Here is a 40,597-nt window from a genome sequence, read left to right on the forward strand (position 1 = left end):
CAGTTTTTGGTACAGTGTCTTTTTTAGTCTAACCTTTTTTATTTTTGTAAAAATGTTTCATTAAAATTTATATTGTCTTTTTGAATCATTTTATCAAAATCAGTTTGATTTAACTGTTTTCCCTTTATTGGTTTAGAAATTTTAAATTTATCACTCACATTGACTTTTATTGCTGAATAAATTTGTTTATTTTCTTGATTTCCATCTTTATTAATTATAGTTAATTTTAAAATGACTCCAGGTAAACCATCATAATTTGTTGGACCATTTTTAAAATCAAGCTTAGGCGCATACCAAGCTTCAATAAATGTATTCTCTGACTCTTGAAGGATAGCTTTCTTCACATCAAATCCTAAAATTTTTGTATATTCTTTTTTAAGAATCCATTTCATTTGTTTAATAGAATCATAAATAAGTAGATTCTTGTTATTATAATTTATTTCTGAAAGGGAATACTTCTCTTTAATATTTTTATAATAAAACCCTCCTGGTCCGCTTACAAAACTTATTGATGCTCCACTTTTATTTTGCGAATTGTCTACTCGATCAATTTTATTAAAAGTCGATTCGTTTTTAGAAGTAATTAACTCAAAATATAACCTATTGTCGTTGCTATTTTTATATATTTCTTTACTTATTTGATTTGTAGTTTTTTCAAAATCAAACTCATTTCTGAATTCATATTCAATTTTTAATTTTTCTTGACAGAATATTGTAGTAAAAGATAGAAGATATATTATTGAAAGTATTGTTTTCATAAATTATGATTTAATTATAGATTAACTAATATAAAAGTATTTTGAATAAATGTATTATAGGATTAGCAAATTTGTTTACTTTTTTAATTTTATTATTATGTATGCTGTCTTATTAAATTTGTATATAAATCATTATTAATTTATATAATTATCAATAGTATAAAAATATAATATGGAAATATAGATATTAGAAATAGTAAAGTTATTTATTTTTCACTCGTGATGACACAGAAAAAATATATTAAAAATGGAAGAATTTGTAAAAGAAAAAATGGATCTTTCAGAGTTTGAAAATATCAATCATATTTCACTTAACATAATTGTTATTATCTACCAATATTTTTTAGGTTAAAACGTTGGTTTACTGAAAGTGCCGTTTTGAATAAATTATTTCAGTTAGAAAAACACGCTGGAGACCGCATTTTACCGTTGGAATCGGATATTCAAATCAGTCAAAATTTTAAACAAAAAACCTTGAGAAAAATCTCAAGGTTTTTGTTATTTCTTTTTAGGTGGAAATTTTTGCAACAATTTCGTTACACCTTTCTGAATATTTGCTGCACGAGCTTCTGGCGAAGCTTTCAATGGCATTTGAATTTTCAAGGTTCCTTCCCAAACCAATCTTCCTTCATCCTTCATCGAAATCGTATAATTTTGATTTAATTTTTGAGACATAATCGGAATTCCAACCGAAACTCCACCTCCAAAACCATAGCCACCCGTTCCCATTCCAATTCCAACATTAGAATTTTGTTGTTTTGAAACATATTCTTCTGGCTTCACGTCTAACGTTAAATTTCCATCATTCGACTTCTGAAAACCTCTGTATAACATTCCTTTTTCAATCGAAGAATATAATCTAGCAGAATCTAAATCATTCAATCCTAAATTTCCTGTTTGCGTAAAAGAATACGTTCTATTTGTTTCAAAATCAAAATCTCGGTCATAATCTACCGCTACATTCTGCGTGCTACACGAAACCATTGTTAGGAAAATAGCACTTAATAAAAGTATTTTTTTCATTGTTAATATTTTAATGATGAGAACCTGAAACGAGTTCAGGTTGACAAATCACGCCCGGTTGAACTTATTTCAACATCATGTGAACTATTTCAAAGAATTAATATAAATTTCTACCACTTTTCTTAATGAATCAAAACCAATGTCGTCTAAATTAATTTCGTTGATAGCAATCCATTTTATAGCTGCAATTTCATCTTTTTCAAGAACAATTTCTTCGTCAGGAAAATCAGCAATAAATGCTAAATCACACGTTTTATACGGAACTTCTTTGTACTCGTATGTATTGGGTTGCGAAAGAAAATACTTGAAATTCTCTAAAGGAATTTTAATTCCTAATTCTTCTTCAATCTCTCGTTGACACGTTCTTTCTGCCGACTCATCTGGATCTGTAAATCCACCAGCTAAATCTAACATTCCCTTTTTTGGTTCTTTATTACGAACAGTAAACAAGATTTTGTCATCTTTTTTAAGAATAACCGCCACCGCAGCAGCTACGTTTTGATAATAGACCAAATCGCAATTGTTGCATGTCATTTTTCTAAAGTCAAAGTGATCGATCGTATGTCCACAATTGGGACAAAACTTGAATGATTTTATCATTTCTTTTCTATTTAATGTAAAATCTGAAACAGATTCAGGATGATTAAACTATTTATTTCTCGGGTGAAATTTGATAATCGCATCTCGAATAAATTCTTGATCAACATGCGTATAAATTTCAGTCGTCGTAATACTTTCGTGTCCCAACATTAACTGAATTGCACGAAGATCTGCTCCATTTTTCAATAAATGAGTCGCAAAAGAATGACGAAATGTATGCGGACTAATTGTTTTTTTAACTCCAGCAATTATCGATAATTCTTTCACGATTGTAAAAATCATCACACGTGTCAGGTTTTTACCTCTTCTATTTAAGAACAAAAAATCTTCGAAACCAGCTTGTATAGGAAGATGAATACGAATACTTTCTTTGTACAAGTTAATATATTTTATCGTATAATCGCTAATCGGAACAAGTCTTTGTTTGTTTCCTTTCCCAATGACACGAATAAAACCATCATCAAAAAAGAGATCAGAAATTTTGAGATTTATCAATTCCGAAACACGCAAACCACAACCATAAAGCACTTCTATAATCGCACGATTGCGCTGTCCTTCTGGTTTTGATAAATCAATTACTTCAATCATTTTATCAATTTCTTTTTCAGAAAGTACATCAGGAAGTTTCATCCCAATTTTTGGAGTTTCGAGCAAAGAAGTTGGATTATCTTCTCTAAAATCTTCGAGTTGTAAGTACCCAAAAAAGCTTTTCAAGCCAGAAATAACACGCGCTTGCGAACGCACGCTATATTCACTCGATGCAAAATCGTGTACAAAATCCCTTAAATCATCTTGTGAATAATCTAAAGGTTGTTTATCAGAATAATTAATTAATTTTTGAATATCGCGTAGATAACCTTCAATTGTATTGGCAGAAACTCTTTTTTCTAATTTCAGATACATTTGATAGTCATACAAAGCATCTTTCCACAGCATTTACTTCGTTATTTTTTCAAGTTCAAAAATACGCTTTATCATTTCATCTTCGGGCATCCAAACTTGATAAAATGCACGAGAACCATATAAAGTTCCAGCAATTGTGGCTTTCATGTAGTTATCAACAGTTGTTGAAAAGACAGGGTTAAACTCATTTGAAGGAATTCCTAAAACACCTAAAAACTCATTTCTATACATCCCAGCACTAAAATATTTTAGATAAATTGCTTCGTTATGAAACATGAAAAAATCGTGAATTGAATAAATTTTCTTGAATAAAAAGTCATTAAAATAATTTGCATCTTGATTATAATACAACCAGTTCGAAACCGAATTTGTATCTAATGCAACAAACTCATCAGGAATAATTCCACCACCACCGTACACTTTTTTACCTGAAGGCGCTGTAAACTCTAAATCTTTATTGATTTTAATTGAGTCTTTACTATATAATTCACCCGATTTTAAACGTTTGTATAAATCGTCGCTGTATTTTGCCGTTTTTTTATCAAAAGGTTTTTGAATAGATCGTCCAGAAGGTGTGTAATAGTTTGCAACAGTCAAACGTACCTTAGTACCATCTCCTAAACTAATTTCGCGTTGCACCAAACCTTTACCAAACGAACGACGACCAACGATAATTCCACGTCCGTAATCTTGCAAAGCTCCCGCAACAATCTCACTCGAGGAAGCAGAATTTTCGTCCATTAAAACATAAATTTTCCCTTGCTCGAAAAGACCTCTATTTGTAGCGTAAATATATTTTTTACGTTTTTGTTTGTCTTGTGTGTAAACTATCAATTCGTTTTTCGTCAAAAATTCATCTGCAATTTCTTCTGCAATATGCATGATTCCTCCAGGATTTCCGCGTAAATCGAACACCAAAGTTTTCATGCCTTGATCCAATAAATTTTGTAAACCTTCGTGAACTTCATTTGCAGAATTTTCAGAAAAACGAGTCAATTTAAGATAACCAATATCTTTCGTTAACATATGTTTTCCAGTAACCGTAGGAATTGGAACAATAGTTCGATTTAGCGTAACAGAAACTGGTTTTCGATCGCGAATAACAGATAGTTTAACTTCCGATCCTTTCTTACCTTTCAATAAACCTTCTATTGTTTTATTATCTTTTGCAACCAAAGATTGATTATCTACAGCAACTAATTGATCTCCAAACTCTAGTTTACCATAATTTTTCGTTCCAGGTAATGTACGTTCAACAACAATGGTGTCATTCATTGTACGAAATTGAATACCAATTCCAACAAATTCACCTTTCAATTGTTCTTCTGCCTTTTGTACAGAAGCTTTGTCGATATATGTACTATGTGGATCTAGCTTGGCAACCATATAATGAATCGCATCATCAACCAAACTATCCGAATTAACATCGTTCACATATTCATTGTCAATCAAAGAAACTAATCGACGAATTTTTTGTTCGTTATCCGAATATTGCAAACCTACAATATCCTTGTTTTCATCGAACGCAAAGTCGTATTTTTTCCCAACCATAAAACCGATTAAGAAAATAATCATCACAACTAATACGATATTAATAACCTTGAAAAAACTTCTCATTGAAATGTTAACTGTATAATTCTTCTTCCGTAATTTGTCGAATTGTAATTCCTGATTTTTCTAAAAACTCTAACCCAGAAAGATCTTTGTATTGTTGAATGTAAACGATGCGCTTTATACCTGCTTGCAAAATAAGTTTGCTACAATCTGTACAAGGCGAAAGTGTAATATACAATGTCGCTCCTTCTGCAGATTGTGTAGACGTTGCACATTTTAGAATTGCATTTGCTTCGGCGTGCAAAACATGCCATTTTGTATTCCCTGCTTCGTCCTCGCATTTGTTCTCAAAACCACTTGGCGTACCATTGTAACCATCAGAAATAATCATTCGATTTTTAACAATAATTGCACCAACTTTTTTGCGTTCACAATAGGATAGATTCGCCCATTCAAAAGCCATTTTAAGATAAGCTTTATCGTAACGTAATTGTTTTTCAAAGTTTGTTTCCATTTCTAACTAAGCTTCTTCTTTGTTTTTTGTCCATAAAGGCGGAATAAAAAATGGTAATGGGTTTCGGAAAAATGCTTTTAATGTATGTGAAATCATCGTAAAAATCTTATAAAAAGGAATATTATTAGATCGCATTGCCATTAATAATGATAAGATAAAACTAACTAAGAAGTTGCTCCAACCAACCATGAAAATTGCAATAAAACCTATAATCATTGGTCCAATATCAAAATGATAGCCCATTCCTCCAATACCAATCGCGAAGTTTCCTGAAACGAAAGTAATGTGTCGAATATCGAAAGGTTGACCTGTAAAATCGCCAATCAAAAAGGCACATCCCATCATAAAACCGAATGCAACATTACCGACAACTCCTCCCATATTTTTCTCAAACCAATTCGAAATTCTTCTTCTTCTACGTTCTGAAAATGATTTCTTCAGAATTGGATGATTATAAATACGTTCTGGAATATTATGAAAACGTTGATTATTAATTGTAATTCCAGAAATTAATCCTGAAAGGAATAAGAAGACTCCAGCAATTGCTCCGAAGTAAAAAATATGCCAATCCATTATCACTACTTCTTCCCAATAATGATACGCTTTAGAATATTTTAAAACTTCTAATCCTAAGATTTCGTTGAGTAAATAAAATATTCCTAATGAAACCACAAAACCTGCAACAACATTTCCTAAAAAAGCAATCATTTGGCTTCTTACTAATTGCGCAAATAAAGTTGTAAAATCTTTCACATTCAGTTCAGAACCAGAAGTCGGCACAAGCGAACGAGCTAAACGAGCTGCTGTCATAGAAGGCTGTTTTGTAGCAAGCGTCATATGTGTCAAATAAATCGTACAGAAACCAACAGCGTAATTAATACTAAAGAAAAATGCTTTAAACAATGGCGATGTATCATGTATATTTCCAATTCCGGTTTTGATAAAACACAAAAAAGAAACAATAAAACCACCTCCACAAGCTGTCCAAAACATCTTGTTATACTCTTTGGCTGTCTGCGTAATATATTTTTCTCCTGTCTTACCATTATGATAAGTAACTAAGAAAGTGATTAAATAAACCGTAGAACCTAACTGATTACTCATAAAATTCTTTGGTGCATAAAATTCAACCCATTTCTTTGTTGCAAGACTATAGAAAGAAATTATTCCGTGTAATCTTAGTTCATTATAACTATTTAAAATTGTTTGCAAACGAACTAATTGTTGTTGCAAACGATTGATTTTTGATGCAACTTTCAATGAAATTCCTTTGTAATCTTTTTGTGTTAAAATATCATTTAACAAATGTTTACATTTCGAAATACTTTCTTTGATTTCTAACATATCAAAGCCAGCTTGTGGATTTTCGATAATGTTACTAATCTGCATCGAAAGTTTAGAGAATGGATTATCAAGATAATTAACCTCGTTACTGTAACGCATCATTTCTTTATCCGAAAATCCTCCAGTAATACGAACCGTCAAAATAGAAATTGCTTGTAAAAGCTGATTCTGAATATTGTTAACGTTTCCTTTAAAATTATCTGGTTCGATATCTTGATACAATACTTCGAAAAATTTTCGCCAACGATCTCTTGGAATAATTCGGATTGCTGATAAGTTTTTCGAATTATAAAAAATCTCATTTACCACAGAAGTTAATTCATTATTATCTTCGATATCTGGTAAAAGAGAATCCATTATTTTCTTTCGAAAAATGGATAATAAATTATCTTCCAGATGAATTCCACTATCTACTAAATAGCTAACGAAATTGATTTTCCCGAATGTATTTTGAAGTTTTTCGCGAAAAATTAATCGATATGTAGGGTTATTTTGAAGTTTAGAAATTAGATCATCTATAAAAGAAATTGAATCTGGATAATCTTTTCTTGCTTTCTCTAATAATCTTAGAAAAAAGCTCTTCTCGTATTTTTTATTTTGATCAAATATAGAGTCTAAAGCCATATTTTAATTTCTTCATTCAGAGTACAAAAGTAAAAAACTTATACTACCTAAGCAGTATAAATCAACAGAAATAAAAAAGTGATTCTTGATGAACCACTTTTTATATATTTAGAATTTAAAATTTTTCTTATCTATTGCTGGGTTGATTTTTATGTCATTAAATTTAATCACATATTCTCCTCCATCAACTGGTTTTCCTACCACTTTTGTGGCAAAAGATAATCCGTTATACGTCTTGAAATTAGAGTAATAAAGTGTTTCGTCTTTATTTTTTTCCATTACAATTTCGTACGAATTTTTATCAAAACAATATATTGTAGAATTTGTATTTTTTGTTAATTCTATTTTGTAACAGCTATTATTTTGATCGTATTTATCTACACCTAAGTATTTTACTTTAAATCCTTTTTGTTTATATTTCAAAATATCCGAATCAAAAGAGTCTGGTTTATAATCTTTTACAGCTACATTTTTCTTAGCAACTTCACTGTATGTCCATCCCATTCTACCATCATATCCTTCGTTCAAGATTTCTTTTCCATTCATCACAAACACTACTTTTTTGTTGTAAGGGCGTTGATGATAAACAATCATTGGATAAGAATCTCCAACATTTATAATGGCTTCTCCTTTTAGGATAATACTGTTCAAATTATTCCAAGCTGCTTCTCCTCCTGTTTTTTGAATATGAGTTTCGATTATTTTCTCTGCATTTTGTGCAAATGTAGTCACAGAAAATAATGAAATCATAAGCGCGCTAAACGTCAATTTCGACATAAGAACTTTTTTAATTTTTAACAATCTGTCGAACAAGATATAAAAACTAATTTAAAGTTCTGTAAAGAAATATTGTCTTTTAGTCTTTTTTAACTTCTATATGAGCCCAATTTTCACCTCTTAAAATACGGTAAACCTGACCTTGAGAAATATTAAATTGTTTTGCTAGTGTAGAAATTTTTGTTTTTCTATTTGGATCAATTAATTTCTTTTTCAGACGAATAACTTGTGCTTCTGTCAACTTACTATTTGGAATACTGTCTAAACGAGAACGTCCTTTCATCATTCTAAATAAATCCTTGTTGTGCTCTTTCCATTCGTCCAATGTTGCCCATTTCAAATTATCCATTGCGTTGTTTAATTTGTTATGATCCAAATGCACTACATATTCTTTATTGTCTTTATTTGGTAAAAAAGTTTCGGCAACCATTTTATGTACATATTTAGCTGTACGTTTTCCGTCTGCTTTTGTTACCCAAATCGCACGATAACCATTGTTAATCGCTCCTTCTAAGATTTTGTATTTATCTTGTCCTGTGTATAATTTTTTTACAAGACCATCTTTTGAAACTAAAAAGGATCTTTTTTCAATTAATCCTTCTGCTTCGTATTCTTTCCATGAATCACTCATAATCACTATTTTACTTATTTACTCCATTTTACAACAACATTCATACCGAAATAATTTTTTAAGTATTAATTAACTTAATTATTTCATTTCCACGTCAAGTATAGCTGATTTTAGGGCAAATATAAATCATAAAAAGTTTAAAGATTATTTTTTAACAATAGTGGATAAGTACTTTTTTGCACGCTCTAAATCTTCTGGTGTATCAATTCCTACTCCTATCGATTCGGTTTCAATCACTTTAATCTTCATTCCATATTCCAAATAACGTAATTGTTCTAATTTTTCTGCACGCTCATTTTGACGCATTTCAAGTGTTGAAAACTTCAACAAAGCTTCTTTTCTAAACGCATAAATCCCTAAATGACGAAAATAATTTGGTGTAAAATTAGTTTCACGTGCAAATGGAATTGCTGAACGCGAAAAATAAAATGCAAAATCGTTAATATCAGTGACCACTTTTACAAAATTAGGATTGTTAATATCTTCTTCCTTTGTAATGGATTCTTTTAAAGTCACCACATCTACAGTTTTTCCCAATTCTCCATCAAAAGAGGATAAAATATCTGCCAAAGCTTTTTCGTTCACAAATGGTTCATCGCCTTGCACATTCAAGATAATATCACATTCTATATCTTGTATAGCTTCAGCAATTCTATCACTTCCTGTTTCGTGATCTTTGATACTCATGATTGCTTTTCCGTTGTGCGAAACAATTTCATCAAAAATTAAATCAGAATCTGTCACCACAAAAACATCGTCAAACAAATTAGTAGCGACAACATTTTCGTACGTCATTCTTATCACAGTTTTATCGCCCAATTGTTGCATCAATTTACCTGGAAAACGTGTTGCTGCATAACGAGCTGGAATTACGGCTATTTTTTTCACAATTTTTAATTTCAAATTTCTGTAAATTTAAAATAGATTCGGCTGAAATGCTTCTTTAATCAACAAAATAATTATAGTATCTTTGCTAAAATAAATTTTCTGTATGAAGATTGCTTTCAAAATTTTGTTATTTTTGATTTCATTAGGATTAATATATATCTTAATCAACGAGTTAAAAATTCAAGGATAAAGAAAAATTTATGTCAAAAACAACTCAACATTCGTTAGCGATTTTACTATCTCACGATATGCTTAGTTATATTACCAAAACAACCGACGGAGAAACGACTTCGTACTCGGATGTGTATGACTATTCGGTAGATTTTACAAATCTTAACAAAACGGAAATTGAGATTGAACATGAATTGCGTTCTAATTTGACTTTGCTACAAGAATATGATTATGTGCATATTTGTTTTTTGTCGACAACTGTAAATGTTGTTCCAAATCACTTTGCGCACAAACCTTTTGAGGAATTGTTATCACTTTCTAACTATAGTCCTGTAAAATTAGCGATCGATTGTCCTTTGGAAAATGTAGATGCATCAATTATCTACAATATTCATTATCCACTAAAAGATATTTTGCTTTCATTACCGAATTTGCAAAATGCGCGTTTGTATCATTCGGGCAAATTCTTGGTAGATTATGGAATGATTAATTCTAAAAACGATGAAATTTATATCAATTTAATGCATCAAAAATTAGAAGTTTGCGTGTTGAGCAATGGAGAATTTATTTTTTATAATCTATTTGAAACAAAAACGAAAGAAGACTTTTTGTTTTACATTTTGTATACATTAAATCAATTAAATATTAGTCCAAATACCGTTTCATTGTATGCTTTTGGCGATATCTTAAATTCGCCAGATTTTTACGAAACTTTACAAAAATATGTGCGTCATATTTCGTTTAACGAAGCAGACAAACAACTTGGGCAATATTTTACATTATATAAATTATTCGAATGCGAATCATTTCAGGAACATTAAAAGGAAAAAGAATCACAGCACCAACCAACTTGCCGGTGCGCCCAACAACAGACTTCGCGAAAGAAGCTTTATTTAATATCTTAAACAACGAATGGTATTTCGACGAAATTACCGTTTTAGATTTATTCTCTGGAATTGGAAGTATTTCATTAGAATTTGCTTCACGTGGAGCAAAAAAAGTAACTTCGGTTGATAATTTCTACGGTTGTGTAAAATTTTTGGACGAAACAGCGAAACAATTAAAATTAGATGATATTATTTCTACTGTAAAAAGTGATGTCATTAAATATTTGGACAAGCAACCAATCAAAAAGTTTGATATTATTTTTGCTGATCCTCCTTACGATTTGGATGTAGAAACTTACAAAAAAATCCCAAATTTGGTTATCGATAATCAATGGTTAGAAGAAGGTGGAAATTTTGTTTTAGAACACCCATCAAGCATTTCTTTTGAAGAGCATCCAAACTTTGTACAACACAAAAAATACGGAAACGTACACTTCTCTTTTTTCGAGTAAACATCCATTTTCTTAAAATATTTAACAAAATCGACTGATAGATGATATCTATCAGTCGATTTCTTTTTTTTATTTATACTAAGTCTAATTAAATTTGCACTATTAATTTTATTTAGAATAAATATATATAACATATGAAACGAAATAATCTTCTACTTGCGTCAATTACTCTGCTTAGTTTTTCTACGGCATTTGCTCAAGAAACAACGAAAGAGAAAAAAGATTCAATTAGCAATCTACAAGAAGTTGAAATTTTTGGAGATCGTAACAAGAATCAAAGAGGTTTAGAAACAATTACACGTTTTCCTGCAAATCCTCAAAATCAAGTTCAATCTATTTCAATTATTTCTGAAAAGTTAATTGAAGAACAAGGTGCACAAACAATTACAGATGCTACTCGTAATGTACCAGGTGTTACGTTATTTGGAAGTTATGGAGGTATTCGCGAGTCGATGTCTATTCGTGGATATAGAGGAGTTCCTGTCTTAAAAAATGGTGTTCGTATGGACTCTGATTTCCGTACAGGATCTGCTGTTATTGATATGGCTGGTGTAGAATCTATTCAAGTTATTCGTGGTTCTGCTGCGGTTACACAAGGAATTGGAAATGGATTAGGTTCTGCTGGAGGTGTAATTAACGTTACAACAAAAACGCCACGTTACATCAACCAAGGACATATTTCTGCTCAATATGGAAGCTGGAATACTTTCCGTTCTACATATGATATTCAACGAACAGTTACAGAAGATAAAAATTTAGCTTTCCGTTTAACAGGTTCATATAACAATGGAGATAGTTATAGAGATGTTATTAACAGTAATTCTTTCTATGTAAATCCATCTATGGCTTGGAAAATTGATGATAAAACTGAATTTGTTGCTGAGTTTGATTATTACAAAGGAGATAAAACGCCAGATCGTGGAACTATCAATTTAGGAGATAATTTTACTGAAGCTTTATACGATATCGGTGATAAATTTATGGGATATGATATCGATAATACCGAAATCAAAAACTATTCTTACGCTGCTCGTATTACAAGACAGTTAACAAATAATATTAGTGCTAGAGTTGCTTACTTTAGTAACTTCTACAACAGTGACCAATTAGGAGCAACGTTAGCTTCACCAAAAGGAAGTACAGAATATAACATTCGTAATCGTGGATTAGGTCGTTCTTTTAGAGATGATAGAAACTCGACTTTACAAATTGACTTGATTGGTAAAGATATGAGATTTGGTGATTTCAAATGGAATTGGCAAGCTGGATATGATTATACAATCAACCGTTTAGAAACAAGAACTGCAGATGGTATCGGAACTATTGATCAAATTGATGTTTTCAAAGATATTAACCATTCGATCAACTTAACTCCTGAGCAAGAAGCTAAATTAGCTTGGAACAAAGACAAAACAAATCTATCAAGAGGTTATTCTTACGGATTTATGACACAACATCATTTCTCTTATAAAGATTTAATCACATTTGTTGGAGGTTTACGTTATAGCTATTTAATCGATAACCACGATGGTGTTGTAGATCCTGTTGTTGGTTTAGTTGTTTCTCCTTGGAGAAATGTAAATGCTTACATTACTTATGCAACAAACACAAGTTTACGCTCTGCTTTAAACATTATGACTGATGGAAGCAAAGCTGGACCTTCTGTTACAGATCAAGTAGAAGTTGGTGTTAAAACACAATGGTTCAACGACCGTTTACGTGCAAACGTAGTTTACTTCAACATGAACAACGATAACTTAACATTCGAAACATACGAAAATCAAACAGCAACTGGTTTATACGAAAAAGCTGGTAATTTGAGACGTAAAGGTATCGAGTTTGAAGTTGCTGGTCGTCCATTACCAAACTTACAAGTTATGTTAGGATATGCATACTTAGATGCTGGTTACCACGATTCTCCTCAATATGTAGAAGATTCAAGACCATCTAATGCGCCTTACAATACAGCAAATGCTTGGGTTCAATATAAATTTATTGAAAATAATTTCTTGAATGGTTTCACTGTTTCTGCTGGTGTTTACTACGTAGGTTCAAGACCATCTAACGAACAAAGTTTAGATCGTGATGCTCATGGTAATTTCTACGGAGGAAGCAAACCTTTCTTATTGCCAGATTATTATACATTAAATGCGCAAGTTGGATATTCTATGAAAAGATTTGACTTCCGTTTATTCTTTAATAACATTACAGATCAGTTAGGATACAATTCTTACTTCCGTGGAGGTTACATCAACCAAATCGATCCATTTAATATGGCTGCACAAGTAAATTTCAAATTCTAATTTTCTCAGAGTTAAACATATTTTTAGCATTTATTTAATAGGAAAACGACAGTTTTATAAACTGTCGTTTTTATTTTGGATAGAATTGACTAACTTTCGTCAAAATTTTTCTTAAAACATGAAAACAAAAATTACTGCTTTATTGATATTCTTTTGTTCGATTTTTACATTTGCACAAACAGAAAATACGCTAAAATCTATTCCAGAATTTTCTTTTGTAAAAATGCAATCCGAAGGAATTTTCAGTTCAAAAGATATCAAAAAAGGAAAACAAACGTTAATCGTTTTATATTCGCCAACATGTATTCACTGCCAATTAGCCTTGAATCATTTTAGCAATAATTACGAAGAACATTTAAAAAACACTCAGATTATTTTGGTTTCTGAATACGAAGCAAAAGACGCTATCCCTTTCCTAAAAGAGCACGCATCTAATTTTGTAAACAATAAAAATGTAGAATTATTATATGATTCTAATTACGAATTTGGTCCAATTTTTCAACCAACTTCTATTCCTACATTTTATTTATTCGACAAGGATAAAAATCTTGTTACAATCAAAAAAGGTTCTGTAGAAGCAAATCAAATTTTTAAATATTTGAAATAATTTAAAAATTAATCCATAAAAAAAATCCACTCAATTGAGTGGATTTTTTTGTTATATCTAATCGATGATTATTTACCTTGTTGTGCTTGAGCTTCGAATTGTTTTTGTAATTCTTTAATTTGCTCTTCAGATAAACCTTGTCCTCCTTGCGCACCTGGTTGACCTTGTGGCGCTGGTTGACCTTCTTTAAAGTCTACTAATTCTACTTCGAACTCTAATGCTTGGTTTGGTCCAATTTGTCCTCCAGGAGCTCCCATTTCACCGTAACCTAAGTTAGCTGGAATATAGAATTTGTATTTAGATCCTTTAGACATTAATTGTAAACCTTCTGACCATCCTGGAATAACTTGGTTCAAAGGAAATTCTACACCTCCTTTAGCTTCAGGGTTTTTATCTGTACTGTCAAAAGTTTTACCAGTAGCTAAAATTTTACCAGTATATTTTACTTTAACAATACTATTAATGTTTGGTTTAGCACCTGTTCCTTCTTTTTCTACAACATAAACTAATCCAGAAGCAGTTGTTTTAGCACCAGAAGTTTTTTTCTTCTCGTCTACTAATTTTTTAGACTCGTCTGCATTTTTCTTAACCAAGTTTTGTTGGTGATTTTTTGCATACGTATCTAAAATTCCCATTCCCGCTTCTTGTGTAATCAACAATTTTTTGTGACGTACAACATCCATAATCCCTTGAACAATAATATCCTTGTCCATTTGATCTAATTGTTGTTGGTTAATAACCGTCTCAATTTGCTGACCAACTTGTTGACCAATCGCGTAAGATTCTCTACCTTCTTTACCTGCTTTTAAGTAATCGCGGATCCCTTTTTCTAATTGATCGTAGTTGATACTATCAGTTTCAACTAAACGTCCTCCAAGACCTTTGATTTGCTCACCAAGACCAGTTCCGAAAGCATAAGAAGCTTTTTGATCTTCGCTTTCTAATTTGTCTACAGATTTTCCTTTGTTACAAGACACTAACGACGCAACAACAAAAATCCCTAAAAGAACTTTTTTCATTATTTATAAAAATTTATTGCAAGTTTAATAAGAAACTTTCATTAATCATACAAATCTAAACCAAATTCTTCTTTTAATTTTAACAAAATCGGGTTTTTATCTGATAATTTCTCAAATTTTTCTTTGTTTGATAAGATATGATTCGTTGCTTCCTTCTCAGAAAACTTAATTTGAATACTAAAATAGTGATTCTTAAGGAATGCTCTCAAACTATTTCTGATTCGATCACGGTATTCCTCAAATTCTTGTTCCGATGAATGAGAAGTAAATTCGAAAATAATTTCATCACCTTCCAAGCCAAGTTCAGTTGTCATCAAAGCATTATAGGACGGAATATTATGTTCGATTTTTAATCGATCCAAAAATCTTTTCCAGCCTTCTTTTACTTGATCCAATGTAAACTTTTCTCGAGGCAAATCATTTCGTAAAATCTCCTCTTGATGTTCTTCTACTTTTGCTCCAGGCAAAGCCATCTTAAGACTAAACGACGAATTACCATTTGTTCTAATCGGTTTTGAAGCACGCGTATATTCTTTGACTTCTTCTGAAATCGAAGTTTTAACGTGTTGCGTATTTACCTGTTGTGAAGTTTGTCCATTTTGAGGAATAGAATTATTTTGCTGAATTTGAAGAACTTCAATTTTAGAAGTTTGTTGTTCAGAAAAATAAAACGTTGGCGGAACTATCCTATACTTTTTTTTTTAAGCCCGTTTTCTTCTGCCGTTAACGAAGCCAATTGCATCAATGCAATTTCAACTGTTAAACGAGGATTCTTACTCGATTTGTAGTTTAAATCGGCCTCATTACAAATTTCAATTGCTCCAAATAAAAACGTTGCTGAACATTTTTGTGCATGCTCCAAATATTTTGCTTTTATACGCTCACCAACTTCCAACAAACTTACTGTATTAGCTGTTTTCGCCATCAATAAATCTCGGAAATGAGCGCCCAAACCGCAAATAAATAAATGTGCATCAAAACCTTTGTTCAAAATATCATTCAATTGCAACATCGCTTGCGGAATATCATTTTCCAAACACGCGTCTGTCATCTTGAAGTAATAATCGTAATCTAATACATTCAAGTTTTCTGCTACTGAAGAATAGGTCAAATTTTTATTGGTAAAAGTTGACATTCTATCAAAGATTGATAAAGAATCGCGTAACGCACCATCTGCTTTTTGAGCAATCAAATGCAATGCATCATCTTCAAAAGTTACTTGTTCTTTTTCAGCAACATTTTTCAAATGCCCTTTGATGTCTTCAACTCCAATTCGTTTGAAATCATAAATCTGACAACGAGAAAGAATAGTAGGAATAATTTTATGTTTTTCTGTAGTTGCCAAAATGAAAATAGCGTGCGCTGGTGGCTCTTCTAAGGTTTTCAGAAACGCATTGAAAGCAGCTGTTGACAACATATGAACCTCATCAATAATGTAGACACGATATTTCCCAATTTGAGGAACAATACGTACTTGATCGATTAAATTTCTGATATCATCAACCGAATTATTAGATGCCGCATCCAACTCAAAAATATTGAAAGCAAAATCTTGATCGCCTTCTACTCCATTTTCTTCGTTGATTTTACGTGCTAAAATTCGAGCACATGTTGTTTTTCCAACACCTCTTGGTCCACAAAATAAAAGAGCTTGTGGCAATTGATTTGACTTTATCGCTTGCTCCAAAGTATTTGTAATAGACGCTTGTCCAACTACATCTTCAAAATTTAACGGGCGATATTTTCTGGCTGAAACAACAAAATTTTCCATACTATTGGCAAATATAATGGTTATAATTTTAAGAATTAAATCTATTCATTTTTTTTAATTTTTTTTCTGTCAAAACGAATGTTAAAAAACAAAAGGTAGTCATACAACCTAGTGAAATAATTGAAGCAAAGATGTAATTTATTTCAAATAAAAGTCCTGATAAGGCAATTAATAAAAAAATTACTCCAAAATAAAACATAATTTTTCTGGAATATTTTTGTGCAAAATTCCAATTCTCAATATTTTTCATTGATAAGTTTGACCTATAACCATATAATGGATTAATATTTTTTGCAGGAAAAATTAATTGTACAATTCCCATAATTATAAATATTAGACCAAATAATAAGGATAAAATAAAAAAAGGGCTTTCTGTATTCATCATAAAAAAAAATTAAATCATCTTAGTCTTTATCATTTTATATAAAATTAAATACTTTTCGTTAGATTCGTACTTTTAGATTTATTATTTTTGCTTCAATTATACTCAACCTTAAAATGGCTATAAAAAACACACAGGAAACACCAAAAACTCCTAAAAAACAAATCGTCAAAACAATTATAGGTATACTGTTTTTAGTAATCGGTTTATTACTATTAGCTTCGTTTATTTCTTATTTTTTTAATGGTTTTATGGATCAGAGCCAAATCTCTGATTTATTAGATAAAAGTCAAACCGCCGAAAATATTTTCGGGAAGTTTGGCGCATTATTAGGTGAAACATTCATTTTGCAAGGAATCGGAATTGTTTCATTTTTTGTCCCAGTCTTCTTTATTCTCTTAGGAGTTAAAGTTGCTACAAATTGGAAAAAAATTAAGCCTTTCACAACGCTTTATCAAAGCATTTTCTTCATGATTTGGTTGCCAATATTTTTTGGTTGTATTTTACCAACTCAACACATGTTTTCTGGCGTAATGGGATTTGAAATTAATGATTTCCTAAATAGCTTTATTGGTAAATGGGGTGTAATTTTATTGCTTTTCGTTAGTTTATTGATTTATTGTGTCATTCATTTCCGAATGACGTATCAATCTATCCAAGAAAAAATGGAAGAACGTGCGAAACAAAAAGAAATTGAGCGCATAGAAAAAGAGCAAGAAAAAATCAAGAGAGAACAGCTTGAATTAAGAAAACGTAAGGAAAAAGAAGAACAAGAAAAGATAAATAAATTCAATCAAGATGCTGAAAAGCAACAAGAAGATAGTTTATCGCAAGAATTAGAATTGATAGAACAACAAGAGAAAGAAGCAATTCAATCTCATAAAGTAAATCCAAACGAAGCATTTCATCAAGAATTTAAAATTAATCAACCAAAAGAGGAAGAAACAATCGAAGAAACTCCACTTAATATTACAGAATTAGTGGTTGAAGATTTGGCAGATGATGAGGAAGAAAATAATCAAGTAGATTTTTTATCAATTAATGATGAAGAAAATTTAGAAACAGAAATTCAACCAACTCAAAACTCTTCTGAAAATGGATTAGAATTAAAAGTTCAACACGTTGATGAAGAAGAAGAATTTGAAGCGACTTCTGCTCGATTGGTACAAGAGCAAGGTGAATACAATCAACGTTTAGATTTACCAAATTATCAATTTCCTCCTATTTCATTGTTAAAAAAATATGACAACGGAAATACCTTAATTGATCAAAAAGAATTAGAAACGAACAAAAATAGAATTGTCGAAACCTTAGGAAACTATGGAATCGGAATCGATGAAATTTCTGCAACAATCGGTCCTACAGTTACATTGTACGAAATTGTACCAAAAGCTGGTGTTCGTATTTCTAAAATCAAAAATCTTGAGGACGATATTGCCTTAAGTTTGGCTGCGCTTGGTATTCGTATTATTGCGCCGATTCCTGGAAAAGGAACAATTGGTATTGAGGTTCCAAATTCTAATCCTTCGATGGTTTCCATGCATTCGGTAATTGCTTCTCAAAAGTTCCAAAATGCTGATATGGAATTGCCAATTGCTTTCGGGAAAACAATTACGAACGAAACCTTTGTTGCCGATTTAGCAAAAATGCCTCATTTGTTGATGGCTGGTGCAACGGGACAAGGTAAATCGGTTGGTTTGAATGCAATTATCGCTTCGTTAATCTATAAAAAACATCCATCTGAATTAAAATTTGTGATGGTCGATCCAAAGAAAGTTGAGCTTACTTTATATTCTAAAATCGAGCGTCATTATTTAGCAAAATTACCAGATTCGGAAGAAGCAATTATCACAGATAATACAAAAGTAATTAACACGTTAAATTCACTTTGTATTGAAATGGATGATCGTTACGAATTATTGAAAAATGCTTTCGTTCGAAATATCAAAGAATATAACGCGAAGTTCAAACAACGTAAATTAAATCCAGAAGCTGGTCACAGATTCTTACCATATATTGTATTAATCGTGGATGAGTTTGCAGATTTGATTATGACAGCTGGTAAAGAAGTTGAATTACCGATTGCTCGTTTAGCTCAGTTGGCTCGTGCTGTTGGTATTCACTTGATTGTTGCAACTCAACGTCCGTCTGTAAATGTGATTACAGGAACAATTAAAGCCAATTTCCCAGGACGTGTCGCTTTCCGTGTAACGTCAAAAATCGATTCGAGAACGATTTTAGATTCGCAAGGAGCCGATCAATTAATTGGTAAAGGTGATATGTTGTACACCACTGGAAACGAATTAATTCGCTTACAATGTGCGTTTGTTGATACACCAGAAGTCGATAAAATCACCGAATTTATTGGTGAACAACGTGGTTATCCAGATGCAATGCATTTACCAGAATATGTTGGTGAAGAAGGTGGATCTAATTTAGATATTGATTTATCTGATCGTGATGTACTTTTTGAAGATGCTGCACGATTAATTGTAATGAATCAACAAGGTTCCGCGTCTTTATTACAACGAAAATTAAAATTAGGATATAATCGCGCCGGACGATTAATTGATCAATTGGAAGCTGCTGGAATTGTTGGTCCTTTCGAAGGAAGTAAAGCAAGACAGGTATTGATACAAGATGACATGAGTTTGGAACAGTTGTTGAATAATTTGAACTAAAATTTATTAAAAACAGATAGAAAATTAAATTGTATGAAAAAGATAATCTATTCTTTCATACTCTTATTAGTAGGGGTTGGAACATTAAACGCTCAATCAGCAAAACAAATCTTAGACAAAGTTTACGCTAAATATACCAACGCAAACTCGTATTACATCAAATTTGATTTTAGCCATAATGCAAATGGAAAATCAACAAGTCGTTCGGGAGAAGTTTTTGCAATGAAGCAAAAATTTAACTTGAATGTAGGCGATATCAACCAAATTTTTACAGGAACAAAATTATATACAATTGCAAAAGATGACAAAGAAGTAACTATTTCTGATGCATCTAACACAGATGATTTCTTAACACCAACTAAAGTTTTGAACACGTATCGTACTAATTTCACCTACGCTTTAACAGATAAAAAAACGGTTGGAGGAAAAACAATTCAGTATATAAAATTAACTCCAACTAAAACTTCAACAATCAAATATTCGGTTTTAGGAGTCAATACAGCGAATAATGAAATCTACGATTACAAGGAATATGGTAAAAATGGTGATACAACATCAATCATTGTAAAAGATTACGTTCAAAATTTACTTATTCACAAAAGTTACTTTAACTTTGACCAAAAGAAATATAAGTCGCAAGGCTATATGATTACTCAATTATAATCAATGTTAAAAAAACTTGACTGGTATATAATCAAGACCTTTTTAGGTCCATTTTTTTTCATATTTAGTGTTCTATTTTTCATCTTTATCGTGCAATTTGCATGGCAACAAATGGAAAAATTTGTTGGAAAAGGTTTAGAATGGTACACTATTACCGAATTACTTTTTTGGTTAGGAATTAACGTTATTCAGCTTGTATTACCGCTTACAATCCTTTTGGGGTCTATCATGACCATGGGAGGTTTTGGAGAACGATACGAATTAGCTGCAATGAAAGCGTCTGGAATTTCACTTACCAGAATCCTTGCACCATTGTTTACGTTAGTTGCTTTAATGTCTGTCGGATTGTATTTTTTCGGGGACAAAGTAATGCCTTATTCCCAACAAAAAGCGCGAACAATGTACTTCAATATCTTACAAACCAAACCAACGGTAAGTATGAAAGAAGGCGTTTTTATCGAAACCGTTCCAGGATTTCAAATGAAAATAAATAAAGTTTCGGGTGAAAATTCAGAAAAATTAGAAGATGTTTTTGTTCATCAAAATGCACCGTTTGGTGAAAATACGATGACAATTATTTCTAAAAGAGGAAATCTTGCGCCAGACAAAAACGATAATCATTATCTAAAAATGGAACTTTTTGATGGAATTGCTTATACCGATAATATCAAAAATAAAAACTTTGATCAACGCAAACGTCAAGAAAATCAATATACTAAATTTGATACATTAAACTATTATATTGACATTTCGGATATTTTAAATTCTGGTAAAGACGAAGACCCAGGAAACTCTTATAAATATTTGGACGGAAAAGGTTTAAGACATCTTATCGATTCATTAAACACAGATTATAAGAAGTATTACAAAGATTTGAAAACGAATATGTTTAATCAAAACTATTTCTATTCAATCAAAATAAAAGATATTGATACGGTAAAAACAAATATGATTTTTGACTTGAAAGAGCGAAATCGTCAAGAACAAGATCAAGTGCTTAATCAAGCTATACAAATGGTAAATCGTGATCAAGAAAATATGACGTTTTCTGAACAAGAAATTGTAAACAGAGAAAAGTTATATTCAAAAGTAAATATTCATTACCAACGAAATTTCTCGTATGCAGTAACATGTATTATTTTCTTTTTGATTGGATCATCATTAGGTGCAATCGTAAAAAAAGGAGGAATTGGAATGCCAGTTGTCATCTCAATTATCATTTTCGTTATTTATTTCATTCTTAATTTCTCGGCAGAAAATATGGCGAAAAACGGAAAATTAGATCCAACTTTTGCCGCTTGGGCAGCTAATATTATTGCGCTTCCGTTCTCTATTTTGTTTAGTTACAAAGCCAATCAAGATTCTGGATTATTTGATATCAGTATTTACGTTGATCCAATTGTAAAATACTTTAATAAGTTTAAGAAAACAAACAAAAACGAGGAGCATTCTCGTTATCAATAACATAAAACAATGGAAAATAGATCATCTCAATTAAACACAATTGAAGAAGCTTTAGAAGATTTAAAACAAGGAAAAGTTATCATTGTAGTTGACGATGAAGATCGTGAAAATGAAGGAGATTTCCTATGTATCGCCGAATTTGCAACGCCAGAAGTTATTAACTTTATGGTTACGCACGGACGCGGATTAGTTTGTACACCACTTACACAACAAAGATGTAAAGCATTAGGTTTGGACCTTATGGTTGGGCACAATACTGCAATTTACGAAACTAATTTTACGGTTTCTGTGGATCTACAAGGTCACGGATGTACGACAGGAATTTCGGCTTCTGATCGTTCTAAAACTATTCAAGCTTTAATTGACGAAAATACAAATCCAGATGATTTAGGAAAACCAGGACATATTTTCCCATTAATTGCAAAAGATGGTGGAGTTTTGGTTCGAATGGGACATACAGAAGCTGCTGTTGATTTGGCACGCATGGCAGGATATTATCCTGCTGGATGTATTGTCGAAATCTTGAAAGAAGATGGAGAAATGGCTCGCTTGCCAGAATTGTTAGAGATTGCAAAGAAATTTGATCTTAAAATTGTTTCGATTGAAGATTTGATTGCTTACCGATTAGAAAATGAATCCTTGGTAAAACGTATCGAGCAATTTCCTGCAAAAACAAGATTCGGAGAATATGAATTAATCGCTTATCAACAAACAACAAATAATCAAGTTCACTTCGCTTTGAAAAAAGGAAAATGGACAAAAGATGATGTAGTTCCAGTTCGTGTAAAATCGACAAATAGCTACTATGATTTGTTTAGCGCTTTACAAAACGGCGAAACACCATTGTTAGAAAAAACAATGAACATCATCAATGAAGAAGAAAAAGGTGTTGTAATTTTTATTAATAACATTCAAAGTTCTGAGTTGATTGAACAAAAATTAGAGATTTTCAAAAGTTTTTCTGAAGGAAAATCTAAATCAGGTGTTTTACCAGCCGATGAAAAAGATCACGGAATTGGCTCTCAAATCATCAAAGATTTAGGCATCCAAAAAATGAATTTGATTACACGCACTTTAGAAGAACCACATACGACGCAATACGGTTTGGAAATTGTAAAATGTACTAAATTGTAAGAAATAATTCATCACAATATACAAAAGCAGTTCTGAGAAGAGCTGCTTTTTTTTTTGAATCATTTTGTAACTTTTTGATTAAATTGACATCTCATATAAAAACACAATATGCAAAATAAAACTTTAGCTTTAATATTTTTTATTCTTACGAGTATTTCATTTGGACAAAATTCAATAGCTAATAAAATTTACACTTCTGATATAGATAATTTCTGGATAGCTTTTGATAGTATTCAAACTACAAATAATTATTCACAAAAAATAAAATTCATTAATACTTTATACATTGATAAAGGGACAAAAGGTTTAAAATCCTTTATGAAAGTAAGAGATTATAATGATACTCTTTATATTAAACTTATTGATAATTATCCTAAGTTTTGGAATTCTATTAGACCTAATACACTTACCATAAAAAATAAAACAAAAGAATTAACTAAAGCTGTAAAAAAACTAAAAAAACTATATCCTGAGCTAAAAGAAGGAGAAATGTATTTTACAATTGGTGGCTTGCGTTCAGGTGGAACTTTATATGAAAATATGGTTTTAGTTGGTTCTGAAATCGCTACAGGAATTCCAAAAACAGATGTTTCAGAATTTGAAAATGATTGGCTAAAAAATGTTTTTGCGAAGCAATCACTTGATAATATTATTTCACTAAATATTCATGAATATGTACACACACAACAAAAACCAAATGAAAACAACTCATTATTACACCATACCCTAAAAGAAGGTTCGTGCGATTTTATTACAGAGCTTGTTTTAGGAGAACCAATTGAAAAACAATATATTTTTTATGGAAAACAGCACTTCGATGATTTGAAAAAACAATTTAAAGAAGAGATGTTTATAGATGATTTTTCAAATTGGTTATACAATGGAGGACAAAAGGGTGAAGCTGCTGATCTGGGATATTTTATTGGATATGAAATATGTAAATCATATTACAATCAAGCTAAAAATAAAAAACAAGCGATAAAAGATATTATTGAACTGAATTATCAAGATGAAAAAGAAGTTGAAAATTTTCTAAGAAAATCTGGTTTTTACGAAGAAGGTTTTGATAAAGATCAATTAATAAAAGAATACGAAAAAAAACAACCTTATATCATAAAAATTGAGCCTTTCGAAAATGGTTCAACAAATATAGATTCATCTATCAAAGAATTTAAAATTATATTTTCTAAACCAATGAATCCAAAAGAATATTCAATAAGATTCTCAAAAAAAGGAAAAGAGTATAGTCCTAAGTTTACAAAAATCAATTTCTCTAATGATAACACTACATTCGTAATAACTATGGAATTAACTCCAACTAAAGAATATGAATTTGTAATTTCAAATGGTTTCAAATCAGAAGATGGCTACCCATTAAAATTAGACAACAATGAATTAATTATTAATTTTAAAACTCAATAATACAAAAAAAGCTTCTCGAAATCGAGAAGCTTTCTTATTAATAATCATCATAATATTTAATGCGCATAATGTTTACGAGAAACAAAATGCAGAATTTTTTGAACTAATTTCGTGTTTTTATAAAGATTCCAGTTCATTAATAAAACACTGAACAAAATTACTGCCAAACCGTAAATTTGCAAATGAGTTACGACATCATCTGTAAAAAAATAACTCAATGCAACGGCTACAATAGGGTTTACATACGCATAAGTAGAAACTTCCACAGCTGGTCGATATTGCAACAACCAAACGTAAGAACCAAAAGCAAGAATAGAGCCAAAAGTTGTTAAATAAACCATTGCCAACCAATCTTCTGTCACTACATTCGCAAAATTGAAATTAGCATATTCTCCATTGAAGATTGCAACTGTATTAAACAAAACACCAGCAGTAATCATTTGCCAAGCCGTTTTGACCATGATGTTCAAATCTTCTTTTGGCTTTGTAACTTCTTTTTTCTGCTTTTCTGTTACATATTTTGAATACAAAGAACCTAACGTCCAAGCAATCGAACAAAAGATCAGAACAATCAACCCAATCATATTTAAGAACTGCTGATCTGCATCTGCGTGCACAGTGATTGTTTGTTCATAGAATAACATCAAAACTCCAACAAAACCTAACAAAACACCTAAAATCGTAGGAATACTTGAAAAATTTTGTTTCCATTTCGGTTTATCTAACACAATAAACCAAATTGCTGCCGATGCTGCCATAATTGCAACAATTCCACTTGGTAAAAATTGTTCGGACCAAATAATCCCAGCCATATCAATAAACAACAACATAAAACCTGTAAACATACATTGTTTCACTATTTGTTTATCCCACAGCTTGTAACCTTTCAATTTACAATATCCCATCAACATTGTGCTCGCCGCAATAAAGCGAAACGAACCCAAAATAAACGGACTAAAACCATGCAAAGCCTTATCTATAAAAAAATAAGTTGATCCCCAAACTACATAAACCACGAAATACGCTGCAATAATCAGTCACTTACTTGGTTGATTCCCTTTCATTCAATCTCTATTTTTTAAATCGTTGGTATAACGATATTTTGTTCTTCTTTTATTGTTTGTAAAACTATAGTTGTACGCGTAGAAGTGATTCCGCCAATTTTACTCAAATGTTTGCGCATCAATTCCACCAAACCTTCGTTATCAGAAGTTCTCACTTTGATTAGATAACCATCTTCTCCAGCAATATCATGAACCTCTAAAACTTCTGGAATTTCGGCAAGTTGTCTTCCTACTGTTTCATCGCCGATAATATCTACGGTCTTGATAAACATATACGAAAGTAATTTTTGTCCAACTGCCACTGGATTTATTTTTGCGTGATAAGCCAAAATAACTTGCTTATTTTCAAGCTTTTTCACACGTTCTAATATTCCAGAAGGTGCCATTCCCAATTCTCTTGCGATATCTGCATTGTTAATGCGTGCATTATCTTGCATTAATCGCATGATTTTCAAATCAGTAGCATCTAAATTAAATTCTATCTTTTCCATTTCGACTGCAAAATTAAGATTATTTTGAATAATATTCAAAAAATATATTAAAAATTGTATCTTATTCTTGATATTATTTTAAACTGTAAATTAAATTCATTTTAAATTCCAGAAAAAACATCTTTATTCAAAAGAAAAGGCTGCTCAAAATTGAGCAGCCTTTCTATTATTTTAAAAAATTTCGGTTAGAGAATTAGTTTCCTCCTTCTTCCATTTTCTTTTTCAATGCAGCTAATTCATCGATATCTCCTAAAGTAGAAGTTTCGATTGTATTAGATGAATTGTTGTTGTTATTGTTGTTAGATGATCTCTCAGCTTTAACTTCTTCCTCACGGAAAGTTGCTGTATGAGAAACTACTACACGACGGAATTCTTTGTTGAACTCGATAACTTTGAAAGATGTTTCTTCACCTTTTTTGATACGAGATCCGTCTTCTTTCTCTAATGTACGAGCTGGAGCGAAAGCTTCAACGTCAGCATCTTCGAATTGAACTGTAGCACCTTTGTCAAATACATCAACTGCAACTCCTGTGTGAACTGTACCTACTGCATATTTAGCTTCGTACTGATCCCATGGGTTTTCAGTTAATTGTTTGTGACCTAAAGATAAACGACGAGCTTCTACGTCTAATTCTAAAACTACTACGTCTAAGATATCATCAACTGCACAGAATTCTGATGGGTGTTTGATTTTCTTAGTCCAAGATAAGTCAGAAATGTAGATTAATCCGTCAACACCTTCTTCTAATTCTACGAATACACCGAAGTTAGTGAAGTTACGAACTTTACCTTTGTGAGTAGAACCTACTGGGTATTTAGTTGTAATATCTGTCCAAGGATCTGGAGTTAATTGTTTGATACCTAAAGACATTTTTCTTTCTTCTCTATCTAAAGTTAAAACTACTGCTTCAACCTCATCACCTACTTTTACGAAATCTTGAGCAGAACGTAAGTGAGTAGACCATGACATTTCAGAAACGTGGATTAAACCTTCTACACCTGGAGCAACCTCAACGAATGCACCGTAGTCAGCTAAAACAACTACTTTTCCTTTAACTTTATCACCAACTTTGATATCAGCATCTAAAGCATCCCATGGATGAGCCTCTAATTGTTTAATACCTAATTGGATACGAGATTTATCTTCGTCGAAATCTAAGATTACAACGTTGATTTTTTGTCCATCTTCTAAGATTTCAGATGGGTGGTTGATACGAGACCAAGATAAGTCAGTGATGTGGATTAAACCATCAACACCTCCTAAGTCTACGAATACACCGTAAGATGTGATGTTTTTAACTTCACCTTCTAATACTTGTCCTTTCTCTAATTGAGCAACGATTTCTTTTTTCTGAACTTCGATATCAGCCTCGATTAACGCTTTGTGAGAAACTACTACGTTTTTGAATTCTGGGTTGATTTTAACAACTTTGAACTCCATAGTTTTTCCTACGAATTGTTCGTAATCACGAATTGGTTTAACATCGATTTGAGAACCTGGTAAGAAAGCTTCAATTCCGAATACGTCAACGATCATACCACCTTTAGTACGAGCTTTGATGTAACCGTTAACAATTTCTTGAGAATCGTGTGCTTTGTTAACAGCATCCCATGCATTTAATGTACGAGCTTTTTTGTGAGATAAAATTAATTGTCCATTTTTATCTTCACGTTGATCAACCATTACTTCAACGATATCCCCAACTTTCAAGTCTGAGTTGTAACGGAATTCGTTTAATGAAATAACACCTTCTGATTTGAAGTTGATGTCAACGATAGCTTCTTTATCTGTAATACGTACAACTTGTCCTTTGAATACTTCATTCTCATGTAAGTCTTCTAAAGTTGTATCGTACATTTGCTCTAATTCAGCTTTTTCTTTACGATCTTCTTCGTTTAATCCTGATTCGAAAGATTCCCAATCAAATGATTCTGGCGCTACGTTTGCATTTGCAGACGCATCTAATACTGGAGTGTTTAATACAACTTCTTGTACTTCCTCTTGTTTTGTTTCTTTAGACATAATTCTAAAAATTTGTATCTCAATCTATTTTATTTCGGAATCTTCAAATGCAAATAAATGACCGAGAGATGTTTAACTTAATAATTAATCGCTTGATTCCTAAACCATTTTAGCGAGTGCAAAGATAAACAATAATATTTTAATATTTGGAATAATTTTAGATTCAACTCAAAGAAATTTAAGATTTTATAAACGAATTACACTCTTGTTTATTCGTAACTTGTAATCGAATCTCAACTTTATGGATAGTCTAAAGAAAATAAAACGATTTTCTAAAATCGTAAAAGTCGTTTCGAAATATGGTTTTGAAGAAATACTTTCTCGCGGAAATGATTTGTTCCATTCTGACCAAAACAACGAATTTTTCAACCAATCATTCAATCAACGTTTCCGAATGGCTTTGGAAGAACTTGGTCCTACTTATATCAAATTTGGACAATTATTGAGTAATCGAAAAGATTTGGTTCCTGAATCTTTGGTAGAAGAATTAAAAAAATTACAAGATAATGTTCCTCCAGAAGAAATTGACATCAAACAAAAAATTAGAGACGAATTTGGAATTGAGCCTGACGAGCATTTTCTTTTTATAGAAGAACAACCTTTTGCGGCAGCAAGTATTTCGCAAGTTTATCGCGCAACTTTATTGAATGGAGAAAAAGTTGTGTTCAAAGTAAAACGATCTAATATTCAGAAAATAATTGAGTCTGATTTAGCCCTGATTCGAGATATTGTTCATTTTTTAGAAAAAAAATATGAGAAACTTCAAAAATTATTCATTTCTGAAATCGAAAAATCATTTGAAAATTCAATTCTGAAAGAACTTTCATTAACCAATGAATTTCAGAACATCGAACGTTTCAGAAAAAATTTCGAGAATAGTAAAGATGTTTATGTTCCGAAAACATATGAAGATTATTCCAACAATAATTTTCTTTGTATGGAATTTATCGAAGGTTTTAAAGTAAACGATGTTGAGCAATTAGAAGCTTTGGGACTTGATCCGAAAAAAATCGTACAGAAAGGTTTTGATATTTATTTGAAACAATTACTTGATGATGGATTTTTCCATGCTGATCCACATCCCGGAAATATTTTTATTTTAAAAGATGGACGTTTAGCTTTTATTGATTTTGGTTCGATGGGAATTCTAGCCATCAACGAAAAAGAAGCTTTAGAAAATGTTGTAATTGATTTTGGATTAAAAAATCCGAAACGCATTGTTCGTTCACTCAAAAAAATGGCGATTAAACATTATATCGAAAACGAAAAACAATTAGAACGTGATATTGCAGATATTTTTGATTATTTAGAATACAATACAGTTGATACGATAGAAGTTCAAATTATCATCAAGAAATTCAACAATATTCTACAGCGAAATCATGTTTTATTACCCGAATATGTTTATATTTTACTACGCGGAATTGCGCTTATAGAAGGAATTGGACAACAATTACACGCTGATCTTAATGTACAACGTTCGATGCGTCCTTATGCCGTAAAATTGGCTCGACAAAAATTTCATCCTAAATATTTGAGTAAAAAAGCAATTGATAATTTTAAAGATATTCAGGATTTAATCAACGATTTGCCAGAGGACACCTTGAAATTAATTGAAAAAGTAAACAATGATAAATTAGCTTTAAACTTCAAGATTGATCAAATAGATAATATTCAGAAATTAATAAAAGACAGTATTAATAAACTAGTTTTAGCGATACTTACTTTAGCTTTTGGAATTGGAGCAAGTATGCTTGCCAACACTACTGTTCGTCCAATGATTTTGGATATGCCATTACTTTCTTGGATTGGTTATTTGTTATCTATTTTTACAGCTGGATGTATTATTATCTTAGTCTTTAGAAAGAAATAATTGTTCAAAAATATATGAAATAAAATAGCCACCTCAATGAGGTGGCTATTTCTATTGTAAGCTATTCAAAGAATTATTTTTTCTTTTTTGTAGCTGGTTTTACAACTTTAGTTTCAGTAACTACCGCTGTTCTAGGTAATACTTCAACACGTCTGTTTCTTTGGTAACACTCTTCTGTGTTTTCAGTACATAACAATTGAGTTTTTCCTAAACCACGAGCAGTTAAACGAGCTTTATCAACTCCACCTCTTTCAGCTAAAATATTAACTAATGCTTGAGCACGTTTTAAAGATAATGTTTTGTTATAAGCGTCTTTACCTCTTTGGTCAGCATGTCCGTCAATGTAGAAGCTTTTTTCTTTTAAATCATCAGAATTTAAAATTTGAGCAGCTACACGTACATCTTCGTAAGAAGAAGGAACAATTTTATCAGAGTTGTATTCGAATAAAATATTAGATAAACGTTTTGCTACGTGAACTTCTGTCCATGGACATCCATTATTTTCTTTTGGTCCTTTTACTGTTGGACAAGCATCATCTTTATCTGGAATACCATCTCCATCTGTATCTGGACAACCTTGGAATTCAGCTAAACCATATTCGTTTGGACAAGCATCATCTTTATCTGGAATACCATCACCATCTGTATCTGGCCAAGGACATCCATTATTTTCTACTGGACCTGCAACTGTAGGACAAGCATCATCTTTATCTGGAACACCATCACCATCTGTATCTGGACAACCTTGGAATTCAGCTAAACCAAATTCTGTTGGACAAGCATCATCTTTATCAAAGATTCCATCACCATCTGTATCTGGACATCCGTTTGTAGATGGATCATTTGTAGCGATACCTGGAGTATCTGGACATGCATCTTCGTCATCAGGAATACCATCACCATCTCTATCTTGTTTTCCGAAACGGAAAGTAACACCTACTGTGTGTTGGAAGAAATCGAAATAATTGTTTCCTCCGTAAGCTGGTAACCAGTTGTAATCAGAAGCAACGTTTAAACCAAAGTTTTTAGTAAACCATAAGTTAAATCCAGCACCTAAAGAAGCTACAAAGTGATTTTTCTCTAAATCTTCAACTTCTGTTAATTGGTAAGTTTCATTTCCATCACCATTACCATAGTAAGCAGTTAATGGAAATTGTAATCCTGTGTAGTCGTATCTGTGGTAACCAGCACCTACACGGATATATGGATCAAACCAAGAATCTTCTTTTAAGATATAACCATTAGCTAACTTATAACGTAAACCTAAACCAGCATTGATGAATAATTCATCTTTGATACGTAATCTGTTGTTATCAACTTCACCTACTGAAGCAGTTAAATCAACATCAAAAGATCTGTTTAAGTTACGGATGATAGATAATTTAGATAAAGGAGGAACGATATCCCAATTATCTGTTTTGAAATACTGGTTGAATGGTCCAGTCACTGAGTTGTGATCAACTGCGTGAGCACCAACTGTAATTGCCCAAGGATTCTTAGAATTCTGAGCATCTACAAAAGAATTACCCGCTAGGAATAATACTACTGCAGATAATAATAGATTAAACTTTTTCATTATCAAATATTTAGCGTTTTAAATATATTAAATTTTACTTAATTTTATACAATTATAAGACAAATTTAAGAATTCTTTATCATTCTATCCAAATCTCTTTTCAAATCTTTTCCTTTTATTGTGTTTCTTTTGTCAAAAAGTTTCTTCCCTTTTGCCAAATATATCTTCAATTTTGCCAACCCTTTATTGTTTATAAATAGCGTGGTTGCTACAATCGTTAATCCAGTCTCTTTCGTTTTGCGTTCTAATTTTCTCAACTCAGATTTTTGTAATAAAAGTTTTCTGTCTCGTCTAGTTTTATGATTAAAGTATGTTCCCCAATCATATTCGTCAATAAACATATTGACAATATAGAGTTCTCCATCCTTCATTTGACAAAAACTTTCGGTAATCGAAGCTTTTCCCATTCGGATAGATTTTATTTCAGTCCCAAATAATTGGATGCCGGCTTCGTAAGAATCTAATAATTCATACTCAAACCTTGCACGTTTATTCTTAATCGTAACTTCTTTCTGCACTTTATTTTATTCCAATTAAAATTTGTAACTTTGCCGGAAGGTCAAACAAACATCATACCAAAAATTATGTTAAATGTTTCTAATTTATCGCTTCAATTCGGCAAGCGTGTACTTTTCGACGAAGTTAATATAAAATTTACAAATGGCAACTGTTACGGGATAATTGGTGCTAATGGAGCAGGAAAATCTACTTTCTTAAAAATATTATCAGGTGAAATCGATCCAACTTCAGGACAAGTTAGTCTTGAAAAAGGAAAACGTATGTCTGTCTTAGAACAGAATCACTTCAAATATGACGAATATACAGTATTGGATACTGTTTTACGTGGAAATAAAGTATTATACGATATTAAAGAACGTATGGATGCTTTATATGCTAAACCAGATTTTTCTGAAGAAGATGGTATCAAAGCAGGAGAATTAGGTGTCGTTTATGAAGAAATGAACGGATGGAATGCAGAATCTGATGCTGCTACATTATTATCTAATGTAGGAATCGATTCGGATATGCATTATACGTTAATGGGAGATTTAGATAATAAAGCAAAAGTTCGTATTTTGATTGCGCAAGCTTTATTTGGAAATCCTGACGTGTTAATCTTAGATGAGCCTACCAACGAATTGGACGTTAATACAATTCAATGGTTAGAGGATTTCTTAGGTAATTTCGAGAATACTGTAATCGTTGTATCGCACGACCGTCACTTCTTAGACGCGGTTTGTACGCATATTTGTGATTTAGATTTCTCTAAATTAAACCTATATTCTGGTAACTACACATTCTGGTACGAATCTTCTCAGTTAGCTGCAAAACAACGTGCTCAACAGAATAAAAAAGCAGAGGAAAAGAAAAAGGAATTACAAGATTTCATTGCTCGTTTCTCTTCTAACGTTGCCAAAGCAAAACAAACGACTTCTCGTAAGAAAATGATCGAGAAATTAAATATCGAAGATATCAAACCTTCTTCTCGTCGATATCCCGCACTTATCTGGGAACAATCGCGTGAGGCTGGTGATCAAATCTTAGAAGTAAACAATTTATCTGCTTCTGTAGATGGAGAAGTTTTATTTAAAGATGCGAACATCAACTTGAAAAAAGGTGATAAAATTGGTATTTTCTCTCGCAACTCGAAAGCGGTTTCTCAATTTTTTGAGATTCTTTCAGGAAAAGCTCAGCCAGATTCTGGAGATTTTACTTGGGGAATTACAACAACACAAGCATATTTACCTTTAGATAATACAGATTTCTTCAAAGAAGATATCAACTTGGTTGATTGGTTACGTCAATATACAGAATCAGATGATGAACGTCACGAAGAATTTATGCGTGGTTTCTTAGGGAAAATGTTATTCTCTGGAGACGAAGCTCTTAAAAAATCTTCTGTTTTATCAGGAGGTGAAAAAATGCGTTGTATGTTCTCTCGCATGATGTTATTACGTGCAAACGTATTATTGTTAGACGAGCCAACAGGTCACTTAGACTTAGAATCGATTACAGCATTGAATAATTCTTTGGTTAATTTCAAAGGAACAATTTTAATGGGTTCTCATGACCACGAATTGATTCAAACAACTTGTAACCGTATTATCGAGTTAACTCCAAACGGAATCATCGATCGTTATATGACATATGATGAATTCTTAGATGATCCAAAAGTAAAAGAATTAAAAGCAAAATATTACGCTTAATAATTTCTTTCACAATATTTCTAAAAATCCAGAAGGTTCTACTTTCTGGATTTTTTTATTCATAAATTATTCTATCTTTGAGTTAGAATTTTTCGCATGATTCAACTTCCTACCATATTACTTTATCTCATTATTGCATTGATTATTTTTCTAATCATTATGATTACATATTTGATCAATTCATTAAAATCTGAGAAAAAAATAAGTCATGAACAAACGCAGCGTTTAGACAATTTATCTACAAAAGTTGACGAGTTAAAACTAGAGTCATACGAAGCAAAATTGAATCCACATTTGTTCAAAAATATTCTCAATTCGATTCAATCCAATGCGTACCAAACCTATTATACTATTGATAAATTGGCAAATGTGTTGGATTATATTTTGTACGAAAGCAAAGACAATTTTGTGACGATAAAAGATGAAATAGATTTCACTAAAAACTTTATTGAAATTAATAAAGTAAAAGTTTCGCCTTTGTTTGATTTTCAAGTTAAAACGAAAATTGATGAAACTTCACCTTACTATCAAGAAAAAATTATTTTACCTTTATTAAGTATTGATTTTATTGAAAATGCTTTCAAACATACCGATTTTCAACAAGCCAATTCATTTATAAAAATTATGCTTGAACTGAATAATAAATCATTTCAAATTCAGGTAATGAATAAAATTTCTCCAAAAAATAGTTTGAAAAAAGAAACTGGCGGACATGGAAGTCAATCATTAGAACACCGCTTGAAAATGGTTTACGACGACGATTTCTCACTTTCTAAAACAATTGAACAAGATATTTTTGTAGCCAACTTAAAAATAAATCTACATGAGTTTTACACTAAAATGCATACTAATTGACGACGAAATTCTTGGGTTAAAGTACCTGAAAATGTTGTGTGAACAAATGGAAGACATCGAAGTTGTGAAAGCTTATGTTGATCCTGAATTATTCATTAACGAAATCGAAAATCTTGATTTTGACTTTTGTATTTTAGATATCGAAATGCCTAAAATTAATGGTTTACAAATCGCTAATTTATTAAAAGAAAAACCGTTTATTTTTTCCACTGCTTATAAGGAATATGCTGTTGATGCTTTTGATTTAGATGCGACAGATTATATTCAAAAACCAATCAAAAAAGAGCGTTTACAACAAGCTGTTGACAAAGTAAAAAAACGTTTGCAAAATAGTTTTTCGACACCAAATAATTTTGTGCAATTAAACTCGGATAAAGGAAAAATTTTGTTGCAGTTTAATCAAATTTTGTACATTACAACTTCTACCGTTGACAGCCGTGATAAAGTGGTTTATTATCAAGATTTATCATTCTTGATTTTGAAAAATATCACACTCGATGCATTGTCAGAAATGTTACCCGAAAAAGATTTTGTCCGTATCAACAAACGAGAAATAATCAGCTTACATCACATCAAATATTTCCACTCAGACAACGTTACTTTAGATGTTTTATCAAAAGAAAATAAAGAAATCAATTTGGTATTAAGCGAAGTTTACAAAGCTAATTTTATTGCTCAAATTTCAATTTGATTACAAAAAAAATCCATTTCATTACATTTTACTCGAGTTTAAAAAATATTGATATTTTTCTGTAAATTAATTTCTGACTTTTGTTGAAAATTAACGCCATGAAAAAATCGACAAGAAATTCAATTTTTTATATCGTAACCATTCTACTTTGTTCAATCATGATGTATTTTATTGTGATAAGAGCAGAAGAAATGGAAGCAGGAAAACATGTTGTACAAGCTGCAAACGGAAGCAATTACTTCAATGATTTCATCAACAGTATTACGCATAATATTGGACATCCGCTTGCTATTTTATTAGCACAAATTGTGACCATTATATTTACCGCAAGGGTTTTTGGATGGATTTTTAATAAAATTGGACAACCAACTGTAATTGGAGAAATTATTGCAGGTATTTTCCTTGGTCCTTCTTTTATAGGAATGCATTTCCCAGAATTTTTCGGAGATCTTTTTCCAAAAGAATCGTTAGGAAACTTAGAATTTATCAGTCAGATAGGTTTGATCCTATTCATGTATGTTATCGGGATGGAATTAGACCTTAAAGTGCTAAAGAAAAATGCACAAGACGCCATAGTTATTAGTCACGCGAGTATCATTATTCCATTTACACTTGGTTTAGCTCTAGCTGGATTAATTTATATGGAATTTGCTCCAGAAGGAATTAACTTTCTATCATTTGCCCTTTTTATCGGAATTTCGATGAGTATTACAGCCTTTCCCGTTCTGGCTCGTATTGTACAAGAACGCGGGATTAGCAAAACTCGTTTAGGTTCTATTGTAATTACTTGCGCTGCAGCCGACGATATCACGGCTTGGTGTTTATTAGCCGCGGTTATCGCCATTGTAAAAGCTGGCTCATTCATCAGTTCATTGTATGTTATTTTACTCGCAATTGTTTACGTTATCGCGATGGTTCGTTTCGTTCGTCCTTTCCTAAAGAGAATTGCAGACGTACATTCGAGCAAAACAACGCTTACAAAACCTATCATTGGAATCTTTTTCTTGGTCTTAATTATTTCTTCATACTTAAGTGAAATCATAGGAATTCATGCATTATTTGGAGCTTTTTTAGCTGGAACAATTATGCCTGAAAATGTGAAATTTAGAAATTTATTCATCGAAAAAATAGAAGATGTTTCATTGGTTTTATTACTTCCGCTGTTCTTTGTTTTTACAGGTTTAAGAACACAAATTGGATTATTAGATAGTCCACATTTATGGCAAACTGCGGGAATGATTATTTTGGTAGCTGTAACAGGAAAATTTGTTGGAAGTGCAGTAGCCGCTAAATTTGTTGGACAAAACTGGAGAGACAGTTTGACCATTGGTGCCTTAATGAATACACGAGGTTTGATGGAATTAGTCGTGCTAAACATTGGATATGATTTAGGAGTTTTAACACCAGAAGTTTTCGCTATGATGGTGATAATGGCTTTGGTCACAACTTTTATGACAGGTCCAGCTTTGGATTTAATCAATTGGATTTTCCGCAAACAAAAAACAGAAAATGAACTTTCTGAAATTAGTCAAAGTCAGAAATATAAAATTTTAATTGATTTTCAAACACCTGAAAAAGGTGCTGAATTGTTACGAATAGCTAATAGCTTTATCAAAAAACAAGACGAAAACTCACTTGTTTCGGCAATTCATGTGATGAAAAGTAGCGAAGTGCAACATTTCAATCTTGAAGATAGAGAAGCAGAAATTTTCGAACCGATTATTGAGGTTTCCAAAGAATTACATCAAGATGTAACGACAATGTTCAAAGTTTCTACAGATATGGTTTTTGAGACAATTGATATTGCACAAAAAGGTGATTACGATTTAATGTTGATGGGTGTTAGAAATTCTATTTATTCGGGTTCGTTATTAGGAAATATTTTAGGATTTACGACAAAAATTATCGATCCAGATATTTTGATTGGTCAAGTTACTGGAAAAGAAAACATGTTTGATCATTCAATTTTCAACGAAAGAACGAAACAATTATTGAACAAATCAACAGTTCCTGTTGGAATTGTTTTGGACAAAAATTTTACTAAAGCGGAGAAAGTTTTTCTTCCTCTTTTTGGAAATAAAGATGCCGATTTACTGAAATATGCACAACGTTTAATATCAAATAGCGAATCTCAAATTATTATTGTAGACGTAAGCGGTTACACGAAACGTCATTCAGAAGTAAAAGAAATTATTCGTAGTATCGAAAATATTGCTCCAAATCATATTAGTCTTTCGTACAAACAACAATTGGATAAAGAGTTTTTGGATGAAATGGATTTGATGATGATTAGTATGGAAAGCTGGAAAAACCTTATCGAAACGAAAAGCATTTGGATTTCCAATGTACCAACCACTTTGATTATTTCTGAGTAGAGGAAAATTAATTATATTAGTGGTTTTTAATGATAGATTTAGATTAAATATTTTTTTTAATTTTAGTTGTACAAAAAAATAAAATCTACAATTTAATAAACCTAAAAAAAATGTATAAAATTTTATTACTTAAACTTACTTTAATTATTTCAACAATCTGTTTTGGTCAAAAAATAATTGTTAATAACCAAGAGTATACAGGAAGATTGACTTGGGATGATTTCAAAGGGAAAATTGACAATAACTCTTCTTTTACAGCTTACACTTCTTATAAGTTTCGTACAAAAATAGAAAGTGTAAAAACTGAAGGGGATTCAATTACCATCAATGGTTTTGAAATTATCTTAGAATTAGATCAAACTAAATCGTGGGCAAAAATGAATAAAGTCACAGACAATCTATTGATTCATGAGCAAGGACATTTTGACATAGGAATTTTAACTATTAAAGAAATATTAAAAAAGTATAAAACAACAAAATTTACTACGAGTAATTTCAATATAACTCTTCAAAATTTAATTAAAGAAGTTTCAAAAAAATATAATGATATGGCAATTAAATATGATAAAGAAACAAACCATTCTGCAAATGTAGTTCAGCAACAAAAATGGAACATTTTCTTTTCTAAACAGTTATCTATATACGATTAATCTTTAATAAGAGTTTAAACAAAAAAAATCCGTTCAATAGTTTTGAACGGATTTTTTTTATCTTAATTAGAATAAACTCTTAAACATCAATTTTTGCATAGTGTGCATTTTTCTCGATAAACTCACGACGAGGCGGTACATCATCACCCATCAACATAGAGAACACGCGATCTGCTTCTGTCGCATTATCAATTGTTACTTTACGCAACGTTCTGTGCTCTGGATTAAGAGTTGTATCCCATAATTGCTCTGCGTTCATTTCCCCAAGACCTTTGTATCGTTGAATTGTAACTCCTTTACCAGAACCATCTGTAGAGAATTCGGCAGTTAAACGCTCACGATCTTTTTCGTCCCAAGCATATTCTGCTTTCGCTCCTTTTTTAATTAAATATAAAGGTGGCGTTGCAATATAAATATGTCCTTGCTCAATCAATTCTTTCATGTAACGGAAGAAGAATGTCAAAATTAATGTCGCGATGTGAGAACCGTCGACATCAGCATCGGTCATAATCACAACTTTATGATAACGCAATTTCGAAATATTAAGCGCTTTCGAATCTTCTTCAGTTCCAATTGTTACACCTAAAGCTGTATATATATTTTTAATCTCTTCGTTATCCAAAACTTTGTGCGCCATCGCTTTTTCAACATTTAAGATTTTACCACGTAATGGTAAAATTGCTTGAAAATGACGATCACGACCTTGTTTTGCCGTTCCTCCGGCAGAATCTCCCTCGACTAAGAATAACTCAGACTCTTCTGGTTTACGAGAAGAACAATCCGCTAATTTTCCTGGCAATCCACTTCCTCCCATTGGGTTTTTGCGTTGTACCATTTCACGAGCTTTCTTCGCTGCCTGACGAGCTTTTGCTGCTAAAATTACTTTATCAACAATTTGTTTTGCTTCTGTTGGATTCTCTTCTAAGAAATTCGTTAACATTTCTGCCACGATTTTATCAACCGCAGGAGAAACCTCAGAGTTTCCTAATTTCGTTTTCGTTTGACCTTCGAATTGAGGCTCCATTACTTTTACCGAAATCACTGCTGTTAATCCTTCACGGAAGTCATCTCCAACGATTTCAACTTTTTCTTTTGCAAGATTAAAGTTTTCTTCAGCATATTTTTTCAATGTACGTGTCAATGCACGACGGAAACCAGATAAATGTGTTCCACCTTCGTGTGTATTGATGTTATTTACATACGAATGTACATTTTCGTTATACGATGTATTGTATCGCATTGCAACCTCAACTGGAATTCCATCGCGTTCACCTTCCATGAAGATTACTTTGTCCATAATAGATTCGCGGCTACCGTCGATAAACTCAACAAATTCTTTTAATCCTTCTTCAGAATGAAAAGTTTCTGTTACAGGATTTCCATCAGCATCTTTTTCGCGTTCATCAACCAATACAATATTGATTCCTTTGTTCAAGAAAGCTAACTCACGCAAACGATTTGCTAAAGTAGAATAGTTATATGTTTGTACTTCTTGGAAAATTGTATCATCTGGCGTAAAAGTTACTGTTGTACCACTTTTATCAGTCGTTCCAACTTCTTTTACATCGTACAAAGGTTTCCCTTTCGAATATTCCTGAATATATTGTTTTCCGTTCTTGAAAACTTCTGCCGATAAATGGTTAGAAAGTGCATTAACACACGAAACTCCAACACCGTGCAAACCTCCAGAAACTTTATACGTATCTTTATCAAACTTACCTCCTGCACCAATTTTCGTCATTACAACTTCTAATGCAGATTTTCCTTCTTTTTTATGTAAGTCGACAGGAATACCACGTCCGTTATCTTCTACACGAATCGAGTTTCCTTCTAAAATTGTTACCTTGATTGTATCACAGTATCCTGCTAAAGCTTCATCAATAGAGTTATCAACAACCTCGTAAACTAAGTGGTGTAATCCTCTAACTCCGACGTCACCAATGTACATCGATGGACGAAGACGTACGTGCTCCATTCCTTCTAACGCTTGGATATTATCCGCCGTATATGTGTTATTACTCATAATATGTCTCTAACTTTTTAAAACAAACAAATATAGTGAATTTTGACGAGAAAACCTCTTAAAAAGAACTTAAAGTATTGGATAAAATAACGTTTTAAGGTTCATTTTTTGGATTAATTCAATAATTGTTAAAATAAAAATCCGAAATCAAATTGATTTCGGATTTCAAGTATATAATTTGTAACGTCCTGAAAAAA

Annotated in this window: 35 protein-coding genes; 15 read left to right on the forward strand and 20 right to left on the reverse strand. The window is 31.6% G+C overall.

The features are described from left to right. Positions 1-38: 38 nt before the first annotated feature. The 10 genes from B3M86_RS08400 to kdsB all read right to left on the reverse strand — a co-directional run bounded on the left by B3M86_RS08400 (position 39) and on the right by kdsB (position 9,616). A complete protein-coding gene (locus B3M86_RS08400) occupies positions 39-758 on the reverse strand; it encodes a GLPGLI family protein (protein WP_291047252.1) in 720 nt (239 codons plus the stop codon). Between the two features lie 498 nt (positions 759-1,256). Next, entirely contained in the window at positions 1,257-1,781 is a 525-nt protein-coding gene (locus B3M86_RS08405) for a DUF4136 domain-containing protein (protein ID WP_291047250.1), read from the reverse strand. Between the two features lie 84 nt (positions 1,782-1,865). Continuing rightward, complete coding sequence (locus B3M86_RS08410; protein WP_291047248.1) at positions 1,866-2,381, reverse strand: NUDIX hydrolase; 516 nt, start codon at positions 2,379-2,381, stop codon at positions 1,866-1,868. A 48-nt stretch (positions 2,382-2,429) separates the two neighbouring features. Beyond that, a complete protein-coding gene (gene xerD, locus B3M86_RS08415; protein WP_180905186.1) occupies positions 2,430-3,317 on the reverse strand; it encodes a site-specific tyrosine recombinase XerD in 888 nt (295 codons plus the stop codon). Beyond that, positions 3,318-4,901 (reverse strand): S41 family peptidase, encoded by a 1,584-nt coding sequence (locus B3M86_RS08420; RefSeq protein ID WP_291051285.1) that lies wholly within the window; start codon positions 4,899-4,901, stop codon positions 3,318-3,320. A gap of 7 nt (positions 4,902-4,908) precedes the next feature. After that, on the reverse strand, positions 4,909-5,352 hold the full coding sequence (locus B3M86_RS08425) for a deoxycytidylate deaminase (RefSeq protein ID WP_219034393.1): 444 nt from the start codon (positions 5,350-5,352) through the stop codon (positions 4,909-4,911). 6 nt (positions 5,353-5,358) lie between these two features. Then, on the reverse strand, positions 5,359-7,320 hold the full coding sequence (locus B3M86_RS08430) for a site-specific recombinase (RefSeq protein WP_221854532.1): 1,962 nt from the start codon (positions 7,318-7,320) through the stop codon (positions 5,359-5,361). A 108-nt stretch (positions 7,321-7,428) separates the two neighbouring features. Beyond that, the gene (locus B3M86_RS08435) at positions 7,429-8,070 is read right to left on the reverse strand and encodes a LolA family protein (RefSeq protein ID WP_291072067.1); all 642 of its coding nucleotides are present in this window, start codon (positions 8,068-8,070) and stop codon (positions 7,429-7,431) included. Positions 8,071-8,176: 106 nt separating this feature from the next. Further along, complete coding sequence (locus B3M86_RS08440; protein ID WP_038332702.1) at positions 8,177-8,728, reverse strand: HNH endonuclease; 552 nt, start codon at positions 8,726-8,728, stop codon at positions 8,177-8,179. Positions 8,729-8,872: 144 nt separating this feature from the next. Continuing rightward, positions 8,873-9,616 (reverse strand): 3-deoxy-manno-octulosonate cytidylyltransferase, encoded by a 744-nt coding sequence (kdsB, locus tag B3M86_RS08445; RefSeq protein WP_221854531.1) that lies wholly within the window; start codon positions 9,614-9,616, stop codon positions 8,873-8,875. A gap of 200 nt (positions 9,617-9,816) precedes the next feature. Here kdsB and B3M86_RS08450 point away from each other — a divergent pair, with 200 nt between their 5' ends. The 4 genes from B3M86_RS08450 (at position 9,817) to B3M86_RS08465 (ending at position 14,036) form a co-directional block, all read left to right on the forward strand. Continuing rightward, positions 9,817-10,608 (forward strand): DUF3822 family protein, encoded by a 792-nt coding sequence (locus tag B3M86_RS08450; protein WP_180905191.1) that lies wholly within the window; start codon positions 9,817-9,819, stop codon positions 10,606-10,608. Further along, positions 10,584-11,126: an RsmD family RNA methyltransferase gene (locus tag B3M86_RS08455; protein WP_280049619.1), complete on the forward strand. Its 543-nt coding sequence runs from the start codon at positions 10,584-10,586 to the stop codon at positions 11,124-11,126. The genes B3M86_RS08450 and B3M86_RS08455 overlap by 25 nt, the downstream gene beginning before the upstream one ends. A gap of 134 nt (positions 11,127-11,260) precedes the next feature. After that, positions 11,261-13,429, forward strand: a complete 2,169-nt coding sequence (locus B3M86_RS08460) for a TonB-dependent siderophore receptor (RefSeq protein ID WP_291047235.1) — start codon at positions 11,261-11,263, stop codon at positions 13,427-13,429. A gap of 118 nt (positions 13,430-13,547) precedes the next feature. After that, positions 13,548-14,036 carry a TlpA family protein disulfide reductase gene (locus B3M86_RS08465; protein WP_219034399.1) on the forward strand — a complete coding sequence of 163 codons (489 nt, stop codon included), beginning with the start codon at positions 13,548-13,550 and terminating at the stop codon, positions 14,034-14,036. A gap of 68 nt (positions 14,037-14,104) precedes the next feature. Here B3M86_RS08465 and B3M86_RS08470 read toward each other — a convergent pair whose 3' ends face one another. The 4 genes from B3M86_RS08470 to B3M86_RS08485 all read right to left on the reverse strand — a co-directional run bounded on the left by B3M86_RS08470 (position 14,105) and on the right by B3M86_RS08485 (position 17,148). Next, complete coding sequence (locus B3M86_RS08470) at positions 14,105-15,055, reverse strand: FKBP-type peptidyl-prolyl cis-trans isomerase (protein WP_125349774.1); 951 nt, start codon at positions 15,053-15,055, stop codon at positions 14,105-14,107. Positions 15,056-15,096: 41 nt separating this feature from the next. Further along, a complete protein-coding gene (locus B3M86_RS08475) occupies positions 15,097-15,528 on the reverse strand; it encodes a hypothetical protein (protein WP_115001825.1) in 432 nt (143 codons plus the stop codon). Between the two features lie 209 nt (positions 15,529-15,737). Next, complete coding sequence (gene dnaX / locus B3M86_RS08480; protein ID WP_115001827.1) at positions 15,738-16,826, reverse strand: DNA polymerase III subunit gamma/tau; 1,089 nt, start codon at positions 16,824-16,826, stop codon at positions 15,738-15,740. A gap of 28 nt (positions 16,827-16,854) precedes the next feature. After that, on the reverse strand, positions 16,855-17,148 hold the full coding sequence (locus tag B3M86_RS08485) for an SdpI family protein (protein WP_291072069.1): 294 nt from the start codon (positions 17,146-17,148) through the stop codon (positions 16,855-16,857). Positions 17,149-17,324: 176 nt separating this feature from the next. On the opposite strand from B3M86_RS08485, the gene B3M86_RS08490 reads away from it, so the two are divergent. The 5 genes from B3M86_RS08490 (at position 17,325) to B3M86_RS08510 (ending at position 24,572) form a co-directional block, all read left to right on the forward strand. After that, complete coding sequence (locus B3M86_RS08490) at positions 17,325-19,889, forward strand: FtsK/SpoIIIE family DNA translocase (protein ID WP_291047234.1); 2,565 nt, start codon at positions 17,325-17,327, stop codon at positions 19,887-19,889. A 33-nt stretch (positions 19,890-19,922) separates the two neighbouring features. Then, positions 19,923-20,552, forward strand: coding sequence for a LolA family protein (locus B3M86_RS08495; protein ID WP_221854525.1), 630 nt, complete (start codon positions 19,923-19,925; stop codon positions 20,550-20,552). A gap of 3 nt (positions 20,553-20,555) precedes the next feature. After that, positions 20,556-22,016 (forward strand): LptF/LptG family permease, encoded by a 1,461-nt coding sequence (locus tag B3M86_RS08500; protein ID WP_291047232.1) that lies wholly within the window; start codon positions 20,556-20,558, stop codon positions 22,014-22,016. Between the two features lie 9 nt (positions 22,017-22,025). After that, the gene (gene ribB, locus B3M86_RS08505; protein WP_291047230.1) at positions 22,026-23,150 is read left to right on the forward strand and encodes a 3,4-dihydroxy-2-butanone-4-phosphate synthase; all 1,125 of its coding nucleotides are present in this window, start codon (positions 22,026-22,028) and stop codon (positions 23,148-23,150) included. Between the two features lie 108 nt (positions 23,151-23,258). Further along, complete coding sequence (locus tag B3M86_RS08510) at positions 23,259-24,572, forward strand: Ig-like domain-containing protein (RefSeq protein ID WP_219034404.1); 1,314 nt, start codon at positions 23,259-23,261, stop codon at positions 24,570-24,572. Between the two features lie 56 nt (positions 24,573-24,628). Here B3M86_RS08510 and B3M86_RS08515 read toward each other — a convergent pair whose 3' ends face one another. The 3 genes from B3M86_RS08515 to rpsA all read right to left on the reverse strand — a co-directional run bounded on the left by B3M86_RS08515 (position 24,629) and on the right by rpsA (position 28,150). After that, a complete protein-coding gene (locus B3M86_RS08515) occupies positions 24,629-25,588 on the reverse strand; it encodes an EamA family transporter (RefSeq protein ID WP_291047227.1) in 960 nt (319 codons plus the stop codon). Positions 25,589-25,650: 62 nt separating this feature from the next. Then, positions 25,651-26,127, reverse strand: coding sequence for an Lrp/AsnC family transcriptional regulator (locus B3M86_RS08520; RefSeq protein ID WP_038332665.1), 477 nt, complete (start codon positions 26,125-26,127; stop codon positions 25,651-25,653). Positions 26,128-26,320: 193 nt separating this feature from the next. Further along, positions 26,321-28,150, reverse strand: coding sequence for a 30S ribosomal protein S1 (gene rpsA / locus B3M86_RS08525; RefSeq protein ID WP_219034405.1), 1,830 nt, complete (start codon positions 28,148-28,150; stop codon positions 26,321-26,323). A 241-nt stretch (positions 28,151-28,391) separates the two neighbouring features. Between rpsA and B3M86_RS08530 the strand changes: the two genes are divergently transcribed. Continuing rightward, positions 28,392-30,023 carry an ABC1 kinase family protein gene (locus tag B3M86_RS08530; protein WP_291076756.1) on the forward strand — a complete coding sequence of 544 codons (1,632 nt, stop codon included), beginning with the start codon at positions 28,392-28,394 and terminating at the stop codon, positions 30,021-30,023. A 73-nt stretch (positions 30,024-30,096) separates the two neighbouring features. Here the strand turns inward: B3M86_RS08530 and B3M86_RS08535 are convergent, their stop codons facing one another. Continuing rightward, positions 30,097-31,599 carry an OmpA family protein gene (locus B3M86_RS08535; RefSeq protein ID WP_291076758.1) on the reverse strand — a complete coding sequence of 501 codons (1,503 nt, stop codon included), beginning with the start codon at positions 31,597-31,599 and terminating at the stop codon, positions 30,097-30,099. 65 nt (positions 31,600-31,664) lie between these two features. Beyond that, on the reverse strand, positions 31,665-32,117 hold the full coding sequence (gene smpB / locus B3M86_RS08540) for an SsrA-binding protein SmpB (RefSeq protein WP_038332657.1): 453 nt from the start codon (positions 32,115-32,117) through the stop codon (positions 31,665-31,667). A 66-nt stretch (positions 32,118-32,183) separates the two neighbouring features. Here smpB and B3M86_RS08545 point away from each other — a divergent pair, with 66 nt between their 5' ends. The 5 genes from B3M86_RS08545 (at position 32,184) to B3M86_RS08565 (ending at position 38,377) form a co-directional block, all read left to right on the forward strand. Further along, positions 32,184-33,806: an ABC-F family ATP-binding cassette domain-containing protein gene (locus B3M86_RS08545; RefSeq protein WP_038332655.1), complete on the forward strand. Its 1,623-nt coding sequence runs from the start codon at positions 32,184-32,186 to the stop codon at positions 33,804-33,806. 159 nt (positions 33,807-33,965) lie between these two features. Continuing rightward, the gene (locus tag B3M86_RS08550) at positions 33,966-34,661 is read left to right on the forward strand and encodes a sensor histidine kinase (RefSeq protein ID WP_115001853.1); all 696 of its coding nucleotides are present in this window, start codon (positions 33,966-33,968) and stop codon (positions 34,659-34,661) included. A 31-nt stretch (positions 34,662-34,692) separates the two neighbouring features. Then, entirely contained in the window at positions 34,693-35,352 is a 660-nt protein-coding gene (locus B3M86_RS08555) for a LytR/AlgR family response regulator transcription factor (RefSeq protein ID WP_280049631.1), read from the forward strand. 98 nt (positions 35,353-35,450) lie between these two features. Then, complete coding sequence (locus B3M86_RS08560) at positions 35,451-37,727, forward strand: cation:proton antiporter (protein ID WP_291076761.1); 2,277 nt, start codon at positions 35,451-35,453, stop codon at positions 37,725-37,727. A 110-nt stretch (positions 37,728-37,837) separates the two neighbouring features. Beyond that, complete coding sequence (locus tag B3M86_RS08565; protein ID WP_280035481.1) at positions 37,838-38,377, forward strand: DUF922 domain-containing protein; 540 nt, start codon at positions 37,838-37,840, stop codon at positions 38,375-38,377. Positions 38,378-38,456: 79 nt separating this feature from the next. Here B3M86_RS08565 and gyrB read toward each other — a convergent pair whose 3' ends face one another. After that, positions 38,457-40,400 carry a DNA topoisomerase (ATP-hydrolyzing) subunit B gene (gyrB, locus tag B3M86_RS08570; RefSeq protein WP_125349786.1) on the reverse strand — a complete coding sequence of 648 codons (1,944 nt, stop codon included), beginning with the start codon at positions 40,398-40,400 and terminating at the stop codon, positions 38,457-38,459. Positions 40,401-40,597: the final 197 nt, after the last annotated feature.

The organism is Empedobacter sp. UBA6305, from assembly GCF_002440405.1.
Taxonomy (GTDB): domain Bacteria; phylum Bacteroidota; class Bacteroidia; order Flavobacteriales; family Weeksellaceae; genus Empedobacter; species Empedobacter falsenii_B.

Bases quoted from the DNA above. Each gene is read 5' to 3' on its own strand.
- B3M86_RS08400 (WP_291047252.1), bottom strand. From the start codon at position 758: ATGAAAACAATACTTTCAATAATATATCTTCTATCTTTTACTACAATA.
- B3M86_RS08405 (WP_291047250.1), bottom strand. From the start codon at position 1,781: ATGAAAAAAATACTTTTATTAAGTGCTATTTTCCTAACAATGGTTTCG.
- B3M86_RS08410 (WP_291047248.1), bottom strand. From the start codon at position 2,381: ATGATAAAATCATTCAAGTTTTGTCCCAATTGTGGACATACGATCGAT.
- xerD (WP_180905186.1), bottom strand. From the start codon at position 3,317: ATGCTGTGGAAAGATGCTTTGTATGACTATCAAATGTATCTGAAATTA.
- B3M86_RS08420 (WP_291051285.1), bottom strand. From the start codon at position 4,901: ATGAGAAGTTTTTTCAAGGTTATTAATATCGTATTAGTTGTGATGATT.
- B3M86_RS08425 (WP_219034393.1), bottom strand. From the start codon at position 5,352: ATGGAAACAAACTTTGAAAAACAATTACGTTACGATAAAGCTTATCTT.
- B3M86_RS08430 (WP_221854532.1), bottom strand. From the start codon at position 7,320: ATGGCTTTAGACTCTATATTTGATCAAAATAAAAAATACGAGAAGAGC.
- B3M86_RS08435 (WP_291072067.1), bottom strand. From the start codon at position 8,070: ATGATTTCATTATTTTCTGTGACTACATTTGCACAAAATGCAGAGAAA.
- B3M86_RS08440 (WP_038332702.1), bottom strand. From the start codon at position 8,728: ATGAGTGATTCATGGAAAGAATACGAAGCAGAAGGATTAATTGAAAAA.
- B3M86_RS08450 (WP_180905191.1), top strand. From the start codon at position 9,817: ATGTCAAAAACAACTCAACATTCGTTAGCGATTTTACTATCTCACGAT.
- B3M86_RS08455 (WP_280049619.1), top strand. From the start codon at position 10,584: ATGCGAATCATTTCAGGAACATTAAAAGGAAAAAGAATCACAGCACCA.
- B3M86_RS08460 (WP_291047235.1), top strand. From the start codon at position 11,261: ATGAAACGAAATAATCTTCTACTTGCGTCAATTACTCTGCTTAGTTTT.
- B3M86_RS08465 (WP_219034399.1), top strand. From the start codon at position 13,548: ATGAAAACAAAAATTACTGCTTTATTGATATTCTTTTGTTCGATTTTT.
- B3M86_RS08470 (WP_125349774.1), bottom strand. From the start codon at position 15,055: ATGAAAAAAGTTCTTTTAGGGATTTTTGTTGTTGCGTCGTTAGTGTCT.
- B3M86_RS08475 (WP_115001825.1), bottom strand. From the start codon at position 15,528: ATGGCTTTGCCTGGAGCAAAAGTAGAAGAACATCAAGAGGAGATTTTA.
- dnaX (WP_115001827.1), bottom strand. From the start codon at position 16,826: ATGGAAAATTTTGTTGTTTCAGCCAGAAAATATCGCCCGTTAAATTTT.
- B3M86_RS08485 (WP_291072069.1), bottom strand. From the start codon at position 17,148: ATGGGAATTGTACAATTAATTTTTCCTGCAAAAAATATTAATCCATTA.
- B3M86_RS08490 (WP_291047234.1), top strand. From the start codon at position 17,325: ATGGCTATAAAAAACACACAGGAAACACCAAAAACTCCTAAAAAACAA.
- B3M86_RS08495 (WP_221854525.1), top strand. From the start codon at position 19,923: ATGAAAAAGATAATCTATTCTTTCATACTCTTATTAGTAGGGGTTGGA.
- B3M86_RS08500 (WP_291047232.1), top strand. From the start codon at position 20,556: ATGTTAAAAAAACTTGACTGGTATATAATCAAGACCTTTTTAGGTCCA.
- ribB (WP_291047230.1), top strand. From the start codon at position 22,026: ATGGAAAATAGATCATCTCAATTAAACACAATTGAAGAAGCTTTAGAA.
- B3M86_RS08510 (WP_219034404.1), top strand. From the start codon at position 23,259: ATGCAAAATAAAACTTTAGCTTTAATATTTTTTATTCTTACGAGTATT.
- B3M86_RS08520 (WP_038332665.1), bottom strand. From the start codon at position 26,127: ATGGAAAAGATAGAATTTAATTTAGATGCTACTGATTTGAAAATCATG.
- rpsA (WP_219034405.1), bottom strand. From the start codon at position 28,150: ATGTCTAAAGAAACAAAACAAGAGGAAGTACAAGAAGTTGTATTAAAC.
- B3M86_RS08530 (WP_291076756.1), top strand. From the start codon at position 28,392: ATGGATAGTCTAAAGAAAATAAAACGATTTTCTAAAATCGTAAAAGTC.
- B3M86_RS08535 (WP_291076758.1), bottom strand. From the start codon at position 31,599: ATGAAAAAGTTTAATCTATTATTATCTGCAGTAGTATTATTCCTAGCG.
- B3M86_RS08545 (WP_038332655.1), top strand. From the start codon at position 32,184: ATGTTAAATGTTTCTAATTTATCGCTTCAATTCGGCAAGCGTGTACTT.
- B3M86_RS08550 (WP_115001853.1), top strand. From the start codon at position 33,966: ATGATTACATATTTGATCAATTCATTAAAATCTGAGAAAAAAATAAGT.
- B3M86_RS08555 (WP_280049631.1), top strand. From the start codon at position 34,693: ATGTTGTGTGAACAAATGGAAGACATCGAAGTTGTGAAAGCTTATGTT.
- B3M86_RS08560 (WP_291076761.1), top strand. From the start codon at position 35,451: ATGAAAAAATCGACAAGAAATTCAATTTTTTATATCGTAACCATTCTA.
- B3M86_RS08565 (WP_280035481.1), top strand. From the start codon at position 37,838: ATGTATAAAATTTTATTACTTAAACTTACTTTAATTATTTCAACAATC.
- gyrB (WP_125349786.1), bottom strand. From the start codon at position 40,400: ATGAGTAATAACACATATACGGCGGATAATATCCAAGCGTTAGAAGGA.